This is a genomic window from Janthinobacterium sp. BHSEK, assembly GCF_056174685.1.
Map to the genome: position 1 here is coordinate 1 of NZ_JBWBYV010000056.1, position 55,157 is coordinate 55,157.

Annotated in this window: 55 protein-coding genes (1 of these 55 running past the window's edge); 36 read left to right on the forward strand and 19 right to left on the reverse strand. The window is 63.9% G+C overall.

Annotated elements, in window-relative coordinates; translation table 11 throughout:
- The 6 genes from AC0V2Y_RS18830 to AC0V2Y_RS18855 all read left to right on the forward strand — a co-directional run.
- On the forward strand, positions 1-686 hold a 686-nt coding region (locus AC0V2Y_RS18830; protein WP_475418358.1), incomplete at its 5' end, for an SDR family NAD(P)-dependent oxidoreductase.
- Between the two features lie 51 nt (positions 687-737).
- The gene (locus tag AC0V2Y_RS18835; protein WP_070220486.1) at positions 738-1,019 is read left to right on the forward strand and encodes a hypothetical protein; all 282 of its coding nucleotides are present in this window, start codon (positions 738-740) and stop codon (positions 1,017-1,019) included.
- A gap of 51 nt (positions 1,020-1,070) precedes the next feature.
- The gene (locus tag AC0V2Y_RS18840) at positions 1,071-1,415 is read left to right on the forward strand and encodes a carboxymuconolactone decarboxylase family protein (RefSeq protein WP_070220483.1); all 345 of its coding nucleotides are present in this window, start codon (positions 1,071-1,073) and stop codon (positions 1,413-1,415) included.
- An 80-nt stretch (positions 1,416-1,495) separates the two neighbouring features.
- Positions 1,496-2,206, forward strand: a complete 711-nt coding sequence (locus tag AC0V2Y_RS18845; protein ID WP_475417542.1) for a cupin domain-containing protein — start codon at positions 1,496-1,498, stop codon at positions 2,204-2,206.
- Positions 2,167-3,279, forward strand: coding sequence for a flavin monoamine oxidase family protein (locus tag AC0V2Y_RS18850; RefSeq protein WP_475417541.1), 1,113 nt, complete (start codon positions 2,167-2,169; stop codon positions 3,277-3,279). The genes AC0V2Y_RS18845 and AC0V2Y_RS18850 overlap by 40 nt, the downstream gene beginning before the upstream one ends.
- Before the next feature lie 26 nt (positions 3,280-3,305).
- On the forward strand, positions 3,306-4,334 hold the full coding sequence (locus AC0V2Y_RS18855; RefSeq protein ID WP_475417540.1) for an alcohol dehydrogenase: 1,029 nt from the start codon (positions 3,306-3,308) through the stop codon (positions 4,332-4,334).
- 9 nt (positions 4,335-4,343) lie between these two features.
- On the opposite strand, the gene AC0V2Y_RS18860 is transcribed toward AC0V2Y_RS18855, so the two are convergent.
- Positions 4,344-4,604 (reverse strand): YkgJ family cysteine cluster protein, encoded by a 261-nt coding sequence (locus tag AC0V2Y_RS18860; protein ID WP_070220477.1) that lies wholly within the window; start codon positions 4,602-4,604, stop codon positions 4,344-4,346.
- 137 nt (positions 4,605-4,741) lie between these two features.
- Positions 4,742-5,611, reverse strand: coding sequence for a head GIN domain-containing protein (locus tag AC0V2Y_RS18865; RefSeq protein WP_475417539.1), 870 nt, complete (start codon positions 5,609-5,611; stop codon positions 4,742-4,744).
- A 318-nt stretch (positions 5,612-5,929) separates the two neighbouring features.
- On the opposite strand from AC0V2Y_RS18865, the gene AC0V2Y_RS18870 reads away from it, so the two are divergent.
- From AC0V2Y_RS18870 to AC0V2Y_RS18885, 4 genes are all read left to right on the forward strand, one after another.
- Entirely contained in the window at positions 5,930-6,580 is a 651-nt protein-coding gene (locus AC0V2Y_RS18870) for a TetR/AcrR family transcriptional regulator (RefSeq protein WP_475417538.1), read from the forward strand.
- 170 nt (positions 6,581-6,750) lie between these two features.
- Positions 6,751-7,401, forward strand: a complete 651-nt coding sequence (locus AC0V2Y_RS18875; protein ID WP_475417537.1) for a protein-L-isoaspartate O-methyltransferase family protein — start codon at positions 6,751-6,753, stop codon at positions 7,399-7,401.
- Between the two features lie 13 nt (positions 7,402-7,414).
- Positions 7,415-7,738 carry a rhodanese-like domain-containing protein gene (locus AC0V2Y_RS18880; RefSeq protein WP_219132534.1) on the forward strand — a complete coding sequence of 108 codons (324 nt, stop codon included), beginning with the start codon at positions 7,415-7,417 and terminating at the stop codon, positions 7,736-7,738.
- Positions 7,739-7,884: 146 nt separating this feature from the next.
- Positions 7,885-9,225, forward strand: coding sequence for a TolC family outer membrane protein (locus AC0V2Y_RS18885; RefSeq protein ID WP_475417536.1), 1,341 nt, complete (start codon positions 7,885-7,887; stop codon positions 9,223-9,225).
- 69 nt (positions 9,226-9,294) lie between these two features.
- On the opposite strand, the gene AC0V2Y_RS18890 is transcribed toward AC0V2Y_RS18885, so the two are convergent.
- On the reverse strand, positions 9,295-9,762 hold the full coding sequence (locus tag AC0V2Y_RS18890) for a DMT family transporter (protein ID WP_475417535.1): 468 nt from the start codon (positions 9,760-9,762) through the stop codon (positions 9,295-9,297).
- A gap of 84 nt (positions 9,763-9,846) precedes the next feature.
- Here AC0V2Y_RS18890 and AC0V2Y_RS18895 point away from each other — a divergent pair, with 84 nt between their 5' ends.
- On the forward strand, positions 9,847-10,761 hold the full coding sequence (locus tag AC0V2Y_RS18895) for a LysR substrate-binding domain-containing protein (protein ID WP_475417534.1): 915 nt from the start codon (positions 9,847-9,849) through the stop codon (positions 10,759-10,761).
- A 4-nt stretch (positions 10,762-10,765) separates the two neighbouring features.
- Here the strand turns inward: AC0V2Y_RS18895 and gloA are convergent, their stop codons facing one another.
- The 4 genes from gloA to AC0V2Y_RS18915 all read right to left on the reverse strand — a co-directional run bounded on the left by gloA (position 10,766) and on the right by AC0V2Y_RS18915 (position 13,402).
- Positions 10,766-11,173, reverse strand: coding sequence for a lactoylglutathione lyase (gloA, locus tag AC0V2Y_RS18900; protein ID WP_070290874.1), 408 nt, complete (start codon positions 11,171-11,173; stop codon positions 10,766-10,768).
- A 125-nt stretch (positions 11,174-11,298) separates the two neighbouring features.
- Positions 11,299-11,721 carry an OsmC family protein gene (locus tag AC0V2Y_RS18905; RefSeq protein WP_035828320.1) on the reverse strand — a complete coding sequence of 141 codons (423 nt, stop codon included), beginning with the start codon at positions 11,719-11,721 and terminating at the stop codon, positions 11,299-11,301.
- 101 nt (positions 11,722-11,822) lie between these two features.
- A complete protein-coding gene (locus AC0V2Y_RS18910; RefSeq protein ID WP_475417533.1) occupies positions 11,823-13,097 on the reverse strand; it encodes a PQQ-dependent sugar dehydrogenase in 1,275 nt (424 codons plus the stop codon).
- A 38-nt stretch (positions 13,098-13,135) separates the two neighbouring features.
- The gene (locus AC0V2Y_RS18915) at positions 13,136-13,402 is read right to left on the reverse strand and encodes a hypothetical protein (protein ID WP_475417532.1); all 267 of its coding nucleotides are present in this window, start codon (positions 13,400-13,402) and stop codon (positions 13,136-13,138) included.
- 262 nt (positions 13,403-13,664) lie between these two features.
- Here AC0V2Y_RS18915 and AC0V2Y_RS18920 point away from each other — a divergent pair, with 262 nt between their 5' ends.
- From AC0V2Y_RS18920 to can, 7 genes are all read left to right on the forward strand, one after another.
- Positions 13,665-14,636 (forward strand): NAD kinase, encoded by a 972-nt coding sequence (locus AC0V2Y_RS18920; RefSeq protein WP_230539113.1) that lies wholly within the window; start codon positions 13,665-13,667, stop codon positions 14,634-14,636.
- Between the two features lie 47 nt (positions 14,637-14,683).
- Positions 14,684-16,351 (forward strand): DNA repair protein RecN, encoded by a 1,668-nt coding sequence (gene recN / locus AC0V2Y_RS18925; RefSeq protein WP_475417531.1) that lies wholly within the window; start codon positions 14,684-14,686, stop codon positions 16,349-16,351.
- Positions 16,352-16,457: 106 nt separating this feature from the next.
- The gene (hemH, locus tag AC0V2Y_RS18930) at positions 16,458-17,567 is read left to right on the forward strand and encodes a ferrochelatase (protein WP_475417530.1); all 1,110 of its coding nucleotides are present in this window, start codon (positions 16,458-16,460) and stop codon (positions 17,565-17,567) included.
- 344 nt (positions 17,568-17,911) lie between these two features.
- Positions 17,912-18,448 carry a nucleotide exchange factor GrpE gene (gene grpE / locus AC0V2Y_RS18935; protein ID WP_152250733.1) on the forward strand — a complete coding sequence of 179 codons (537 nt, stop codon included), beginning with the start codon at positions 17,912-17,914 and terminating at the stop codon, positions 18,446-18,448.
- A gap of 91 nt (positions 18,449-18,539) precedes the next feature.
- Entirely contained in the window at positions 18,540-20,483 is a 1,944-nt protein-coding gene (gene dnaK / locus AC0V2Y_RS18940) for a molecular chaperone DnaK (RefSeq protein ID WP_070290878.1), read from the forward strand.
- Between the two features lie 163 nt (positions 20,484-20,646).
- On the forward strand, positions 20,647-21,780 hold the full coding sequence (dnaJ, locus tag AC0V2Y_RS18945; protein ID WP_071075292.1) for a molecular chaperone DnaJ: 1,134 nt from the start codon (positions 20,647-20,649) through the stop codon (positions 21,778-21,780).
- Between the two features lie 136 nt (positions 21,781-21,916).
- Entirely contained in the window at positions 21,917-22,588 is a 672-nt protein-coding gene (gene can, locus AC0V2Y_RS18950; RefSeq protein WP_475417529.1) for a carbonate dehydratase, read from the forward strand.
- A 24-nt stretch (positions 22,589-22,612) separates the two neighbouring features.
- On the opposite strand, the gene AC0V2Y_RS18955 is transcribed toward can, so the two are convergent.
- Positions 22,613-23,098 (reverse strand): tetratricopeptide repeat protein, encoded by a 486-nt coding sequence (locus AC0V2Y_RS18955; protein ID WP_475417528.1) that lies wholly within the window; start codon positions 23,096-23,098, stop codon positions 22,613-22,615.
- Positions 23,099-23,309: 211 nt separating this feature from the next.
- Here AC0V2Y_RS18955 and AC0V2Y_RS18960 point away from each other — a divergent pair, with 211 nt between their 5' ends.
- The 4 genes from AC0V2Y_RS18960 to AC0V2Y_RS18975 are packed head-to-tail and all read left to right on the forward strand — an operon-like array spanning position 23,310 to position 26,954.
- Positions 23,310-24,194: a TauD/TfdA dioxygenase family protein gene (locus AC0V2Y_RS18960; RefSeq protein WP_475417527.1), complete on the forward strand. Its 885-nt coding sequence runs from the start codon at positions 23,310-23,312 to the stop codon at positions 24,192-24,194.
- Positions 24,195-24,224: 30 nt separating this feature from the next.
- Positions 24,225-25,238 (forward strand): ABC transporter substrate-binding protein, encoded by a 1,014-nt coding sequence (locus tag AC0V2Y_RS18965; RefSeq protein WP_475417526.1) that lies wholly within the window; start codon positions 24,225-24,227, stop codon positions 25,236-25,238.
- A 1-nt stretch (position 25,239) separates the two neighbouring features.
- Positions 25,240-26,085, forward strand: a complete 846-nt coding sequence (locus AC0V2Y_RS18970; protein WP_475417525.1) for an ABC transporter ATP-binding protein — start codon at positions 25,240-25,242, stop codon at positions 26,083-26,085.
- On the forward strand, positions 26,082-26,954 hold the full coding sequence (locus AC0V2Y_RS18975) for an ABC transporter permease (protein WP_475417524.1): 873 nt from the start codon (positions 26,082-26,084) through the stop codon (positions 26,952-26,954). The genes AC0V2Y_RS18970 and AC0V2Y_RS18975 overlap by 4 nt, the downstream gene beginning before the upstream one ends.
- Positions 26,955-26,968: 14 nt before the next feature.
- Here AC0V2Y_RS18975 and AC0V2Y_RS18980 read toward each other — a convergent pair whose 3' ends face one another.
- The gene (locus AC0V2Y_RS18980) at positions 26,969-27,862 is read right to left on the reverse strand and encodes an HTH-type transcriptional regulator ArgP (RefSeq protein ID WP_475417523.1); all 894 of its coding nucleotides are present in this window, start codon (positions 27,860-27,862) and stop codon (positions 26,969-26,971) included.
- A gap of 130 nt (positions 27,863-27,992) precedes the next feature.
- Here AC0V2Y_RS18980 and AC0V2Y_RS18985 point away from each other — a divergent pair, with 130 nt between their 5' ends.
- From AC0V2Y_RS18985 to AC0V2Y_RS19005, 5 genes are all read left to right on the forward strand, one after another.
- Positions 27,993-30,431 carry a penicillin-binding protein 1A gene (locus AC0V2Y_RS18985; RefSeq protein ID WP_475417522.1) on the forward strand — a complete coding sequence of 813 codons (2,439 nt, stop codon included), beginning with the start codon at positions 27,993-27,995 and terminating at the stop codon, positions 30,429-30,431.
- 4 nt (positions 30,432-30,435) lie between these two features.
- On the forward strand, positions 30,436-31,059 hold the full coding sequence (locus AC0V2Y_RS18990) for a trimeric intracellular cation channel family protein (protein ID WP_071075300.1): 624 nt from the start codon (positions 30,436-30,438) through the stop codon (positions 31,057-31,059).
- Positions 31,060-31,155: 96 nt separating this feature from the next.
- Positions 31,156-33,051 carry a beta-propeller domain-containing protein gene (locus AC0V2Y_RS18995; RefSeq protein WP_475417521.1) on the forward strand — a complete coding sequence of 632 codons (1,896 nt, stop codon included), beginning with the start codon at positions 31,156-31,158 and terminating at the stop codon, positions 33,049-33,051.
- Positions 33,052-33,100: 49 nt separating this feature from the next.
- Positions 33,101-33,667: a sigma-70 family RNA polymerase sigma factor gene (locus AC0V2Y_RS19000; RefSeq protein ID WP_475417520.1), complete on the forward strand. Its 567-nt coding sequence runs from the start codon at positions 33,101-33,103 to the stop codon at positions 33,665-33,667.
- Entirely contained in the window at positions 33,664-34,461 is a 798-nt protein-coding gene (locus AC0V2Y_RS19005; protein WP_475417519.1) for a hypothetical protein, read from the forward strand. The genes AC0V2Y_RS19000 and AC0V2Y_RS19005 overlap by 4 nt, the downstream gene beginning before the upstream one ends.
- A 4-nt stretch (positions 34,462-34,465) precedes the next feature.
- Here AC0V2Y_RS19005 and AC0V2Y_RS19010 read toward each other — a convergent pair whose 3' ends face one another.
- Positions 34,466-35,611 carry an MFS transporter gene (locus AC0V2Y_RS19010; protein ID WP_475417518.1) on the reverse strand — a complete coding sequence of 382 codons (1,146 nt, stop codon included), beginning with the start codon at positions 35,609-35,611 and terminating at the stop codon, positions 34,466-34,468.
- Between the two features lie 282 nt (positions 35,612-35,893).
- On the opposite strand from AC0V2Y_RS19010, the gene AC0V2Y_RS19015 reads away from it, so the two are divergent.
- The 7 genes from AC0V2Y_RS19015 (at position 35,894) to AC0V2Y_RS19045 (ending at position 44,143) form a co-directional block, all read left to right on the forward strand.
- Positions 35,894-36,658: a gamma-glutamyl-gamma-aminobutyrate hydrolase family protein gene (locus AC0V2Y_RS19015; RefSeq protein WP_475417517.1), complete on the forward strand. Its 765-nt coding sequence runs from the start codon at positions 35,894-35,896 to the stop codon at positions 36,656-36,658.
- A gap of 54 nt (positions 36,659-36,712) precedes the next feature.
- A complete protein-coding gene (locus AC0V2Y_RS19020; RefSeq protein ID WP_076565894.1) occupies positions 36,713-38,083 on the forward strand; it encodes a glutamine synthetase family protein in 1,371 nt (456 codons plus the stop codon).
- Positions 38,084-38,093: 10 nt separating this feature from the next.
- Positions 38,094-39,554 carry an aspartate aminotransferase family protein gene (locus AC0V2Y_RS19025; protein WP_475417516.1) on the forward strand — a complete coding sequence of 487 codons (1,461 nt, stop codon included), beginning with the start codon at positions 38,094-38,096 and terminating at the stop codon, positions 39,552-39,554.
- A gap of 137 nt (positions 39,555-39,691) precedes the next feature.
- Positions 39,692-40,840 (forward strand): ABC transporter ATP-binding protein, encoded by a 1,149-nt coding sequence (locus AC0V2Y_RS19030; RefSeq protein ID WP_475417515.1) that lies wholly within the window; start codon positions 39,692-39,694, stop codon positions 40,838-40,840.
- Positions 40,841-40,847: 7 nt separating this feature from the next.
- Positions 40,848-41,777, forward strand: coding sequence for an ABC transporter permease subunit (locus AC0V2Y_RS19035; protein ID WP_475417514.1), 930 nt, complete (start codon positions 40,848-40,850; stop codon positions 41,775-41,777).
- The gene (locus tag AC0V2Y_RS19040) at positions 41,774-42,625 is read left to right on the forward strand and encodes an ABC transporter permease (protein ID WP_436499988.1); all 852 of its coding nucleotides are present in this window, start codon (positions 41,774-41,776) and stop codon (positions 42,623-42,625) included. Before AC0V2Y_RS19035 ends, AC0V2Y_RS19040 begins: the two co-directional genes overlap by 4 nt.
- Positions 42,626-42,655: 30 nt before the next feature.
- Positions 42,656-44,143 carry an aldehyde dehydrogenase gene (locus AC0V2Y_RS19045; RefSeq protein WP_475417513.1) on the forward strand — a complete coding sequence of 496 codons (1,488 nt, stop codon included), beginning with the start codon at positions 42,656-42,658 and terminating at the stop codon, positions 44,141-44,143.
- Positions 44,144-44,276: 133 nt separating this feature from the next.
- On the opposite strand, the gene panB is transcribed toward AC0V2Y_RS19045, so the two are convergent.
- The 6 genes from panB to AC0V2Y_RS19075 all read right to left on the reverse strand — a co-directional run bounded on the left by panB (position 44,277) and on the right by AC0V2Y_RS19075 (position 49,598).
- Positions 44,277-45,152, reverse strand: coding sequence for a 3-methyl-2-oxobutanoate hydroxymethyltransferase (gene panB / locus AC0V2Y_RS19050; protein ID WP_475417512.1), 876 nt, complete (start codon positions 45,150-45,152; stop codon positions 44,277-44,279).
- Positions 45,153-45,260: 108 nt separating this feature from the next.
- Positions 45,261-45,737 carry a 2-amino-4-hydroxy-6-hydroxymethyldihydropteridine diphosphokinase gene (gene folK / locus AC0V2Y_RS19055; protein ID WP_475417511.1) on the reverse strand — a complete coding sequence of 159 codons (477 nt, stop codon included), beginning with the start codon at positions 45,735-45,737 and terminating at the stop codon, positions 45,261-45,263.
- Positions 45,737-47,107, reverse strand: a complete 1,371-nt coding sequence (gene pcnB, locus AC0V2Y_RS19060) for a polynucleotide adenylyltransferase PcnB (protein WP_475417510.1) — start codon at positions 47,105-47,107, stop codon at positions 45,737-45,739. Before pcnB ends, folK begins: the two co-directional genes overlap by 1 nt.
- Positions 47,100-47,771 carry a histidinol-phosphatase gene (locus AC0V2Y_RS19065; protein ID WP_475417544.1) on the reverse strand — a complete coding sequence of 224 codons (672 nt, stop codon included), beginning with the start codon at positions 47,769-47,771 and terminating at the stop codon, positions 47,100-47,102. Before AC0V2Y_RS19065 ends, pcnB begins: the two co-directional genes overlap by 8 nt.
- Positions 47,771-48,439 (reverse strand): DnaA regulatory inactivator Hda, encoded by a 669-nt coding sequence (hda, locus tag AC0V2Y_RS19070; protein ID WP_058048421.1) that lies wholly within the window; start codon positions 48,437-48,439, stop codon positions 47,771-47,773. The genes AC0V2Y_RS19065 and hda overlap by 1 nt, the downstream gene beginning before the upstream one ends.
- 76 nt (positions 48,440-48,515) lie before the next feature.
- The gene (locus AC0V2Y_RS19075) at positions 48,516-49,598 is read right to left on the reverse strand and encodes an AI-2E family transporter (RefSeq protein WP_475417509.1); all 1,083 of its coding nucleotides are present in this window, start codon (positions 49,596-49,598) and stop codon (positions 48,516-48,518) included.
- A 188-nt stretch (positions 49,599-49,786) separates the two neighbouring features.
- On the opposite strand from AC0V2Y_RS19075, the gene purM reads away from it, so the two are divergent.
- Positions 49,787-50,830: a phosphoribosylformylglycinamidine cyclo-ligase gene (gene purM, locus AC0V2Y_RS19080; RefSeq protein WP_034788683.1), complete on the forward strand. Its 1,044-nt coding sequence runs from the start codon at positions 49,787-49,789 to the stop codon at positions 50,828-50,830.
- A 65-nt stretch (positions 50,831-50,895) separates the two neighbouring features.
- Here the strand turns inward: purM and AC0V2Y_RS19085 are convergent, their stop codons facing one another.
- Both AC0V2Y_RS19085 and AC0V2Y_RS19090 read right to left on the reverse strand, forming a co-directional pair.
- Positions 50,896-52,173, reverse strand: coding sequence for an MFS transporter (locus tag AC0V2Y_RS19085; RefSeq protein WP_475417543.1), 1,278 nt, complete (start codon positions 52,171-52,173; stop codon positions 50,896-50,898).
- A 179-nt stretch (positions 52,174-52,352) separates the two neighbouring features.
- Positions 52,353-53,969, reverse strand: coding sequence for a GMC family oxidoreductase (locus AC0V2Y_RS19090; RefSeq protein WP_475417508.1), 1,617 nt, complete (start codon positions 53,967-53,969; stop codon positions 52,353-52,355).
- Between the two features lie 163 nt (positions 53,970-54,132).
- Between AC0V2Y_RS19090 and AC0V2Y_RS19095 the strand changes: the two genes are divergently transcribed.
- Positions 54,133-54,981, forward strand: coding sequence for an IclR family transcriptional regulator (locus tag AC0V2Y_RS19095; protein WP_475417507.1), 849 nt, complete (start codon positions 54,133-54,135; stop codon positions 54,979-54,981).
- On the opposite strand, the gene AC0V2Y_RS19100 is transcribed toward AC0V2Y_RS19095, so the two are convergent.
- Positions 54,978-55,157: the end of a 6-phosphofructokinase gene (locus tag AC0V2Y_RS19100; RefSeq protein ID WP_475417506.1), read on the reverse strand. The gene runs 1,035 nt beyond the window's last position; the window shows 180 of its 1,215 coding nt (coding positions 1,036-1,215); its start codon lies beyond the right edge, outside the window; it ends in the stop codon at positions 54,978-54,980. The genes AC0V2Y_RS19095 and AC0V2Y_RS19100 overlap by 4 nt on opposite strands.

A 55,157-nucleotide genomic window follows, 5' to 3' on the forward strand; every position in this document is an offset into this window, starting at 1 on the left:
AAGGCGGCAGCGCCGTGATCGTCGGCCACCGCGCAGAGAAAACCGAAGAGGCGCGCAAGGCATTGTCGGCGCTCGGCACGGTGTGGGCGGTGACCGCCGACCTGTCGAGCGACGCGGGCCTGGCCGCGCTGCTCAAAACGCTGGACGAACAGCATGCGGACATCGATCTGCTGGTCAACGCGGCCGGCGTGTTCTTCCCCAAACCGTTCCTCGAACACGGCGCCGCCGACTACGACCAGTATATGAATCTCAACAAGGCCTTGTTCTTCATCACGCAAAAGGTGACCGCGCACCTGGTCGCCGGCGGACGCCCTGGGTCTATCGTCAACATCGGCTCGATGTGGGGCAAGCAGGCGATCGCCGCCACGCCATCGTCGGCGTATTCGATGGCCAAGGCCGGCCTGCACTCGCTGACCCAGCATCTGGCGATGGAGCTGGCATCGAAGCAGATTCGCGTCAACGCCGTCTCGCCAGCCGTCGTGCAGACGCCGATCTACGAAGGTTTTATTCCGAAGGCGGAGGTCCATGAGGCGCTGCAGGGCTTCAACGGTTTCCACCCGATCGGCCGCGTGGGCACGCCGCAGGACGTGGCGGAAGTGGTGGCGTTTCTGCTGTCCGACAAGGCTGCCTGGGTGACCGGCGCGGTGTGGGACGTCGATGGCGGCGTGATGGCCGGCCGCAACTAAATACCTGGGGCAAGCCCGCCTTTTCTTCACCTGATTATCAAGGAGCATCGCATGGCTTATCTGCAAATCACCCTCAAGATCGCCAACGCCAACCGCGCCGCGGCGGCTGGCGTCTATCAGCAGTACAAGGCGCCGTTCCTGGCCGGCATCGCGGGCGCGCAGTCGAAGCAATTGCTGATCCGCGAGGAAGACGTGCAAGTGCTGCATGGCTTCGACAGCGTGGGCAACGCCAATGCCTATCTGCAAAGCGCGCTGTTCAACAGCGACGTGGTGGTGGCGCTCACGCCGCTGCTGGACGCGGCGCCCGACGTGCGCATTTATACCGTGGCGTAAGCGGGCACCCGCCCGCTGCTACCTACTATTCCCTTTTTTGGAGCAAAAATCATGATGCAAGACTGGAACACCTACCGCGACTCCCTGCTGGAAAAAGTCGGCGATTACGCCGCGCAGAGCCCCGACGTGATGCGCGGCGTGATGGCCATCGACGGCGCCGCCGCCAAGACCGGCCACCTGGCGCCGAAGATCCACGAACTGATCGCGCTGGCGGTGGCCATCACCACGCGTTGCGACGGCTGCATCTCGGTGCACACGAAGAAAGCGGTGGAAGCCGGTGCGACCCTGGAAGAAATTTCCGAAGCGCTCGGCGTGGCGATCGCGCTCAATACGGGCGCCGCGCTGACGTATTCGGCGCGCGTGATGGAAGCCTACCAACAGCTGCCGAAGCAGTAAGCGCGGGCCGCCGCCACCGCCGGCCAGGGCGCCATGCCGTGGCTGGCGCTGGCCGTTTTTTTCAACTCTGGAAGTTTGTCATGCTGATCAATGCCGATTTTTCGCGCCCCGTCATCCTGGCGCCGCACCAGTACCGCTGGGTCGCGTCGCCGCAGGGCGGCGTCGAGCGCATCATGCTCGATCGCATCGGCGCCGAGCAAGCGCGCGCAACGAGCATCGTGCGCTATGCGCCCGAATCCTTCTTCCCGCCGCATCGGCATCCGGGCGGCGAGGAAATCCTGGTCCTCGACGGCACGTTTTCCGAAGACGGCGTGGATTATCCCGCCGGCTGGTATTTGCGCAATCCGCCCGGCTCCAGCCATCGGCCGTCGAGCGGCGCGGGGGCGGTGATCTTCGTCAAGTTGCAGCAGATGCAGCCGCGCGAACAGCGCCACGTCCGCATCGACACCCGTGACCCCGCCAACTGGCGCGAGCAGCGGGGGCGGGCCGTCTGTCCGCTGTTCGACGATGCTGCCGAGCAGGTCAGCCTGCAGCGGCTGATGCCGCATGAAGCCTTGCTGGCCGAGGCAGGCGGCGGCCAGGAACTGCTGGTGCTCGAGGGCGAGGTGCACGCACGCCAGCATGCCTGCGCGCCGCGCAGCTGGATGCGCCTGCCTGCCGGCACCTTGCCCGCCATCGTTGCCGGTGCGCAGGGAGCCACCGTTTACCTGAAAGTCCGGCATGTGGCGGACACGACTTTGAAAGGATCAGCATGCAACACGCACGCATCATCATTATCGGCGCCGGCCTGAGCGGCCTGTACGCGGCCCACTTGCTGGAGCGGCTGGGCGTGGCCAATGTCGTCGTGCTCGAAGCGCGCGATTTCATCGGCGGGCGTATCGCCGGCATGCAGGCAGCTGGCGGCAGCGACCGCTTCGACCTGGGCCCGGCCTGGTTCTGGCCCGAGCAGCAGTGCGCGCTGCACCAGCTGGTCGACGGGCTGGGGCTGCAGCGCTTCGCCCAGTACGACCAGGGCGATATGCTGTACCAGCGCGCCGCGGGGGAGGCGCCGGTGCGCATGCGCACGTACGCGAGCGCGCCGCCATCGATGCGCCTGATTGGCGGCATGAATGCGCTGACCGATGCCTTGCGCGGCACCTTGCGCAGCACGCACATCGTCACCGGACAACAGGTGCTGCGCCTGCGCCATGCGGCCGAGCACGTCGAAGTGGCGAGCGCGGATGCGGCGGGCGCCGTCACCGCGTGGCGCGCCGGCCACGTGCTGCTGGCATTGCCGCCGCGCCTGGCTGCCGCCGGTATCGCGTACGAGCCGGCCCTGCCTGCGGCGCTGGCGCGCGGGTGGACCGCCACCGCCACCTGGATGGCGCCCCATGCGAAGTACGTCGCCGTCTACGAGCGGCCGTTCTGGCGCGAACAGGGCTTGTCCGGTTCGGCGCGCAGCCAGAGCGGGCCGCTGGGCGAGATCCATGATGCCTCGATGCCGGGCGGCAGCGCTGCCCTGTTTGGTTTCCTGGCCGTGCCGGCACGCACGCGCCAGCGCCTGGACGATGGGGTCTTGCTGGCGCATTGCCGGGCCCAGCTGGTACGGCTGTTCGGCCCGCAAGCGGCCGTGCCGCGCACCGATGCCATCAAGGACTGGTCGCAGGATGCGCTGACCGCCACCGCCGCCGACCTCGACGCCGGCGGCGAGCACGGTCACGCCCCGGCAGCGGCGCCTGCGGCCGGTCCCTGGCAGGGCCGCCTGACGGCCATCGCCAGCGAATGGTCGCCGCGCTTTCCCGGCTATCTGGCCGGCGCGGTCGAGGCGGCCGCTCTGGGCGTGCAAGCCTGGCAAGCGGCGCAGCAGCGCCCGGCGATTCCGTGACTTAACTCAACGAAGGAGAAATGAAGATGAAAACAACTTACCGCGCCATGCAAGTGAGCCGCCCCGGCGTGCTGGAACTGGTCGAGCGCGCCACGCCGCTGCCCGGCGTGGGCGAAGTCTTGATTGCCGTCGAAGCCTGCGGCATCTGCGGCGCCGACAGCGCCGATATCGACGGCGCCGACCCGGCGCTGCAGCCGCCGCGCGTGCCCGGTCACGAGGTGGTCGGGCGCATCGTCGCGCTGGGCGAACACACGCCGGGCATCTGGCAAATCGGCCAGCGCGTCGGCGTCGGCCGTCTGGGCGGCCACTGCAACGCCTGCCCGCCCTGCCGCCAAGGCCGTTTCCAGTTATGTCAGGACCAGCCGTTCGTGGGCGCCAGCCGCGACGGCGGCTATGCCGAGATGATGCTGGCGCGCGTCACCGGCCTGGTATCGATTCCCGGGCAGCTCGATGCGGAAGAGGCGGCGCCCATCCTGTGCGCGGGCCTTGCCACCTTCAATGCGCTCAAGAAGAGCGGGGCGCAGGCGGGCGATACGGTCGCCATCCTGGGCATCGGCGGCCTGGGGCATATGGCCTTGCAGTATGCGCGCCGCATGGGCTTCAAGGTGGTGGCGATCGGGCGCGGCGGCGATATTGCGCAGGATGCGCTGGAGCTGGGCGCGCACGTGTATGTCGACAGCCTGGCCGAGGATGCGGCCGCCGTGCTGCAAGCGCATGGCGGGGCGCAGGCGGTCATCACCACCGTTTCTAGCGCGGCCGCTGTGACGGCGCTGATGGATGGCCTGGCGCCAGCCGGACGGCTGGTCGTGCTGGGCGCGGGCAAAGATCCGCTGCTCGTGTCTTCCGGTAAATTGGTGGTGGGCGAACGCGGCGTGCTCGGCTCGATCACCGGCACGCCGTATGACAATGAAAAGACGCTTGCTTTCAGCGTGCTGGCCGGCGTGCGTCCGCATATCGTAACCATGCCGCTGGAACGTGCGGCCGAAGCCTATCAGCGCATGCAGTCCGGGGACGTCAAGTTCCGCATGGTGCTGACCATGTTGCCGAAGGCCTAGGCATTCTCTTCAAGTCTGCGGCGCCGTTGCCTGCTCCAGGTCGTCGAGCCAGCGTATCGCCTGTTCGCGGCTTGCGCCGCACATCTCTGCCGACGGCTGCAATCCTGCGCAGAACGCCGGCCGTTCCGGCTGTCCGAAAATGCGGCAGCGGCTATCGTCTCCCAGCTGCACGCAGCGGACACCAGCGGGTTTCCCGTTTGGCATGCCCGGTATCGGACTGGTGATGGAGGGAGCGATGCAGCACGCTCCGCAGTGGTCGCGGCAGTTCATGGTTATTCTTTAGTGGACGACCAGCTTGCCATCCGGCTGCCAGGGAGCAGGCGCAGGACGGCATGGCGATGGCTGGAAGGGGATCAGGGGCCGACAGTATAGCAAGTCGGCGCGGCCTGCCGCTTCCCGCCGCTTGCCTAGCGCACGATGCTGACGCGCTTGCCCGTCAGGGTGCGGCGGGCCGGGTCGCCATGCACGGTGATGCGGCCGGAACCGCTGGCGCGGGCGTTGACTTCATTCTGGACGGTGACGTCGATGTCGCCGGAACCGTTGCTCGCCAGATAGGCAACGTCGCTGCGCAGGGCGGCCAGGTTGATGTCGCCCGAGCCATTCACGTTGGCGTCGAGGCGCTGCACGGCGCCGCTGGCGCTGATGCTGCCCGAGCCGTTGACGGCCACGTTGATGCGTTCGCCGCGCACGCTGCCCAGCTGGATGCTGCCCGAACCGTTTTGCACCGCGTCCGTGTTGCCGCTGGCGAGGGCGGCCGCGTTGATGCTGCCCGAGCCATTGTTGGCCACGTCGAGGCGCCCCACCGTGCCCGACAATTCGCTCTTCATCGCACCGCGCTGCTCCAGGCTGAAATCCTCGCCATTGAAACCGCTGGCCACCAGGCGGCCCGAACCGGAAATGGTGATCTTCCTCAATTGCGGTGTTGTGTAGATGACGTGGATGCCATTGCTGCTGCGAATGTTGCTGTCACTCCAGATGCGCAGGGTATTGCCGCTCACTTCGCTATGGATGCGCGGCTGCAGGTTGCTGTCCGCTTCGATCACCAGCGACGTTGCCGGCCCCACGCGCACGTCGATTTTCATATCAATGCGCTTCATGCTGTCGATGTCGAGCGTGTTGATGTTGCCGACCTGGCGCACGTCGCGGCTCATTTGCTCGTTGCCCTGGATGGCATTGCCGCCCGAGTCCGCATGGCGCACTTCGCCATCGTTGGGATTGATGACGATGGCGCAACCGCCGAGGGCAAGGGCACAGCACAGGGCCAGCAAGGTACGCATGGTGTTTCCTTTATGATTGTTTTAGGTCAGGACAAGAAATAAGCCGGCTGCCGCGCCGCGGCTGCCGTGCTGTCGATGCCAAGATAGCAAAGCGCCTGTCTTTGCTGAACGCCAATGCGATGAACTGCGCAAAACGGGGGCTGAAACGCATTCTGGTTCACCCAGCGCCATGGGTCCGGGGCCAGAGGAGGTGCCGCCAACGTTGACACGGAGCGTACAATACCCGTGTTCGGCGTGCCGGGCGATGCTCCGCGCTTGACCTTGCCGATAGACAGGGCTACTATTAATGACTCAAAAGTAAGTTATTTGGAAAGATACATGCAAGCCCCGATTGATACCAAGCCCCGCTGGGAGCGGCGCAAGGATGCCCGCCCGCAGGAACTGCTCGCCGCCGCCCTCGACCTGTTTGTCGAACGGGGCTTCGCATCGACGCGCCTGGAGGATGTGGCCAAGCGGGCCGGCGTGTCGAAAGGCACCCTGTACCTGTACTTTGAGAATAAGCAAGAGCTGTTCAAGGCCGTGGTGCGCGACAATATCGTGCAGTCGATCGGCGAGGCGGAAGACAGCATGGCCGCTTCGGACAGCACCAGCGCTGAATTGTTGCGCAAGGTGATGATGCAGTGGTGGGAAGAATTCGGCGCCACCAAACTGGCCGGATTGACCAAGCTGATGCTGGCCGAAGCGAACAATTTCCCGGAACTGGCGCAGTTTTACAACGAAGAAGTCGTCACGCGCGGCAATGGGCTGATCGTCAGCCTGCTGGAACGGGGCATGCAGCGCGGCGAATTCCGTCAGATCGATCCCGTTCTGGTCAGCACCATCCTCAGCGCGCCCGTCACCATGCTCATGATGTGGACGCACTCCTTCGTGCCGTGCGAGGTCAAGAATATCGACCCGCTCGCCTATATGGACGCCTTTATCGACATGAGCGTGCGCAGCCTGCAGGCGGAGGCGCCCGGGAAAAGCTGATGCACCGGGCCTGGCTACTACCGTTCAGTTACCCCTTTTCCAAGGTTCGCCCCCCCAAATCTGCAGATCGTCGCAAATTTCCTCCATTCCCCGCCTTTATGGTTAACATGTGCTTTCAGCCAGTTCAACGATAAAATGGCGGATTATTACTTCACTTACCGAGTCCAAAGATGAATATCGAACAAGCCCGCTTCAATATGATCGAACAGCAGATCCGTCCATGGGACGTACTGGATATCGACGTGCTGGAGTTGTTGAACGTGGTCAAGCGTGAAGATTTCGTGCCCGCCGCCTATAAAAACCTGGCCTTCGTCGACACCGAAATTCCACTGGGCGGCGGCGAATGCATGTTCACGCCAAAGCTGGAAGCGCGCATTTTGCAGGACGTAGCCGTCAAGAAGCATGAAAATGTGCTGGAAATCGGCACCGGCAGCGGCTACATGGCCGCTTTGCTGGCGCACAAGGCGCGTCACGTGACGAGCGTGGAAATCGTTCCCCAATTGAAAACCCTGGCCGAGCAGAACCTGGCTGCCAACGGCGTGACCAACGTGACCGTGGAACTGGGCGACGGCGCCCAAGGCTGGAGCAAGGGCGCGCCATACGACGTGATCGTCGTGTCCGGCGCCCTGGCCGTGCTGCCGGAAGCGTTGTTGCAACAAGTCAAAGTCGGCGGCCGCATCCTGGCCATCATCGGCGAAGCGCCGATCATGTCGGCGCATTTGATCACGCGCAGCTCGGACAAGGCCTACGACACGCGCAAGCTGTTTGAAACCAATGTCCCGCCGCTGCAAGCCGTGGCGCCGTCGCATTTCCAGTTCTGAGGCGACCGATTCGATGGAGCATTTGAGTGCACCGCAGCTGGCCGCCTGGCTGGCTGACCCTTCCCGCCCCCGTCCTGTTTTGCTGGACGTGCGCGAGCAGTGGGAGTTCGACCTGTGCCACCTCGACGGTGCCACCTTGATGCAGATGAACTCGATTCCTGCGCGCATCGATGACCTCGATGAAGACGCCGAGATCGTCTGCATCTGCCATCACGGCATGCGCAGCATGCAAGTGGCGGCCTTCCTGGAACGCAATGGTTTTGGCAAGATCAGTAATTTGACGGGCGGCGTGCATGCCTGGGCGCTGCAAGTCGACAGCGCCATGCCGAAATACTAAGTTAATTCGCAGTAGATGCACTTCCAGGCATGTTTTGCTGCATGCCTGCGGAGGCCTGTACCCCGCTCCCGCCGGCGCGGCCGCCAGGCAGGCTGTAACCGATTTTTGATTCCATCAACTTTTGACGACTCCAACGGAGAAATGCAATGCGGAAACCCCTTATCGCCGTGCTGATGACCAGCGCCTTTGTCTCGATGACATGCTCGCTGCAAGCACAGGCGGCCGATCTCATCCAGGTGTACCAGCAGGCGCTGGCCAATGACGCGCAGTACGCCAGCGCGCGCGCGGCCCTGTCGGCCGGGATGGAGCGGGTGCCGCAGGGGCTGGCAGGCTTGCTGCCGCAAATCTCCGCGTCGGGCAGCAATACGCGTGGCAACCAGGAGCAGATTCTGCAGAACGCGGGCGGCAACAAGATCACCTCGCCGTCCGTGAACGTGCGCACGAACAGCTACAACCTGACCCTGGCGCAGCCGCTGTTCCGCTGGGACCGCTGGGAAACCTACCAGCAAAGCAAGCTGGCGCAGGCGATTGCTGAAGCGCAATTTGCGCAAGTCCAGCAAGACTTGATCACGCGCGTGGCGCAGGCGTATTTCGACGTGCTCAGCGCACAGGACAACCTGGGCGCCACGCAGGCGCAAAAAGTCGCCACGACGGAGCAGCTGGCATCGGCCAAGCGCAACTTCGAAGTCGGCACGCAAACGATTACCGACACGCACGAAGCGCAAGCGGCCTACGACCTGGTGGTGGCGCAGGAATTTGCCGCCATCAATGACCTGGCCAACAAGCGCAGCGCCCTGCAAACCATCATCGGCGAAGCGCCGACCTCGCTGGCGCCGATGCGCGCGGGCGTGGTCATCAGCGCGCCGGAACCGGCTGCCATCGAACCGTGGGTGAGCTCGGCGGAAGAGCAGAACTACAGCGTCGTCACGGCCCAGTTCAACGTGGAATCGGCCAAGCGCGACATCGGCCGCAACCGTGCCGGCCACTACCCGACGCTGGACCTGATCGCCAACGCGGGCCATACCTACACCTCGGGTGGCGGCAATGGCAGCGGCAATAACAACAACGCCATCGGCGTGCAGTGGAGCATCCCCATCTTCAGCGGCTTTGCCGTGACGAGCAAGGTGCGCGAATCGATCGCGCTGGAAAACAAGGCCCGCAACGACCTGGAAACGGCACGCCGCGCGGCATCGCAAGGCGCGCGCCAGGCCTTCCTGGGCGTCAATAGCGGCCTGGCGCAAGTCAAGGCGCTGGAAGCGGCGGAAGTGTCGAGCAAGTCGGCGCTGGAGTCGAACCAGCTCGGCTATCAAGTGGGCGTGCGCATCAATATCGACGTCTTGAACGCGCAGAAACAATTGTTCTCGACGCAAAAAGACCTGTCGAAAGCCCGCTACGACACCATCATGAACGGCTTGCGCCTGAAGGCTGCCGCCGGCACCCTGAAGGAAACGGACTTGATGCCCGTCAATGCCTTGCTCGACAAGTAAGCGCGCTCTTGCTCTACATGAAAACCAGCACCGGCAGCGGCGCTGGTTTTTTTTCGTCTGGCGGTCTTGTCACGCGGCGCGGCTGTTGGCGAACTGTGTCAGCACGACACCAGCCACCACCAGGCCAGCGCCGGCCCAGTGCAGCGGAGAAATATGCTTCACGGTAAAACCCAGCAAGCCGTAGCGGTCGATGGCCAGCGCGGCCAGCATCTGCCCGCCGATGACGGCTGCCATGAAGGGGCCTGAACCCATGCGCGGCGCCAGCATCAGCGCGGCCGTAATATAAAACACGCCGGCCGCGCCGCCGAGCCAGGACCAGCCCGGTCCGCGCATGGCGAGGTGGAGATCGGGCGCGGGCACCCGCCAGGCCAGCATCACCAGTAAAGCAAGCACGGCGCTGACGGCCAGCGAGGCGAGCGTGGCCCACAGCGGGTGGCCCAGGTTGCGGCCCAGCGCCGCATTCGCGCCCGCCTGGAAGGGGACGACGGCGCCGGCCAGCATGGCCAGCGGGGCAAACAAGGTGATCCATCCGTTCATGTGCGACTCCCTGCGTGTTGAGTTGATGGCGTCATCGTATTATGCTGTCATGATTAAATCCAATTCGTAGTTTGTCATCAAAATATGCGCCAAACGAATAATCTGCGGGCCGTCGATTTGAACTTGCTGGTGATCCTGGACGCGCTGCTGAGCGAGCGCCATTTGTCGCGCGCGGCCGAACGCCTGCACATGAGCCAGCCTGCCGTCAGCCATGCGCTGGCGCGCCTGCGCCATCTGCTCGATGATCCGCTGCTGCTGCGCGGCAAGGGCGGTTTCCAGCCGACGGCGCGCGCCCTGGCGCTGGCGCGGCCCCTGGCTGAAGCCTTGCAGAGCGTGCGCTCGGTGCTGGGCGGCGCCGTCTTCGAAGCGGCCACGGCGCAGCGCGTGTTTCGCCTGGCCATGTCGGATTACGGCGCGGCGCTGATCTTGCCCGCTTTGCTGCGGCGTTTGCGCGTGGAAGCGCCCGGCATCGACGTGGCCGTCAGCTATGCCAGCCGCCAAGCCGTGGTGGCTGGCGTGCAGGATGGCGACATCGACCTGGCGCTGGGCGTGTTCCCGCAACTGCCCGAGCAGTTGCACAGGGAAACCTTATTCGAGGAAACGTTCGTGTGCGCGCTCGATCCGGCCAGCCTGGCGCCGGGCGAGTCCTTGAGCTTGCAGACCTATTTGGCGCGCCCCCACGTGCTGGTGGCGTCCGGCGAAGGCGGCATGGCGGCCGAAGTCGATGCGGCGCTGGCGCAGCTGGGCCAGGCGCGCCGCATCGCCGTACGCGTGCCGTACTGGACGGTCGCACCGGAGGTGGTGATGGGGACGGATTTGATCCTGACGGTGGCGCGGCGCGCCGTGCAGGGCAGCGCCGCGCAAGGGCTGACGCTGTGCTCCGCGCCGTTTGCCATCGCACCGTTTGCGTTTGAAGCGATACGGCACCGCCGCACGGACGGCGATGCGGGCATCGCCTGGCTGCGCGCGGCCATTGCAACGGCCGCAGAGCCAGACTGAGGAATTACAGGCCGCCGCCCTGGCCGTCGAACTTGCGTTCGATCAATTCGATCTTGTAGCCGTCCGGATCGGTGATGAAGGCGATGACCGTGTTGCCGCCTTTCACGGGACCCGGTTCGCGCGTGACGTTGCCGCCATTCGCGCGTGCCGCGTCGCAGGCGGCGACGATGTCGTCGGCCGAGATGGCGATGTGGCCGTACGCCGTGCCCAGCTCGTAGCTGGTGGTGCCATAGTTATACGTCAGCTCCAGTTCCGCATGGTCCGGGTTCGCGCCATAGCCGACGAAGGCCAGGGTGTATTGATATTCAGGATTGTCGCTGGTGCGCAGCAGCTTCATGCCCAGGACGTTCGTGTAAAAATCGATGGAGCGCTGCAGGTCGCCGACCCGCAACATGGTGTGCAAAATACGCATCGTAAATCCTTGATATGAATAGGGGAATGGCAGGATTTTATGCGTTTTACGGCTTTCTTGCCGAGACCGCCCCGGCTGCCCTGGTGGCAGGACAGCCGCGGACGGTGAGGTTAGTGCCTCTGGAATTACTCCAGATGAGCGTCCAGCGTGATTTCCGTGGCCAGCAGCTTCGATACGGGGCAGCCGAGCTTGGCGCGCAGGGCCGCATCCTGGAACGCTTCGTCGGTGGCGCCGGGAATGGTGGCCACCAGGGTCAGGTGTACGGCCGTGATGGCATAGCTGCCATCGATCTTTTCCAGGCTGACATCGGCCGTGGTTTTCAGGGCGGTGGCGCGCAAGCCCGCCTCGCCCAGTTGGCCGGACAGGGCCATGGTGAAGCAGGCCGCGTGGGCAGCGCCGATCAGTTCTTCCGGATTGCTGCCGGGACCGTCTTCGAAGCGCGTGTTGAAACCATAGGCCACATTGTCGAGCGCGCCGCTTTGGGTGGAAATAAACCCTTTGCCATCCTTAAGGCCGCCACTCCAGACGGCTGATCCTGTTTTTTTCATGATGTACTCCTTGCGTGGTTCGAGCATCCATCATGCGCGCCCCACCCTGGCGCTTCCGTTCGTTGCGCCACACAGGGGGCGCATGCGCGGCGTCGATGCATTCACGGCGCCGGCGTGACGCGCCAGATGACATTGCCCACGTCGTCCGCCACCAGCAGCGCGCCCGCCTTGTCGACGGCCACGCCGACGGGGCGCCCATGCGCATGGCCAGCCTTGTCGAGGAAGCCGGCGACGACGTCCTGCGGAGGACCGCTGGGCACGCCATTGGCGAAGGGCACATAGATGACTTTATAGCCGCTGAAGGGCTTGCGGTTCCACGAGCCGTGCTGGCCGATGAAGGCGCCGCCCCGGTAGCGTTCGGGCAGCAGGGCGGCGTCATAAAACGCCAGTCCCAGCGAGGCTGTGTGCGCGCCCAGCGCGTAGTCGGGTGTAAGCGCCGTGGCGACCAGTTCGGGACGGGGCGGCGTGACCCGCGCATCGACGTGCTGGCCGAAATAACTGTAGGGCCAGCCATAAAAGGCGCCGTCCTTGACGGACGTCATGTAGTCGGGCACCAGGTCGTTGCCCAGCTCGTCGCGCTCATTGACGGCCGTCCACAGCGCGCCCGTCCTGGGCTGCCAGGCCAGGCCCACGGGATTGCGCAAGCCCGTCGCATACACGCGGGCCTTGCCCGTGGCCCGCGTGAATTGCCAGATGGCGGCGCGGCCATCTTCGGCCGCTATGCCGTTTTCGCCCACGTTGCTGTTCGAGCCGACGGCAACATAGAGAAATTTGCCGTCGGGACTGGCGACGGGTAAATTCATCACCTTCACGCCCGGCGCCGTGATCGCCGTTTGCCCGGTGATGTAGGGAAAGCGCATCAAGGCGTCGGCATTGGCGATGTATAGCTCGTTGCCGACCAGGGCCATGCCGAATGGTGAATTCAGTCCCTGCAGGAACACGCTGCGCGTCTGCGCCACGCCATTCGCATCGACGCCGCGCAGCAGGGTGATGCGGTTGGCGCTGGGCGTGGCCGCACCGGCCTTTTTCATCTGCATCTGCATGATGGCGCCCTTGATGCCCTTGCCATCTTCCGGTTTCGGCGGGGCGTTCGTTTCCGCCACGAGTACGTCGCCATTCGGCAAGACGTACAGCCAGCGCGGATGGTCGAGGTCGCGCGCATATGCCTGGATGGCCAGGCCCGCCGCGACAGCGGGGCGCTGCCCGGCCGTCCAGCGCTGCACGGGCGCCACGTTCAGGGTGGGAATCAGCTGCTTGTCCGGCGCAGGCAGCACGGGCTGCGGGCCGAAGCCCACGGGCATGGCGGGCGCCTGGGCATGGGCGAGATTGGCGCCGCAGACAGCTGCCAGCAGGAAGGAACGGGCGTAACGGTGCATGGCGTACTCCGAAAACAATCGCAGCGTGAGAGTTGGAGTCAGCGCGCCTTCTTTGGTTCCAGTTGCGAGTCGGGACGGGCTTGCTGCGGCGCGGCGGGCTTGACCTTTTCCACGCCCGGTTGCGCGTGGCGGTCCGTGTCGACCAGGCCTTGTTCCAGGTCGCTGGCCGCCTGTTGCATGATCTTGCGCGGACGCACGTTTTGCGCATCGGGCGATTCGTCGCGCTCGTGCGGCAGGCGGTCGACGCCGTCATTTTTCACCTTTTCATCGGTATTGATCTTGCGTTCGCTATGCTGGTTAACCATATGGCCTCCTGACAGAAAAATTGACGTGAAATCAGTTTCCTGCCGCACCAGGGCGCATGCAAGCGGATTTGTCCATGCAGGGAGCGCTGGCGCACGCATGGACGATTCTTTTTCTGCGCTACACTGCGTGCAACACCAGGAACGCCCCTTGCGGGCACACGACAGCCGCACTATACTGTGCATATATACAGTATCATGCGATGCCGGCGTGCGACGCGACAGCCAGGGGCGGTTTGCCACCGAATTCACTACCGAGATTTTTATGCCCGTCGATAACTACGCCGACCAGCGAGCCGAACAGCCAGCCGCGACCTTGCCAGCCCCGGGCGAGCGCTTCAACCTGGGCGCCAAGACCATCGCCCTGGTCGTGCGCCAGAATACGGATGGCATTGCCGAGCCCGTGAAAAGCATCGTCGATTTCCTGCAAGTGCTGGGTCACACGGTGGTCTTCGAGGCGGAGACGGCCGCGCACCTGAACCTGGCGTTTCCCGGCGTGCGCGCCATGTCGGCGGCCGAGATCGGCGCCGCCGCCGATTGCGCCATCGTCATGGGCGGCGACGGCACCATGCTCGGCATTGCGCGCCAGCTGGCGCCATTCGACGTCCCTTTGATCGGTATCAATCAGGGGCGTCTGGGCTTCATGACGGATATCCCGCTCGAGCGTATGCTGCCCGTGCTGGCGCAAATTTTGGGCGGCCGCTTCAAGGCCGAACGCCGCACCTTGCTCGAAGGCAGCGTGCTGCGCGATGGCGTATCGATCCACGTGGGCATGGCCGTCAACGACGTCGTCGTCTCGCGCGGCGGCGGCGCAGGCATGGCCGAATTGCGCGTCGAGGTCGACGGTCACTTCATGTACAACCAGCGTTCGGATGGCTTGATCATTTCCACGCCCACGGGCTCGACCGCGTATTCGCTGTCGGCCGGCGGCCCGCTGCTGCATCCGACCCTGGGCGGCATCGTGCTCGTGCCGATCGCCCCGCATGCGCTGTCGAACCGCCCCATCGTCTTGCCCGATTCCAGTCAGATCGTCGTGGAAATCGTGCGCGGGCGCGATATCAGCGTCAATTTCGACATGCAGACCTTTGCCAGCCTGGTGCAGCAAGACCGCATCCTGATCCGCCGATCACCCCATACGATTACCTTCCTGCATCCGGAAGGGTGGAGCTACTACAACACCCTGCGTGAAAAACTGCACTGGAATGAGTACCCGTCGGGCGAGGGCAAGCTCAGCTAATAGTTTCTCCACCTCAACCTGCGGTGCGCCGCCTAACCACAGAAGCCATGCTCCATACACTGTCCATCCGCGATTTTGTCATTGTCGATACCATTGAACTGGAATTTTCCGCCGGCTTCAGCGTGCTGACGGGCGAGACGGGCGCCGGCAAGTCCATCCTCATCGATGCGCTGACCTTGGCGCTGGGCGGGCGCGGCGACGCCAGCGTGGTGCGCGAAGGCGCGGCCAAGGCCGACATCACGGCCGATTTCTCCGTCAGCGAGGTGGCGCAGGCCTGGCTGGTGGCCAATGAATTCGCCAACGACGATGGCGGCGCCCTGCTGCGCCGCGTGATCGACAATGCGGGCCGCTCGAAGGCGTATATCAACGGCATCCCCGCCACGGCCGCGCAGCTGCGCGAACTGGGCGACATGCTGGTCGACATCCACGGCCAGCATGCGCACCAGTCCTTGCTGAAAAGCGAGGCGCAGCGCGCCTTGCTCGACGGCCAGGCGACGGCGCGCGAAGCGGGCGCGGAGCAGGATGCGCGGCAAGTGGCGGCGTTGCACAAGCGCTGGCGCGCCCTCGTGCGTCAGCGAGAAGAATTCGAAACGAATGCCGCCAACGTGCTGTACGAGCGCGAACGCCTGGAATGGCAAGTGGGCGAACTGGAAAAGCTGGCCGCCAAGCCCGGCGAATGGACGGAGATCACGAACGAGCACAGCCGCCTGTCGCACGCGGCCAGCCTGCTCGAAGGGGCGCAGGAAGCCCTGGCGATCATTTCCGAACAGGAAGATCATCCGATCGTGTCGCAACTGTCGGCCCTGAACCAGAAGCTGGGCAAGCTGGTGTCCGTCGATGCGGAATTGCAGCCGATCGTCGACCTGATCGAATCGTCGCGCATCCAGCTGCAGGAATCCGTGTATGCGTTGAACAATTACCTGGACCGGGTGGAGCTGGACCCGGAGCGCCTGCACCAGCTCGATGCCCGCATGGAAGCCATGCACAGCACGGCCCGCAAATTCCGCGTCACGCCCGAAGAGTTGCCTGAGGAACATTCTAAACTGTCGGAAAAGCTGCAGCACCTGGCCGACGCTTCCGATATCGAAGGCTTGCTGCGCCAGGAAGCGAAGATCGAGGCCGAGTACCGTGCCGTCGCCGAGCGCCTGTCCGCCACGCGCCGCGCCGCCGCCCTGGAGCTGGGGCAAGCCGTCACGCGCGCCATGCAGGAACTGAGCATGACGGGCGGCAGCTTTGAAATCGCGCTGCACCCGTGCGATCCGGCCGCCCACGGCCTCGAGCAAGTCGAGTTCCTCGTCGCCGGCCATGCGGGCACGGCGCCACGTTCGCTGGCCAAGGTGGCCTCCGGCGGCGAACTGGCGCGTATCGCGCTGGCCATTTCCGTCATCACCTCGCACGCCACCACCACGCCGACCCTGATCTTCGACGAGGTCGACAGCGGCATCGGCGGCGCCGTCGCGGAAGTCGTGGGGCGCTTGCTGAAACGCCTGGGGCAGGGACGGCAAGTGCTGTGCGTGACGCACTTGCCGCAGGTGGCCAGCCAGGCGAATCAGCATTTCCAGGTGGCTAAAAGCACCCTGGACAACGGCAAGACGGCGTCGCGCATCGACATGCTCGACGCCAAGGCCCGCGTGGAAGAAGTGGCGCGCATGTTGGGCGGCCTGGAAATCACGGCCACCACGCGCAAGCATGCGCGCGAATTGCTCGCGATTTGACCTGGGACGTGACAGGCATGCTGCCATCGTCTGGCAGTACTCCCGATGTTGACGCAATGTAACTATAATGGTCGGTTAATCCATCCAACGCCTTCGAAGAGCCTTCATGTCATTTCAAACAGAACCGCCGTACACGCATGGCAGCATCGACCGCAGCGCCGTGGTGCTGGTCAACCTGGGCACGCCCGATGCGCCGACCTCGTCAGCCGTGCGGCGCTACTTGAAGCAATTCCTGTCAGACCCGCGCGTGGTGGAGATACCCCGCATCGTCTGGTGGTTCATCCTGAACCTGATTATTTTGCCGTTCCGCTCGGGCCAATCGGCCAAGAAATACGCGTCGATCTGGACGCGCGAGGGCTCGCCCCTGAAAGTGCATACGCAAAAGCAGGCGAAACTGCTGGCCGGCGCCCTGGCCGAACGTGGCCATGACGGTGTGACCGTGGCCATGGCCATGCGCTACGGTTCGCCTTCCTTGCCCGAGGTGCTGGCCCGGCTGAAAAGTGAAGGCTGCGAGCGCATCGCCATCCTGCCAGCCTATCCGCAATACTCGGGCACGACGACGGGGTCCATCTACGACGCCGTATTCGCCCATTACGCCACGGTGCGCAATGTGCCGGAATTGCGTTTTATCAAGCAATATCACGAGCACGACACGTACATCGACGCCTTGCGCGATTCCGTGCTGAACCACTGGGAAGCGCATGGCCGTCCGGAAAAGCTGGTGATGAGTTTTCATGGCGTGCCCAAGCGTACTTTGCTGCTCGGTGATCCTTACCACTGCCAATGCCTGAAAACGGCGCGTCTGCTGGCGGAAAAGTTGAAATTAACTAAAGAGCAATACGTGGTGACTTTCCAGTCGCGCTTCGGCAAGGCCGAATGGCTGCAGCCGTACACGGCACCGACCCTGGTGGCGCTGGCGCAGCAGGGCGTCAAGCGCGTCGACCTGCTGTGTCCGGGCTTTACCAGCGACTGCCTGGAAACGCTGGAAGAGATCGCCATGGAAGCCAAGCATGATTTCGAGACGGCCGGCGGCCAGCAGTTTCACTATATCGCTTGCCTGAACGAAACGCCGGCCTGGATCGCGGGCATGGCGGAAATTGCGGAACAACATATGATCGGCTGGCCGACGATGAAGACGGCGCCGCAGCGCGACGCGGACAAGAGGGCGGGCGAGCAGGCGCGCGCGGCGGCCTTGGCACTGGGCGCGACGAATTAAAGATAATTGATTTTTTTATAATCAAAAGCCGCGCTTGCGCGGCTTTGTCATGTGTGGTGCGACAAAAGTACTATCCAGATAGCAACGCCGCCAGTGGCGATGGCCGTGGCGGGACTGGTAGAATGCCCGCTTTGCCGGGGGAAGCCTGGAAAATCAAGGGGGCGCGCACGGATCGCTGGCCGAAATGGGAAGCGCTTTGTAATAAGCTGTAACATGGATCGATGCAATTCCGGTTTTGCCACGCATACCCCTTGAAACAATAGGATATAGCCCCATCTGCCCGTTAGTGTTGTAAAGATAGTTAGACTAACTCATTTAAGTCATTGATTGTAGGAGCTTTCTAGATGCAAGATCAGGAAAACCAAGCTGTACCTAATCCGCAAGCGGACGCCGCGGCGACTGCCCCATCGACTCCCGCAGAGCCTACTTTGGAAGAGCAGCTGGCGAGTACCGAAGCGCGTCTTGCAGAGATGCACGATGCCTTCATGCGCGCCAAGGCCGATGGCGAAAATATTCGCCGCCGTGCGCAGGAAGATGTTGCTAAAGCGCATAAATTTGCAGTGGAAAGCTTTGCCGAAGCCATGGTGCCGGTGAAAGACAGTCTGGAAACGGCGCTGACGGTGGAAGCACCGACCATCGACTCGCTGAAAGAAGGCGTCGAGATGACCCTGAAGCAATTGAACGCCGCGTTCGAGCGCAACCGCCTGGTGGAAGTCTTGCCGGTGCAGGGCGAAAAGCTCGATCCGATGAAACACCAGGCCGTTGCCGTGGTGCCAGCGGAGCAGGAAGCCAATACCATTGTATCCGTCCTGCAAAAGGGCTATATGATTGCGGACCGCCTGCTGCGTCCAGCCATTGTCACGACCGCGCAAGCAAAATAATCAGAGGGCGGCATCAAGCAAGCCTTGAAACCATGCCGCTTTGCCACATATAAGAACCATCTGAAATCTAGCAAATAAAAGGAAAAAAATCATGGGTAGAATTATCGGTATCGATCTGGGAACCACGAATTCCTGCGTTTCCATCATGGAAAACGGTCAACCAAAGGTAATCGAAAACGCTGAAGGCGCACGCACGACGCCGTCGATTATTGCTTATCAAGAAGATGGCGAAATTCTCGTCGGCGCGCCAGCGAAACGCCAGGCCGTGACCAATCCGAAAAACACGCTGTACGCAGTCAAGCGTCTGATCGGTCGCAAGTTCGACGAAAAAGAAGTCCAAAAAGACATCGCGCTGATGCCGTACCAAATCATGAAAGCCGACAACGGCGATGCATGGATCGGCGTACGCGACAAAAAACTGGCACCGCCGCAAATTTCGGCTGAAGTCCTGCGCAAGATGAAAAAAACGGCAGAAGACTACCTCGGTGAAGAAGTCACCGAAGCCGTCATCACCGTGCCTGCGTACTTCAACGACTCGCAGCGTCAAGCCACCAAGGATGCCGGCCGTATCGCTGGCCTGGACGTCAAGCGCATCATCAACGAGCCAACCGCGGCAGCGCTGGCATTCGGCCTGGACAAGACCGAAAAAGGCGACCGTAAAATCGCCGTGTATGACCTGGGTGGCGGTACGTTCGACGTGTCGATCATCGAAATCGCGGATGTTGATGGCGAGAAACAATTCGAAGTGCTGTCGACCAACGGCGACACCTTCCTGGGCGGCGAAGACTTCGACCAGCGCGTCATCGATTACATCATCGACGAGTTCAAGAAGATCAACGGCATCGACCTGAAAAAAGATCCGATCGCCCTGCAGCGCATCAAGGCTTCGGCCGAGCGCGCGAAGATCGAATTGTCGTCGTCGCAACAAACCGAGATCAACGAGCCGTACATCGCCATGGCGAACGGCGCACCGGTCCACTTGAACCTGAAGATGACCCGCGCCAAGCTGGAATCGCTGGTGGAAGAGCTGATCACGGCCACGATGGAACCATGCCGCACCGCCATCAAAGATGCTGGCGTGAAAGTGTCGGACATCGATGACATCATCCTGGTCGGCGGCATGACCCGTATGCCGAAGGTGCAGGAAAAAGTGAAGGAATTCTTCGGCAAGGATCCACGCAAGGACGTGAACCCGGACGAAGCCGTCGCCGTGGGCGCAGCGATCCAGGGTTCGGTCCTGTCGGGCGAACGCAAGGACTTGCTGTTGCTGGACGTCACCCCTCTGTCCCTGGGTATCGAAACCCTGGGCGGCGTGATGACCAAGATGATCCACAAAAACACGACGATTCCGACCAAGTTCAGCCAAGTGTTCTCGACGGCCGACGACAACCAGCCTGCGGTGACCATCAAGGTCTTCCAGGGTGAGCGCGAAATCGCCGCCGGCAACAAGGGTCTGGGCGAGTTCAATCTGGAAGGCATCCCGCCAGCATCGCGCGGCACGCCGCAGATCGAAGTGACCTTCGACATCGACGCCAACGGCATTTTGCATGTCGGCGCGAAAGACAAGGCCACCGGCAAGGAAAACAAGATCACGATCAAGGCCAATTCCGGCTTGACCGAGGCTGAAATCCAGAAGATGGTGAAAGACGCCGAGCTGAACGCGGAAGAAGACAAGAAGGTCAAAGAATTGGCCGAGTCGCGCAACCAAGCCGATGCTCTGGTACACTCGACCCGGAAATCCTTGACCGAATACGGCGACAAGCTGGACGCGGGCGAGAAAGAGAAGATCGAAGCGGCGATCACCGACCTGGAAGCAAGCATCAAGGCGGGCGACAAGGCTGAGATCGACGCCAAGGTGGAAGCACTGTCGAGCGCATCGCAGAAACTGGGCGAAAAAATGTATGCCGACATGCAAGCGCAGCAAGCTGCCGGCGGCGCGGAAGGTGCACAGCAAGCTGCTGGCGCATCGGATGCAGGCGCCAAGCAGGACGACGTTGTCGACGCTGACTTCAAGGAAGTCAAAGACAGCAAGTAATTGTCTTGCGCTCCCATGAACTGGGGGCAGCCGGGCTGAACGCTACATCGCGGGATTAGCCGCGAAGACCGGCCGAGCCGAGTCGCTGCGCCTAGCGCAGCACTCGACTCGGCTTTTTCGTGTAATTTTTACATCAGTAGATAGACTGCAAGGTGCCGACAACATGGCAAAGCGTGATTTTTACGAGACACTCGGTGTCGCAAAAAATGCTTCGGAAGAAGAGATCAAAAAGTCTTACCGTAAACTGGCGATGAAATACCATCCGGACCGCAATCCGGATAGCAAGGAATCGGAAGAAAAGTTTAAGGAAGTCAAAGAAGCCTACGAGATGCTGACCAATCCGGAAAAGCGCGAAGCGTATGACCGTTATGGTCACGCCGGCGTGGACCCGAACATGGGCGGCGGTGGCGGCTTCGGCGGCGGTGCGGGCGGCTTTGCCGACAGCTTCGGCGATATCTTCGGCGACATCTTTGGCGGCGGCGGTGGACGCAGCCGCAATGCGGGGCCACAGGTGTACCGTGGCGCCGACTTGCGCTACAACCTGGAAATTACACTGGAGCAAGCTGCTCACGGCTTCGACACGACCATTCGCGTGCCGAGCTGGGACAAGTGCGACACTTGCCATGGCAGCGGCGCCAAGCCGGGTACGTCGCCGACCACTTGCGGTACCTGCGGCGGTCACGGCCAGGTGCGCATGCAGCAGGGCTTCTTCAGCATCCAGCAAACCTGCCCGAAATGCCATGGCAGCGGCAAGGTCATCACCGACCCCTGCACGCCATGCGGCGGCGCCGGTCGCATCAAGCGCAACAAGACGCTGGAAGTCAAGATTCCAGTCGGTATCGACAACGGCATGCGTATCCGTTCGTCCGGCAACGGCGAACCGGGCACGAATGGCGGCCCGTCGGGGGATCTGTATGTGGAAATCCACATCAAGCCGCACGCCGTGTTCCAGCGCGAAGGCGACGACCTGCATTGCGAAATGCCGATCTCGTTCACCAAGGCGGCTTTGGGCGGCGAAATCGAAGTGCCTACCCTGAACGGCAAGGTGTCGTTCACGATCCCGGAAGGCACCCAGTCGGGCAAGACCTTCCGCCTGAAAGGCAAGGGCATTAAGGGCGTGCGTTCCGGTTACGCGGGCGACCTGTTCTGCCACGTGGCCATCGAAACGCCCGTCAAACTGACGGAAAAACAGAAAGACCTGCTGCGCGACTTTGAAAAGTCGACGACCGAGGGCGGTGCCAAGCACAGTCCGCAAAGCAAGACCTGGAAAGACAAGGTCAAGGATTTTTTTGAGTAAGCACACGTAATACCATGCGCCGGGATGCTGAAACATCCCGGCGTTTTTTTCATCACGACTGAAAAATGTGCGCGCATCGCCGGCCTATGGGCGCGATCTGCGGCCAATTCAGTCGTACGCACACAATGGGAGCGATATGACCGAACAGAAAAATGGCCCGGCCCTGGCGGAACTGCTGCAGCGTAACCGCCGCTGGGCCGACTCGATGGTGGCGAAGGACCCGAACTTCTTCAAGAACCTGGAAGCGCAAACCTCGCCCGAATACCTGTGGATCGGCTGTTCCGACAGCCGCGTGCCCGCCAACGAATTGCTGGGCATGGCGCCTGGCGATGTGTTTGTGCACCGTAATATTGCCAACGTGGTCGTGCATTCCGACCTCAATTGCCTGTCCGTCCTGCAATTTGCCGTGGACGTGCTGAAAGTCAAACATATCATCATCGTCGGCCATTACGGCTGCAAGGGCGTGCATGCTGCCATGACGGGCACGCGCATCGGCCTGGTCGACAACTGGCTGCGCCACGTGCAGGACGTGGGCCAGAAGCACGAGCGCTACCTGGGCGACGTGCTGACGAGCCGCCAGCGCGGCGACCGCCTGTGCGAACTGAACGTGGTCGAGCAGGTGTTGAACGTGTGCCAGACCACCGTCGTGCAAGATGCGTGGGAACGGGGCCAGGAACTCAGCGTCCACGGCTGGGTCTACGGCTTGAAGGATGGCTTGCTGAACGACCTCGAAGTGACGGTCGCTGCCGGCCACGAGCTGGCGCCACGCATGGCGACCCGCCTGGCCCGCTACGAAGCAACGGCGTAAAGCGGCGCTGGCGCCGCGCCGCGTCTATGGCGCGGCGCCTTCCAGGCGCTCAAGGTAATCGGCCGCCTCCCGTACGCCTTCCTGCGCCGCCTGGCGCAGCCAGGTTTTGGCCTGGGGAAGGTCCTGCGGCGTGCCCCGGCCTTCGGCCAGCGCCACGCCATAGTGATAGCGCGCCAGCCGCGCATAGGCGGCGTCATCGTTGGTATGGGCCCCGCGCCGCATCAGCGCCGTCGCCTGCGCCAGGTCCCTGGGGACGCCGATGCCCGTTTCATACAGCTGGGCCAGCCAAATCATCGAATACACATCGTTCCAGCGCCGGATGCAGTCTTCAAAGATGGCGACGGCCGCCGCATGGTCGCCCGTCTTGTCGGCCGCATAACCGTACAAACACTTGATGCGCTTGTCGCTGTGCACATAGGCTTTGTAGCTGAGATCGCCTTCATCCTGGCTATCCTGGGCGTGGATGGGAACAGCGAACAGAACGGCGAGCATCAGGGCGTAGGTGCGCATGGTTTTCCTGGTCGATGGTTGAAGATTGGCAGACAAGCAAGTTGCGTGCTAGCTCCCTTTCCGGGCAAAGCCGGTGCCGCTGTGCCATTGCGTGACAGCGTCTGTTGCAGCATGGCGCAACGCGGCGCGCATATCCATAGCAGAAATGCTTCGTTTGCAGGATCGATGCGCAGGCATACAGTGGACTTCCCCAGACTCTAGTCGAGTTCCCATGTCGGCCGTCCTGAAACCCGCGTTTTCTTCCAGCCAGTTCCGTATCGAAACGTTCGACGCGCCGCTCGGCGCGCAAGTGCTGGGGCTGGACCTGGCGCAGCCGTTGTCGCTGGGCGACTTCCAGCGCCTGCACCACGCCCACCTCGACCATCACGTGCTGGTGTTCCGCGACCAGCGCATCACGCCGCAGCAGCAAGTCGATTTCAGCCGCCGCTTCGGCCCCCTGCAAATCCACGTGCTGCGCCAGTTCCAGCTGCCCACGCAGCCGGAGGTGCTGATCATCTCGAACATCGTCGAAGATGGCCAGCCCATCGGTCTGGGTGACGCGGGCCATTTCTGGCATTCCGACCTGTCGTACAAGGAAGTGCCCAGCCTCGGCTCCATGCTGCACGCGCAAGAGTTGCCGGACGAGGGCGGCGATACCGTATTTGCCAACATGCACTTGGCGTGGGAAAGCTTGCCGGCCGCGCTGCGCCACGCCGTGCGCGGCGCTCGCGCCGAGCACAGCTACCTGAACCAGTATGAGGAGTTGCGCCGGCGCAACCCGTGGCGCCCCGCGCTGACGCAGGCGCAGATCGATGAAGTCAAACCCGTGACCCACCCCGTCGTGCGCGTGCATCCGGAAACGGGACGGCGTGCCCTGTTCGTCAGCGAACATTTCACCACGCGCATCGTCGGCTTGCCCGCCGATGAAAGCCGCGCCCTGCTCGACGAACTGTTCGCCCACAGCGTGCGCCCCGAGCATTTATATGTGCACCGCTGGCAGCCGCACGACCTGGTGTTCTGGGACAACCGCTCGCTGATGCATCTGGCGACGGGGTGTCCGCCCGAGCAGCGCCGCAAACTCTACCGCACGACCATCGAAGGCGATGCGCCGTACTGATTTTTGACCGTAGTTGACCAAGGAGTGTCCATGTTGCCGATCTTGACCTTTTCCCGCCGCCTGCTCGCCACCATTGTCGTGCTGTGCATGGCCATGCACATGGCCCGGGCCGAAGGCCAGATCCGCATCGCGGGCCAGCATGGCATCACCTTCTTGCTGCTCAATATTGCGCAGGAACAAAAGCTGATTGAAAAGCATGGCAAGCAGCAGGGCGTCGACGTGAAAGTCGAGTGGATCACCCTGTCCGGCGGCCCCGCCATCAATGACGCTTTGTTGTCGGGCAATATCGATATCGCGGGGGCCGGGTTGGGGCCGCTGCTGACGATCTGGGACCGCACCAAAGGACGGCAGAACGTGCGCGGCGTGGCCTCGCTCGGTAATTTTCCCTACTATTTGATCAGCAACAATCCGAAGGTGAAAACCCTGGCCGACTTGACGGACAAGGACCGCATCGCCTTGCCCGCCGTCTCCGTGTCCGTCCAGGCGAGGATATTGCAGATGGCCGTGGCGAAGCAGTGGGGCGACAAGGAATTTGCCCGTCTCGATAAAATCACGCAAACCCTGCCGCATCCGGATGCGGCGGCGGCCATTATCGCCGGCGGCACGGAGCTGACGGGCCACTTCGGCAATTCGCCGTTCCAGGAACAGGAGCTGGCGCAGAATCCGAACGCCCACATCATCCTGAACTCGTACGACGTGCAGGGCGGGCCCAGCTCGTCGACCCTGCTGTATGCGACGGAAAAGTACCGCAAGGACAATCCGAAGACGTACCGCGCCTTCATCGCCGCCCTGGCCGAAGCGGCGCAGTACGCGAGCAGCAATCCGCAGGGCGCGGCCGACATCTATATCAAGGTGAACAAGAGCAAGGTGGACCGCAATCTGCTGCTGAAAATCTTTGCCAACCCGCAAGTGCAATTCAAGATCGCGCCGCAAAATACCTATGGACTGGCGCAATTTTTGCACCGTGTGAGTGCCATCCGCAACCTGCCTGACAGCTGGCGCGATTACTTCTTTGACGACCCTGCCATCACGCAAGGAGGCTGACATGAACGCGCCCGCTTTTCACCTGGTACGTCCTCCGCTTGCGCTGGAACCCTTGCTCAGTGTCAAACATGTCAGCCTGGAATACCGCACGGAACAGCGTACTGTGCGCGCCACGCATGACGTCAGTTTCGACGTGTTCCGCGGCGACCGTTTCGTGCTGCTGGGGCCGTCGGGCTGCGGCAAGTCGTCCTTGCTGAAAGCCGTGGCCGGCTTCATCGCGCCGCGCGCGGGCAGCATCGCCATGCAGGGCGTTCCTATCAGCAAGCCGGGGCCGGACCGTGTCGTCGTGTTCCAGGAATTCGACCAGTTGCCGCCGTGGAAGACCGTGCTGGAAAACGTCATGTTCCCCTTGCTGGCCAGCAAGCGGCTGGACAAGCTGGCGGCCCGCGAGCGCGCCCATCACTGGATCGCCAAGGTGGGCCTGGCGGGCTTTGAAGATGCCCATCCGCATACCTTGTCGGGCGGCATGAAGCAGCGGGTGGCCATCGCCCGCGCCCTGGCCATGCAGCCGGAAGTGCTGTTGATGGACGAGCCGTTTGCCGCCCTCGATGCCTTGACGCGGCGCAAGATGCAGGAAGAGCTGAGCCGCCTGTGGGAGGAGCTGCGCTTTACCCTCGTCTTCGTCACGCATTCGATCGAGGAAGCGCTGGTCGTGGGCAACCGCATCCTGCTGCTGTCGCCCCATCCGGGCCGGGTGCGCGCCGAACTCAACAGTCATCAGTTCGGCTTGCACAGCGCGGGCAGTGCGGAATTCCAGGCGGCCAGCAGCCGCATCCACGGCTTGCTGTTCGATGAGGAAGTGGTTCCCGTTCAGCAAGCAGGGCCTGTCCAACGGGAGGCCGTATGAACGTGCTGCTGGAGCCGCCCATCCGCCAGGAATTCGTCTATGCGGCATCGCCGCCCGCCGGCGTCACCGTCGAGCGGCCATTGTCGCGCTGGCAGCGCTGGAGCCAGCACGCGCTGTGGCGCAAGGCATTCATTTTGCTCAGCCTGGCCCTGCTGTGGGAAGGGGCGGCGCGCTGGACGCAGAACGATTTATTGCTGCCCAGCTTTATTCAGACGGCGCAGGCGTTTATCGGCGGCATCGCCAACGGAGAATTGCTCACGCGCACGGCCGCGTCCCTCGTCGTCTTGCTGCAAGGCTATGCGGTGGGCGTGCTGGCCGCCTTCGTGCTGACCTTGCTTGCAGTATCGAGCCGTATCGGGCGCGACGTGCTGGAAACCCTGACGGCCATGTTGAATCCCTTGCCGGCGATCGCCCTGCTGCCGCTGGCCCTGCTGTGGTTTGGCCTGGGGCGCGCCAGTTTGATCTTCGTCATCGTCCATTCCGTGATGTGGCCGCTGGCCCTGAACACGTATGCGGGCTTTCAGGGCGTGCCCGAAACCCTGCGCATGGCGGGGCGCAACTACGGGCTGAGCGGCTTGCGGCTGGTGCTGCACATCCTCGTGCCGGGCGCCTTGCCGTCCATCGTCTCGGGTCTGAAGATAGGCTGGGCGTTCGCCTGGCGCACCCTGATCGCGGCCGAGCTGGTGTTCGGCACGACGTCGGGGCAGGGCGGCCTGGGCTGGTACATCTTCCAGAACCGCAACGAGCTGTACACGGACAAGGTGTTTGCCGGCCTGGCAGCCGTCATCGTCATCGGTTTAATCGTGGAAAACATCGGCTTTCGCACCCTGGAGCGCGTCACCTTGAAACGCTGGGGCATGCAGCGGTAGTGATCTCACCATAATTATTTCAAGATCTTGCGTGCCGCCGCGATGATGTGCCGCGACAGCTGCTCCATGCGCGGCGACTGCACCTTCCACGTGTGCCAGTACAGGGCCACGTCGGCCGGCGTCTTGGGCGTGAGCATTTCCACCAGCTCGCCATCCGTGTTCGCCTTCAGCAGCAATTCCGGCACCATGCCGTAGCCGAGGCCGTAGCGGATGGCGTTGAAGTGCGAGGTGGCGCCCGGCACGTAATGGCAGGGGTAGGCGCCTTCGGGCAAGCCCAGCGCCTCTTGCAGGAACGACGATTGCAGGGTGTCCTTGCGCGTGTAGGCGACCACGGGCGCCGTGCGCGCCGCCTTGCGCGTCAGCCCGTGCGCAAACCACTGCTGGCGGAACGCTTGTGTGGCCACCAGCCAGTAGCGCATCACGCCCAGCGGCTCGGCCGTGCAGCCGCGCATGGCTTTGGCTTCCGTGCTGATGCAGCCGATGGCCATGCCCGTCTCCAGCAAGGTGTAGGTGTGGTCCTGGTCTTCCACGGTCAGGTCCAGCAGCACGCGCTCGCGTATCAGTACCTCGGACAGGGCGGGAAAGAACCAGGTGCCCATCGAGTCCGCGTTCAGCGCCAGCACCAGGGTCAGCGGGGCATCCTGCTGCACCGCCAGTTCCGCCTGCAAGTCCGCTTCCAGCAGCTTGGCTCGCTTCAGATACTGCATCAGGCGCTGGCCCATGCGCGTGGCGCGCGCGGGACGGCTGCGCACGATCAGCGCATTGCCCAGCTGGCTTTCCAGCGCCCGCACGCGCTGCGAAATGGCCGGCGACGTCAGATGCAGCCGCAACGCGGCCTGCTCGAAACTGCCCGTTTCGACGACGGCGCGGAACGCTTCCGTGTGTTTGGGATTGAGATCCATGACCACTGCCTAACATAAGAAAAATTTATCAATACTAAATAATACTTACTTTTTATAAGGATGGGTGTGTTGCAGTGCACAATGCCTCTTTGATGGAGCGCCGCGCGCGGCCTCCTGGCAGCAAGGGAATACCACCATGGAAGCACAAGCGAACGACCACCCCCCCCGCAAGCCGCAGTCTAAGCTGGCGCGCAAGCTGAAATTCGGCCTGGGATTGACCCTGGGCCTGGGCTTGTCCGCAGCCCTCGCGGGCGGCTGGTGGCTGCGCCAGGCATGGCGGGACTTGCCGGCCGTCGAGCACCTGGCCCAGTACAAGCCCGCGCTGCCGCTGCGCATTTTCTCCAGCGAAGGCGAGCTGCTGGCCGAGTACGGCGAAGAGCGCCGCGAGTTCCTGCCGTTGAAGGAGATCCCGCTGCGCATGCGCCAGGCCCTGCTGGCCATCGAGGATGCCCGCTTCTACGAGCATGGTGCCGTGGATTTTTACGGCTTGACGCGCGCCACCCTGGCCAACGTCGTCACGGGCCACCATGCGCAGGGCGCCAGCACCATCACCATGCAGGTGGCGCGCGACTTTTTCCTGTCGCGCGAAAAGACCGTGCAGCGCAAGCTGACGGAGATGCTGCTCGCCTACAAGCTGGAACAGCACTACGGCAAGGACAAGCTGCTGGAGCTGTACATGAACCAGATCTACCTGGGCGAACGCTCCTACGGTTTTTCCGCCGCCTCGAACATCTATTTCGACAAGCCGCTGGCCGAGGTCAGCATCGCCGAAGCGGCCATGCTGGCCGGCCTGCCGAAGGCGCCGTCGGCCTACAACCCCGTCGCCAATCCGCAGCGCGCCACCGTGCGCCAGCATTACATCCTGCAGCGCATGCGCGAACTCGGTTACATCACGCCGGCCGAATACGACGCCGCCGTGGCGGAAAAACTGGCCCTGAACAAGGACCGCAACAGCTCCGTGCACGCGGCCGCGTATGCGGTCGAGGAAGCGCGTCAGCTGATCCTGCAAAGCTACCCGGAAGGCGCCTACAGCATGGGCCTGGACGTGACGACCACCATCCGCATGGCGCCGCAGCGCGCGGCCGACAAGTCGCTGCGCGATGGCTTGCTGAACGCGCAGGCGCGGCGCGGCTATCGCGGCCCGGAAGCGCGCCTGACCGCCTCCGCAGACAGCGTGGCGCGCCAGCTGGCCGCCTACCCCGACAGCGGCGAACTGCGCGCCGCGCTGGTGCGCAAGGTCGAGACGAGCGGCAAGCGTCAGCTGACGGCGCAGCTGCGCAATGGCGACGAGATCGTGCTGACGGCATCGGATGCGCGCCTGGGCGGCAAGCTGCAGTGGGATGGCAAGCGCGCCATCGTCGAGGGCAGCGTCATCCGCGTGGTGCACGACGCGGCGAAAAACCGCTGGCTGGTGAGCCAGCTGCCCGAGATGGAAGGCGCGCTCATTTCCGTCGAGGCGCACAGCGGCGAAATCGTCGCCATGGCGGGCGGCTTCGATTTTTACCGCAACCACTACAACCACGCCATGCAGGCCTACCGCCAGCCCGGTTCCAGTTTCAAGCCTTTCGTGTATTCGGCGGCGCTGGAAAAGGGCTATTTTCCCGGCACGGCCGTGGACGATACGCAGCGCTTGCTGCTGCCGCGGGAGACGGGCGCGCAGCCGTGGCGCCCGCGCAATTACGGCAACAACTATGAAGGCTTCATCAGCGTGCGGCGCGGCCTGGTGCGCTCGAAAAACCTGGTGGCCGTCAGCCTGATGCAGGCGGCCGGCCCCGGCTACGTGCAGCACTACGCCACGCGCTTCGGCTTCGAGGGCGCGCGCAATCCCGTCTCCCTGCCGCTGGCGCTGGGCGCGGGCGCCGTCACGCCGCTGCAGCTGGCGCAATCGTATGCCGTGTTTGCCAACGGCGGCGTGCAGATGCCGCCCAAGCTGATCAAGGAAGTGCGCAGCCGCAGCGGCGCGGTGCTGTTTTCCGACGCGGCGCCGCGCGCCAAGGGCACGCCGGCACCGGGCACGCAGGTGATCTCCACGCGCAACGCCTACGTCATGGACAGCATGCTGCGCGACGTCGTCAAGAGCGGCACGGGACGCGGCGCGCTGGCGCTGGGACGCGGCGACGCGGCCGGCAAGACGGGCACCTCGAACAATGCGTACGACGCCTGGTTCGCCGGCTATTCCTCGGGGCTCGTGTCCGTCGTCTGGCTCGGCTACGACCAGCCCAAGAGCCTGGGCAACGCCACCGGAGGGACGCTGGCGCTGCCCGTCTGGCGCGATTACATGCAGGTGGCCGTGCAGGGCCGCCGCGAACAGGTGCTGGCCGAACCGCCTGGCCTGGCCCTGCTCGATGGCGACTACGTGTATGCCGAATACCTGGCTGGCGACTGCCTGAAGGATAACTTCGCCTTTATCCACAGCAGCGTCGGCTGCGGCAGCGGCGCTGCCGATACGCGCATGGCGCACGGTGAAGCTGGCACTGGCGGCGATGGCGGCTCCGGCACGGGCACGAATGAAGCACGCACCCTGAGCGAAGCGCGCGAACGCGAACAAATTCTCAAATCATTTTCGGAAGAGTAAGACCATGCTGTTATATACGATTTACCTGGTGGCGATTGTCGCCGAAGCGATGTCCGGCGCCATCATGGGCATGCGGCGCGGCATGGACTTGTTCGGCATCTGCATGATCGGCACCGTCACGGCGCTGGGCGGCGGCACCGTGCGCGACGTGCTGCTGGGGCACTATCCGCTGGGCTGGATCGCGCATCCCGAGTACCTGCTGTTTACCATCGGCGCGGCCGTCGTCACCGCCTTTGTCGCGCGCTACCTGCACCATCTGCGCGCCATTTTCCTGCTGGTCGATGGCCTGGGCCTGGTGGCGTTTTGCGTGATCGGCTGCGACATCGCCATGTCGGCCAAGATGCACCCGGCCATCGTCGTGCTGGCGGGGATGATCACGGGCGTCTTCGGCGGCCTGCTGCGCGATATCCTGTGCAACCAGATTCCCCTGGTGCTGCAGCGCGAAGTGTATGCCACCGTGGCCCTGTTCACGGGCGCCCTGTATGTCGGCCTGCTGCACTTCAAGGTCGACAGCTCGGTGGCGCAGCTGGCGTCCATCGGCGCGGGCTTTTTGTTCCGTTTCCTGGCGTTGCATTTCGAGTGGCGCCTGCCGAATTTCAACGGCGACCGCATACGGGGTTTTGAGTAAGGTGGCAGCCGCGTGAATATTTTTGCGCGTCTTTAACCCTTTTTTCTGGGCTGCTGCGTTTCATGTTGGACACCCCAGCCAACCGGAGAAGAAGCGATGTCCAGCGCCCTCAAGATCACCTTGATACTGTCCCTGCTGCTGTCGGCAGGCAGCCACGCCGCCGGCACGGCGCCGCGCAAGACCCTGGCGCCATTCGCCAGCGAGCAAGCCTTGAGCGCCTACCTGCAGCAACTGCAGGCGCGCCAGGCGGCGCTGCAAAGGGAGCAGCAGAAACTGCAGCGCGCCACGGCGCAGTACGCGGCGACGGCGCCCGCACCGCCGCCAGCGCCAGCGCCCATGGTGGCGAAAGCGGCGCCGGCGGCGCCGGCAGAGGCGGCCGAATCGGTCACCAATGTGCAGACGGTTGGCGTGGACGAAGGCGGCATCGTCAAGCTGCACGGCAAGCACCTGGTGATGCTCCGGCGCGGCAAGCTGTTTACCGTGCAGGTGGGCGGCAATGCCCTGCAGCCGGTCGCCTCGCTCGATGCGTTCGCGCCGGGCAGCGACCCGTCCGGCAGCTGGTATGACGAAATGCTGATCGATGGCGACACGGTGGTGGTGATCGGCTACAGCTACAGCCGTGGCGGCACGGAGATCGGCCTGTTCGACATCGGTGCGGATGGCAAGCTGGCCTACCGCGCCACGTATCATTTGCGCTCCAACGATTATTATTCCTCGCGCAATTACGCCAGCCGCCTGATCGGCGGCAAGCTGGTGTTCTATTCGCCCCTGTCGCTGAACCTGCGCCGGGGCGACCCGTTCGGCGGCTTTCCCGCGCTGCGCCGCTGGCGTCCCGACGCCGTGCCGTCCGACTTCAAGCGCATCGCGCCGGCCACGCGCATCTACCGCACCGATGACGAACCCGAACCAGGCGCAGGCCTGACCCTGCATACGGTCACCGTGTGCAACCTGGCGCAGCGCGACATGCGCTGCGAAGCGACCGCCGTGATGGGGCCGCAGGGGCGCGTGTTCTATGTATCGGGCGAATCCGTTTTCGTGTGGACCACGCGCCGGGGCAGCGACTCGGGCGTGTTCCGCATTCCCCTTGACGGCTCGGCGCCCAGCGCCCTGAAGGTGGCGGGGGCGCCCGTCGACCAGTTCTCGTTCCTGGAAAGCGTGGATGGCCACCTGAACGTCCTGCTGCGCGCCGAGGGCCAGGGCGACGCCATGTGGGATGGCGCAAAAGGGCGTGGCGACATGGCCTTGCTGCGCGTGCCATTGGCCACGTTTTCCGATGGCCGCGACAGCGCGCCGGCCAGCAGCTACAAGGCGCTGCCCGGTGGCGGCGGCTATGGCCTGCAGAACCGCTACGTGGGGCCGTATCTGTTGTATGGCAATCCGGGCAACGCGGGACGCCGCAAGGCCGATCAGGCCTGGCCGCGCCAGCCCCTGTATGCCGTGCGCTGGGCCGATGCGGGCGGCGTGCAAGCCTTGTCCCTGCCGCATGGCGTGGAGCGCATCGAGGCGCTGGGCAATGACGCCGTGGTGATCGGCGCGCAGGGCAGGGATCTGCACTTCAGCACCATCGGCCTGGGGGCGCAGGCGGCGGTCGCCACGCGCTACATCCGCGCCGACGCGGCGCAGGGCGAGTCGCGCAGCCACGGCTTTTTCTACAAGCCGCAAACGGCCAGCGAGGGCTTGATCGGCCTGCCCATCCTGGGCGCGGACGAGCGGCCTGGCCTCAACAAGTCGGCCGCCTCCGTCCTGTATCTGCGCAACAGCGGCTTGCGGTTGACGGAACTGGGTGCGCTGGCCGCGCGGCCTGGCCAGGCGCCGGACGACGGCTGCCGCGCGTCCTGCGTGGACTGGTACGGCAACGCGCGCCCGCTGTTCCTGCAGGGCCGGGTATTCGCCCTGCTCGGCTATGAACTGGTGGAAGGGGCGCTCAGGGATGGACAGATCCGCGAAGTACGCCGCGTCAGCTATGCGCCCATCGCGTCCACTGTACGCTGAAGGCGCAGGGAAATTGTCGCCGCCGCGTAGTTCGGCTACACTGGTCCGCATGCCCGATACCTTACTGACCGCGACGGATGAAGAACTGATGCTGCGCTACAGCGCCGGCGACCTGCCGTCGTTTCGCGAGCTGTACCGGCGCCACAGCCAGGGACTGTACCGCTTCGTGGCCTGGCGTTCGCCGCGCCGCGCGTGGGTGGACGAGATCGTCCAGGATGCGTGGGCCAGCCTGCATGCGGCACGCGCCGGCTACCAGCCGCAGGCGGCGTTTCGCACCTATCTGTACCAGATCGCGCGCAACCGCCTGATCGACCTCCTGCGCCAGCGGGAAGGACAGGAGCACGGCGACGCGGGCGAACTGGCGGACGAGGGCTCCTCGCCGCCGCAGTCGCTGGAGCAGAAACAGCAGCACGCGCGGCTGCATGCGGCCATCGCCGCGCTGCCGGCGGAGCAAAGGGAAGCGCTGGTGCTGCAGCAGTTCAGCGGCATGAGCATCCTCGAAATCGCCGCGGTGACGGGGGCGGAAGCGGAAACCGTCAAGAGCCGGCTGCGCTACGCCATGCAGAAATTGCGCGCGGGCTTGGACAGCGCCGCTGGCGCGGGAGGACAGGCATGAATACGCACAATCACGACGAACCGAATGACGAGGAATTGAACGCGCTGCTGGCCAGCCTGCCGCAGCCCGCGCCTTCCAGCGCGCTCGATGCGGCCATCCTGGCCGACGCTGAAAAAGCATTGGTAAAACCCGTCGCCGCGAACGACGGCGCCGATGGCGTGCTGCGCACCTTGCCCGCCAAGAAATCGCCCGATTACCTGCAGCGCTGGCGCGTTCCGCTGGGGCTGGCCGCCGCCGTGCTGCTGACGGTAAACCTCATCGGCGTGGACTGGTTCGGCTCGAAGCCGGCGCAATTTCCCGTAGTCGGGGAACCGCTCACGCGGGAGGTGATGCGGGAAGCCGCACCGGCCCCTGCCCCTGCGACTGAGTCCGCGCCACCGCCGCCGGCGCCGCGCGCCATGGCCAAGGCGGCACCGAGGCCGCTAGCGCAGGCCGAGCCAGTACCCGCGCACGTGTCAGTACCCCTGCCTCCGCCAGCACCGCCGCCCCCTCCGGCCCCGGCAATGCGTGAGGCGATGGAGCAGCAAGCCGCCATGCAGGCTGAAGCCGGCCTGCAGCGCCAGGCGCCGGCGCAGCGCGCGCTGGCCATGCCCGCGCCCGTGGCGGCCCGCTCCGCGCCGCTGCCGCCGCCCGCAAAGCTCGACGCCTCCGTGTGGCTGGTGAAGATCGACGCCCTGCTCAAGGCGGGCGAGGGTGCCCTGGCGCACGAGGAGTGGACGGCGTTCCGGCAGGCGTATCCCGACTATCCGGTGGCCGAGGAGCTGCGGCAGCGGCTGGAAAAAATACCGAAGTAGCGCTTTACACGATCCCCTTCCTGCGCTCCCACACGGCGCTGCCGACGAAAATGGCGGCGCACACCCACATCACGGCCGGCAGGGCGTTTACGCCGGCTGATTGCATCAGGACGCCCGTCAGCAGGGGACCGCCGCCGCTGGTGATACCCCAGGTGGCGTTGACGATGGCGCTGGCGCTGGTCAGCGACAGCCCCGTGAAACGCTCGCCGCATGCCACCAGCGCCAGCATGTAGATGCCGCCCGCCGCCGCGCCCAGCAACAGCAGCAGGGTCCACCACAGCCATGGCGTGCCGACGGCAAACGGCAGCAGCGGCAGCAGCAGGCAGACGGCCACGCCGCAGCCCGCGTGCACCCTGGCGCGGCCGAAGCGGTCGGCCATCCAGCCCAGCGCGAATTGCAGGCCCGTGTCGCCCACCAGCACCACGGTGGCCGACAGCAGGGCCAGGTCCGTGCCGATGCCGTGCTCCATCGCATACAGCGGCAGCAAGCTCAATGCCAGCGTGTCGAACAGGGCGAAGAAGGCGGCGCCCAGCACGATCATCGGCATGCGCGGCAGGATCAGGGTCCACTGCACGCCGTGTTCTTGCGGCTCCTTTTCCGGGCCGCTGTTCGAGATCAGCATCAGGCCCGGCACGGCCAGCAAGAACAGCAGGCCGCAGGCGGCGAAACTCCACGCAATCTTGTCGTTGAAGAGGGCCACGAGGGCGGGACCGATCAGCTGGAAGAAAGTAAAACTGGTGGTGTACATGGCCACCACGCGGCCGCGCGAATTATCGGGCGCCAGGCGGTTGACCCACGCTTCGCCGATGGTAAACAGCACGCCCATGGCGCCGCCGAAGAGGAAGCGCAGCACGCTCCACGCCAGCAGGTGGTCGCTGAACTGCATGGCGATCGTCGCCAGCGAGGCTACCCAGACGGCGCCCAGCATGGTGGCGCGCGCGCCGAAACGCCCCACCCAGCCCGAGACGAACGGCGAGGCGGCCAGGATGCCGAGGGCGCTGACGGCCGTGATCATGCCGATGATGTCCGTGCCCACGCCGCGCTGGTGCAGGGTCAGGGCGGTGAGCGGCATGGTGGCGCCCAGGCCCAGTCCCACCACGCCGATGCTGACCACGAGGGCGAAGAAGTCGCGCCACGGCATGTGCTTCATGGCTGCCCCCGCACGGTGAAAAAGGTGTTCGGGAAGGCTGGAAAACGGTGTGGATGCATGGGAAAGTAGGCAACTGTGCCTGCGGCGCTGGTGTTTGGCGCCGGACGGGCATATGATGATTTAAATAAAGGCAATATTGCAAAGCCGTAGTGTAGGCGATATGCGCCGCCGCTGGCCACGTCCATCGGTGTGGCCGCCTCTACCGGCTCTGCTGTACAGTGAAGCGAGCGGCAGCGCTGTCATGGCGCTGTCATTGGATCGTCATGCCAGCGAGGTAGCACCATGCGCCGTCCCATCGTTCTCGTTCCCGCCTGCCAGCGCCAACTGGGCAGCCACGCCTGGCACATGGCGCAGGATAAGTATCTGCACGCCGTGCTGCGCGGCGCCGGCTGCATGCCGCTGCTGCTGCCCGCGCTGGGCGCCGATGCCGACCTGGAAGCGGCGCTGCTGGTCGCCGACGGCGTCATGCTGACCGGTTCCGCTTCGAACGTCGATGCGCGCCTGTATGGCGAAGAGATACTGCATCCCGACCTGCCGCAGGACCCCGCGCGCGACGCCACCACCTTGCCCCTGATCCGCGCCGCGCTGGCGCGCCAGCTGCCGCTGCTGGCCATCTGCCGCGGCTTCCAGGAAGTCAACGTGGCCCTGGGCGGCAGCCTGCACCAGGCCGTGCACGCGGTGTCGGGCATGCAGGACCACCGCGAGAACGTGCTCGATCCCCTGGCGCGCCAGTACGCGCCCGCGCACCGCATCAAGCTGATGCCCGATGGCGTGCTGTCGCGGCTGCTGGGCGGCGAGAGCGAAATGATGGTCAATTCCCTGCATGGCCAGGGCATCGCCCGGCTGGCCGATGGCTTGCTGGTGGAAGCGCTGGCCGACGACGGCCTGGTGGAGGCGTACACGGTGGCCAGCGCCGCCGGTTTTGCCCTGGCCGTGCAATGGCACCCGGAATGGCAGGTGGAAGACAATCCGCAGTCGATGCGGCTGTTCGACGCCTTTGGCCAGGCTTGCCGCGATTTCCAGGAGCAGCACAGAAAGACAGAATGACAGGCGCACCGCCCGCAGTACGCGGTGTTTGATCAAGACCAGCGAGAGGGAAACATGGCAATACGCGAAAATTTCACCTATACGGATATGGATTTGTGGCTCAATGAAAAGCGCGTCACGGAAATCGAATGCCTGGTACCCGACTTGACGGGCGTGGCGCGGGGGAAGATCCTGCCGCGCGGGAAATTCACCCAGGAGCGCGGCATGCGCATCCCGGAGGCGGTACTGGGCATGACGGTGACGGGCAATTATCCTGTCGACGATGGCGGCTATGACCGCGCCATTTCCAGCACCGACCGCGACATGATTTTAAAGGCCGATCCCACCACCATCACCATGGTGCCCTGGGCTACGGACCCCACCGCGCAAGTCATCCACGACTGCTATTTTGCCGATGGCGCGCTGGTCGATTTTGCTCCCCGCTCCGTGCTAAGGCGCGTGCTGAAACTGTATGCGGACAAGGGCTGGAAACCCGTGGTGGCGCCGGAGCTGGAGTTCTATCTGACGGCGAAGAACACGGACCCCGACTTGCCCTTGAAACCGCCCATCGGACGCAGTGGCCGGGCCGAGACGAGCCGCCAGGTGTACAGCATCGACGCCGTCAACGAATTCGACCCGCTGTTCGAGGATATCTACGATTACTGCGAACTGATGAACCTTGACGTCGATACCCTGATCCACGAAATCGGCGCGGGGCAGATGGAAATCAACTTCCTGCACGGCGATCCGCTGGGCCTGGCCGACAAGGTCTTCTTCTTCAAGCGCACCCTGCGCGAAGCCGCGTTAAAACACGATATGTACGCCACCTTCATGGCCAAGCCCATGGCGGGCGAACCGGGTTCCGCCATGCACGTGCACCAGAGCGTGACGGATGCGAAGACGGGCCTGAACATCTTCAGCAACGAGGACGGTTCGGCCGCGCCCATCTTCAAGCATTACATCGCGGGCTTGCAGCGCTACATGCCGTCGGCCATGGCCATCGTCGCGCCCTACGTGAACTCCTACCGCCGCATCGTGCGCCACACGGCCGCGCCGATCAACATCCAGTGGGGCCTGGACAACCGCACGGTGGGCTTCCGCGTGCCCGAGTCGGGCGTGCAGGACCGCCGCGTGGAAAACCGCATCATCGGCGCCGACGCGAATCCCTACCTGGCCCTGGCCGTCACCCTGGCCTGCGGCTACCTGGGCATGACGGAGCAGCTGGAAGCGACGCCGATGATGGTCGGCAGCGCCTACGACATGAAGTTCGAGCTGCCGCAAGGCTTGCCCGAAGCCCTGCAGTTGCTGCGCGCGGAAGACAAGCTGCGCACGGTGCTGGGCGAACGCTTCATCGACGTGTATGCGGCCATCAAGGATCTGGAGCACCAGGAATTCATGACCGTCATCAGTCCGTGGGAGCGCGAACATCTCTTGCTGCACGTATAAAGGAGCACCTATGAGCACATCCAATAATCCGCTGGCGCCGAGCGCCGCTTTTGTAGCCTCCGTGGCGCAGAAAAACGCGGCGCCGCAAGTCTACGATACGGCCGCCATCCAGAAAATGGACTCGGCCCACTACCTGCATCCGTTCACCGATTTCCAGGACCTGGCAAGCAAGGGCGCCAGGGTGATGGTGCGCGGCGACGGCGTCTACCTGTGGGATAGCCAGGGCAAGAAGATCGTCGACGGCATGTCGGGCCTGTGGTGCGTCAACGTGGGCTATGGCCGCACGTCGATCTCGCAAGCTGTGTACCGGCAAATGGAGACGCTGCCCTTCTATAACAGCTTCTTTGGCACGACGAACGTGCCGGCCGCGCAGCTGGCGGCCAAGCTGGCGCAGATATCGCCGCCGCAGTTCCAGCATGTGTTCTTCACCAGTTCCGGCTCGGAAGGCAACGACACGAATGTGCGCATGGTGCGCCGCTACTGGGATATCCTCGGCTACAAGGAGCGCCACACCATCATCAGCCGCCACAACGCGTATCACGGCAGCACGGTGGCGGGGGCGTCGCTGGGCGGCATGGACGGCATGCATGCGCAGGGCGGCTTGCCGATACCGGGCATCGCGCATATCGGCCAGCCCAATTACCTGGAGTCGGGCCACGGCTTGACTCCGGAAGCCTTCGGCCTGAAGGCGGCTGGCTGGCTGGAAGACAAGATCCTCGAAATCGGCGCCGACAAGGTTGCCGCCTTCATCGGCGAACCGGTGCAGGGCGCCGGCGGCGTCATCATCCCGCCCTCCACCTACTGGCCCGAAATCCAGCGCATCTGCGACAAGTACGGCATCTTGCTCATCGCCGATGAAGTCATCTGCGGCTTCGGCCGCCTGGGGCGCTGGTTCGGCTCCGAGCTGTTCGGCATCAAGCCCGACCTGATTACCTTTGCCAAGGGCGTCACCTCGGGCTACGTGCCCCTGGGCGGCGTGCTGGTGGGCGACAGGGTGGCCAAGGTATTGATCGAGCGGGGCGGCGAATTCACGCATGGTTTCACGTATTCCGGTCACCCCGTCGCCTGCGCGGCCGCGCTGGAAAACATCCGCATCATCGAGGAAGAGCAGCTGGTGGCCAAGGTGGCCGACGACACGGGACCGTACCTGAAGCAGTGCTTCGCCAGCCTGGGCGAGCATCCGCTGGTCGGTTACGCGGACAGCTGCGGCCTGGTCGCGGGCCTGAACCTGGTGCGCCGCAAGGGCGCCACCGTGCACGACAACGAGCTGTTCGACGAGGGCCAGGGCGTGGGCATGATCTGCCGCGGCCATATGTTCGACAACGGCGTCATCATGCGCGCCGTGGGCGAACGCATGATCGTCGCCCCGCCCCTGGTCATGACGCGCGCGCAGATCGATGAGATGGTGGCGCTGATACGGCTGTGCCTGGACAAGACGTTTGACGAGGTGAAGGCGAAGGGCTGGGTGTAGGTTTTTGCTCCATTTTGCCGCCATCTGCGTATTTTTTGGACCGCAATGGCGGCAGTTCCGCTAAACTTCCATCCTGGCCGCTCCTGTAGTGGCCAGTTTTTCATTTTGACACCCTCTTACCCAGAAGCTACCCACACATGACGATAGCAACCCCTGCCGCGTCGGCCAGCGACGCCCAAGCGCCTTTCTTGCTGATTGATCAGCTGGTCAAGGAATTCGATGGCGTGCGCGCCGTCGATGGTATTTCCGTGACGATCAACAAGGGCGAGATCTTTGCCCTGCTGGGCAGTTCAGGTTGCGGCAAGTCGACCCTGCTGCGCATGCTGGCCGGCTTCGAGACGCCGACCTCGGGGCGCATCGCCCTGGCGGGCAGCAGCATCGTCGACGTGCCGCCGCACCAGCGGCCCATCAACATGATGTTCCAGTCGTACGCGCTGTTCCCCCATTTGTCCGTATGGGACAACATCGCCTTCGGCCTGCGCCGCGACGGCTTGCCGAAAGCGGAAGTGGCGGCGCGGGTCGAGCAGATGCTGGCGCTGGTGCAGCTGGGGCAGTATGCGAAGCGCAAGCCGCACCAGCTGTCGGGCGGGCAGCAGCAGCGCGTGGCGCTGGCGCGCAGCCTGGCCAAGCGGCCGCAATTGCTGCTGCTCGACGAGCCGCTGGGCGCGCTGGATAAAAAACTGCGCGAACGCACGCAGATGGAACTGGTCAACATCATCGAGCAGGTAGGCGTGACGTGCGTAATGGTCACGCACGACCAGGACGAGGCGATGAGCATGGCCACGCGCATCGCCGTCATGAGCGAAGGGCGCATCCTGCAGGTGGGCGCGCCGGGCGAAATCTACGAGACGCCCAATTGCCGCTTCGTCGCCGACTTCATCGGCAGCGTCAACCTGTTCGACGGCCGCATTACGGAAGACGAACCCGATCACGTGGTCATCGACACGCCCGATGGCCGCCACTATGTCGCGCATGGCATCACGGGCAACCTGGGCATGGACGTGTCGGTGGCCGTGCGCCCCGAAAAGATCGGCATCCAGATCGCGCCGCCCGCCTTGGACGAGCGCGCGTCACCAAAGGAACACGGCTACAACTGCGCCCAGGGCGTGATCGTCGCCATGGCGTATTTTGGCAATGAAACCAGCTACCACGTGCGCCTCGACAGCGGTACGGTGGTGAAAGTCTCGCGCACCAACGCGGCCCGCCACGACGCCGCGCGCCTCGAGCGCGAACAGCGCGTGTGGGTGTGGTGGGATGGCGCCGACATCGTCGTGCTGACCAGCTGAGGCCATCATGACGTCCATTCTGCAATCGCTGCGCAAGCTCGTCGCCCTGCGTTGGGTCACTGGGCGCACCGCCGTCATCGCCGTGCCCGCGCTGTTCCTGACGGCCGCCTTTCTGGTGCCCTTCCTGATCGTGCTGCGCATCAGCCTGTCCGACATGGATACGGCGGGCAGCCCGTTCGGCGGCTTGCTGTCGTACGTCGACGGCATCGTCGTGCTGAAGGTGAAAATCGCCAACTACCTGTTCATCGCCGCCGACGAACTGTATCTGCTCACCTACCTCAGTTCCATCAAATACGCGGCCATCACCACGGCCATTTGCCTGTTCATCGGCTACCCGTTCGCCTACTTCATGGCGCGCGCCAGGCCATCGATCCGCCCCGTGCTGATGATGCTGGTGATGCTGCCGTTCTGGACTTCGTTCCTGCTGCGCGTGTATGCGTGGAAGGGCATCCTGGCCAACCACGGCTTGCTCAACGATCTCTTGATCGCGCTGGGCGTGGTGAGCGAACCGCTGCACATGATGAACACCTCGTTTTCGCTGGTGGTCGGCATGGTGTATGCCTATCTGCCGTTCATGATCCTGCCCCTGTACGCCAATCTGGTCAAAATGGACGTGCGCTTCCTGGAAGCGGCTGCCGACCTGGGCGCCACGCCCTTGCAGGCGTTCTGGCGCATCACCGTGCCCCTGTCGAAGTCGGGCATCATCGCCGGCGCCATGCTGGTGTTCATTCCGTCCGTCGGCGAATACGTGATTCCCGAGCTGCTGGGCGGTCCGGAAACCCTGATGATCGGCAGAGTGCTGTGGGATGAATATTTCACCAATAACGACTGGGCCATGGCTTCATCCGTGACGGTGCTGGTGATCCTGCTGATCCTCGTGCCGATGGCCATTTTTAACAAATACAAGACCGACCAGGACGCGGAGGAGCGCACATGAACGGACGTACCTTCCTGCAGCGCTGGTTCGGGCGCGGCTGGCTCTCGCTGGGCTATCTGTTCCTGTACCTGCCCATCATCGTGCTGATCGTCTTCTCGTTCAACAGCTCGCGCCAGGACATGGTGTGGAGCGGCTTTTCGCTGCGCTGGTACAGCGAGTTGATGAGCGATGCGGAAATCATCTCGGGCTTCGGTTTATCCCTGAAGATCGCCTTCATGTCGGCGACGTCTTCCGTCATCCTCGGTACCTTCGCCGCTTTTGCCTTGACCAGCTACCAGCGCTTCCGCGGCCGCACGGTGTTTTCCGCCATGGTCAGCGCGCCCTTGGTGATGCCGGAAGTGATCATCGGCCTGTCGCTGCTGCTGATGCTGGTGTCCATGCAAAAGGTCTTCGGTTTTCCCGAGCGGGGCGTGCTGACCATCTGGCTCGGTCACACCCTGCTGGGCATGGCGTATGCGGCCGTGGTGGTGCAATCGCGCCTGCAGGAAATGAGCAAGTCGCTGGCGGAAGCGGCCATGGACCTCGGTTGCCGCGCGCACCAGGTGTTCTTCCTCGTAACCCTGCCGAACATCACGCAGGCATTGGCCTCGGCCTGGCTGCTGACGTTTACCCTGTCGCTGGACGACGTGGTGCTGTCCGCTTTCCTGTCCGGTCCCGGTTCGACGACGATGCCGCTGGTGATCTTCTCGCGCGCGCGTCTGGGGCTCGACCCGCGCGTCAATGCGATCGCCGCGCTGACGATCCTCGTCGTGACGCTCGCCGTGATCGCGTATGCCGTGATGCTGGCGCGCGCCGACCGCAGACGCCGCAAGCAGATGTCCGCGGCGTATTCGGCGGACCAGGAGTAAGCTGCTTGTAAACTGACACAGGAGACGACCATGACGGAAAACACCAGCTGGCACGCACGGGCCGCAGAGATCAAGATCGATGGCCGCGCTGTCATCAACGGCGAACGGGTCGCGGCCAGGTCCGGCCAGACTTTCGACAATCTGTCGCCCATCGACGGACGTCTGCTGGGGCAGGTGGCCCGCTGCGACGGCGCCGACGTGGAGGCGGCCGTGCAGGCCGCGCGCGCCGCCTTTGACGACCGCCGCTGGGCCGGTAAATCGCCGGCGCAGCGCAAGCGGATATTGATCAAGTTCGCCGACCTGGTGCAGAAATACGGTCCCGAACTGGCCCTGCTGGAAACCCTGGACATGGGTAAACCGATCAAGTACAGCCAGAGCGTGGACGTGGGCGCCACGGCCAACTGCCTGCGCTGGTACGGCGAGGCGATCGACAAGGTCTACGATGAAATCGCGCCGACACCCGCCAACAGCCTGGCCCTGATCACGCGCGAACCGGTGGGCGTCGTCGCCGCCATCGTGCCGTGGAACTACCCGATGATCATGGCCGCCTGGAAGATCGCGCCCGCCCTCGCGGCCGGCAACAGCGTGATATTGAAGCCGTCTGAAAAATCGCCATTGACGGCGCTGCGCCTGGCCGACATCGCGCTCGAAGCGGGCGTGCCGGCGGGCGTGTTCAACGTGCTGCCCGGCTACGGCAACGAGGCCGGCGCCGCGCTGGCGCTGCACATGGACGTCGATTGCATTGGCTTTACGGGGTCCACGCGCACGGGGAAACTGATCGTGCAGATGGCGGGCCAGTCGAATCTGAAACGGGCGTGGACGGAACTGGGCGGCAAGTCCGCCAACATCGTGTGCGCCGATTGCCCGGACCTGGACAAGGCCGTGGCGGCCGCCGTTGGCTCCATTTTCTTCAACCAGGGCGAAAGCTGCAATGCGCCATCGCGCCTGTTCGTGGAAGAATCGATCAGGGAAGAATTTGTCGCCAAGGCGCTGGCCATGCTGCCGCGCTTCCAGCCAGGCGACCCGCTCGACGAAGCCACCGTCATGGGCGCCATCGTCGACGCCACGCAGATGCAGACGGTGATGGGCTATATCGCGGCCGGCAAGAGCGAAGGCGCGCAGCTGCTCGGCGGCGGCGAGGCCGTGCGCCTTGATACGGGCGGCTACTACGTGCAGCCCACCATCTTCGGCGTGGACGCCGGCATGACGATCGCGCGCGAAGAGATTTTCGGGCCGGTGCTGTCCGTGTTGGGCTTTACGGATATCGCTGAAGCCATCCAACAGGCAAATGCCACGCCCTACGGCTTGCAGGCGGCCGTGTGGACCTCGGACATCACCAAGGCCATCCAGACGGCGCGCGCCCTGCGCGCCGGCACCGTGCACGTCAACCAGTACGACGGCGACGACATCACCGTGCCGTTCGGCGGCTACAAGCAGTCGGGCAACGGGCGTGACAAGTCGCTGCACGCGCTGGACAAGTACACGGAGCTGAAGACGACGTGGATACAGGTGGGATAGGGATTTGCGCCTGCGGTGTTGTCGGATTACGGCCTGCGGCCTAATCCGACCTACCCGACCTATAGCGTGGATGGTTTCGTAGGTCGGCTTAGCGCGCAGTGCGTAAGCCGACTTAGACGTAAAACAAACTACATCAGAAGCAGTGTTCCAGCGCCGGGAAGCTGCCATCCTTGACGGCTTTGACGTAGCCGGTGACGGCGTCGTCGATGCTGGTCGCGCCTTCCATGAAGTTGCGCACGAAGCGCGCCTTGCGGCCTGGGAAGACGCCCAGCATGTCGTGCATGACGAGGACCTGGCCCGAGCAGTCGGGACCGGCGCCGATGCCGATGGTGGGAATCGTCAGCATGTCGGTCACTTCCTTGCCCAGCTGCGACGGCATGGCTTCCATCAGCACGATGGCGGCGCCCGCGTTTTGCAGCACCAGCGCGTCGTTCTTCAGTTCGGCGGCGCTTTCCGTGCTCTTGCCCTGCACCTTATAACCGCCCAGCTGGTGCACGAATTGCGGCGTCAGGCCGATGTGGGCGCAGATGGGGATGCCGCGCTCGGTGAGGAAACGGACGGTCTCGGCCAGCCAGGCGCCGCCTTCGATCTTGATCATGTGCGCGCCCGCCTGCATCAGGATGACGGCGTTGGCGTAAGCCGTTTCAGGCGTGCCGTACGCGCCGAACGGCAGGTCGGACAGGATCATGGCCGACTTGCTGCCGCGCGCGACGGACGCCGTGTGGTAGGCCAGTTCGGCCACGGTGACGGGCAGGGTGGAGTTCAGGCCGTTGCAGACCATGCCGAGCGAATCGCCGATCAGCAGGATCTCCACGCCGCAACGGTCCATCAGGGACGCGAAGCTGGCGTCATAGCAGGTCAGCATGGAGATCTTTTCACCGGCGGCGCGCAACGTGGCCAGCGTATGGATGGTCACGGCCTTGTTGGCGACAGGCTTGGATGGCGCCGGCGCCGGTGTGGCGGCCTTGTCTTTTGCGGCCAGATCTGTTCCTTGCAAATAAGCGGACATAGGTATTCTCTAGAGTGAAAGGGGGGTGATGCTATTGCGACGCCGCTAGTGTAGTACTTTATAGGGCGGCGTGCAGGGGCGGCATTGTAGAGCAATGCCGCGTGGCGCTCAGAGCTGGCTGATGGCCTGGTCCGCCACGCCCGCCAGATAGCCTTGCGCGGGGCCGCGTCCGGGCACGGCGATGTCGGGCGCGAGTTCCAGCAGCGGCACCAGCACGAAGGCGCGCTCCGTCAGGCGCGGATGGGGCACCGTCAGGGCGGCGCTGGCGATCTGCTCATCGCCGTACAGCAGCAAGTCCAGGTCCAGGGTGCGCGGGGCGTTGCGGTAAGGCCGTTCGCGCCCGTGCGCCGCCTCGATGGCGTGCAGGGCCAGCAGCAGTTCCTCTGCCGGCAGGGTGGTCGCGATGCGCGCCACGGCGTTGATGTAGTCGTCGCCGCTGGAATCGATGGGCGCCGTGCGGTAGCTGGCCGAGGCGTCCAGCAAGCTGGCGCCGGGCAGGCGCGCCAGGCGCGCGATCGCCTCCTGCACATTCGCGCGCGCGTCGCCCAGGTTGGCCCCGAAGCCGATGTAAGCAATCACTGACATTATTCGCCGTTGGTGCTGCCGGTGGTGGTGCCGCCACCCGTTTTGCTGCGCGTGCTGCGGCGTGGCGGGCGCTTCTTCTTGACGGCGCCCGGTGCTGCATTCGCGCTGACGAGCAGCGCTTCGCGCGTTTCCTCGTCGCCTTCATAGAAGGCCGTCCACCATTCGCCGATGTCCATGTCGATCTCGCCCGAGGCGCAGCGCAGCAGCAGGAAGTCGTAGCCGGCGCGGAAGCGCAGGTGTTCGAGCAATTTGTACGGCGCCTTGCCGACGCGGCGCTCGAAGCGGGGCTGCATCGACCAGATGTCGCGCATGTCGGAGCCGATCTTGCGCTGCAGGGCCAGTTTTTCCGTTTGCGAGTCGAGCACGTCGTCGGCTGCCAGGTGCAGCGCGGGGATGGTCGATTCGCCGGCGGCGCGGTAGGCCGTCCATTTTTCCAGCACCTGGTGCCACAGCAGCGAGGCAAACAAAAAGCCCGGCGAGACGGTCTTGCCGGCGGCGATGCGCTGGTCCGTGGCGTCCAGCGCCAGGGTGACGAATTTCGCGCCCAGCGGCTGCTCCAGCACCACGTCGAGCAGCGGCAGCAGGCCGTGATGCAAGCCTTCCTTGCGCAGCTGCTGCAGGCAGGCCAGCGCATGGCCGCTCATCAGGAGCTTGAGCATCTCGTCGAACACACGCGGCGCCGGCACGTTGTTGATCAGTGGCGCCATGACGGGAATCGGCGCAGCCGTGTGCGGCTCGATGGTGAATTTCAGCTTGGCGGCAAAGCGCACCACGCGCAGCATGCGCACGGGGTCTTCGCGGTAGCGTTCTTCCGGCTTGCCGATCATGCGCAGGGTCTTGGCGCGGATGTCTTCCACACCGCCGTGGTAATCGAGCACTTCCTGCGTGGCCGGGTTGTAGTACATGGCGTTGATGGTGAAGTCGCGGCGCAGCGCGTCTTCGTGCTGCAAACCGAAGGTGTTGTCGCGCAGGACGCGGCCATGTTCATCCTTGGGCGCGGAATCGGCGCCGGCGCCGCGGAAGGTCGTGACTTCCAGCAGATCCTGGCCGAACATCACGTGCACGATCTGGAAGCGCTTGCCGATGATGAAGGCGCGGCGGAACAATCGCTTCACCTGTTCCGGCGTGGCGTTGGTGGCGATGTCGAAGTCCTTGGGTTTCACGCCCAGCAGCAGGTCGCGCACGGCGCCGCCGACGACGAAGGCCTCGAAGCCCGCTTCCTGCAGGCTGCTGGTGACGCGGATGGCATTCGACGACACCAGTTTCGGGTCGATTCCGTGTTGCGCGGGACCGAGCACGATGGGTGCCGTGGTGTCGCGCGCTGCCTCTTTTTTAACGCCGAGGATCTTGCGGATGAATTTTTTAATCATTGAATAAGTGGAGTGATGGCCAGCCGTGGAGGGATGCGTGTGCGCTCAAAGCGGTGTTGGGGTTGGTCGCGACCGGGTGGGTCACGACCGACAGCAGGGGAATGTCGTTGTGCGAATCGCTGTAAAAATAGCTGCGCTCGAACTGCCCCAGTTCCTTACCCATCTTTTCCAGCCAGGCATGGGTGTGGGTCAGCTTGCCCGCGCCCAGGGTCGGCGTGCCTACCAGCTTGCCCGTGACATTGCCTTCATCGTCATATTCGGGCATGGCGGCCAGCAGGTGCTCGACGCCCAGTGCATCGGCGATGGGTTTGGTGATGAAATGGTTGGTAGCCGTGACGATGGCCAGCAGGTCGCCCGCGTCCTGGTGTTGCTTGATCAGCGCCACGACTTCCGGGCGGATGGCCGGCAAGACCACTTCGGCCATGAACTGCTTGTGCAGCGCTTCGAGGCGTTCGCGCGGGAATTGCGCCAGGGTGCCGAGCGAGAATTCCAGGTACTCCACCGGATCGAGCGTGCCGGCCTGGTATTGCGCGAAAAATTCGTCGTTGCGGCGGGTGAATTCGGCGGCGTCCACGGCACCGATGCGTACCAGGAATTCGCCCCACTCGTGATCCGAGTCGATGGGCAGCAGGGTGTGGTCGAGGTCAAACAGGGCCAGATTCATCATTCTTTCGCTTCCGCCTGCAGCAACTCGCGCAATAATGGCAAGGTGATCGGGCGTTGGGTTTCAAGGGAGTAGAGGTCGAGAGAGTCCAGCATCGTCGACAGCGAACGCATGTCGCGCCGGAAATGGGACAGCAGATAGGGTAACACGCCGGGCGACAAGGTCAAGCCGCGGGTGGTGGCCGCCTGGGTCAGGGCGGCGATTTTTTCATCGTCCGTCAAGCCGTGGATCTGGTAGATCAGGCCCCAGCCCATGCGCGTGCGCAAGTCTTCGCGCACGGGCAGCACGGCGGGCGGCACGGCGCCGCTGCAGACCATGAAGGCTTTGTTGGCGCGGATTTCATTGAACAGGGCAAAGGCGTCGATCTGCGCCAGCGGCGACAGTTTTTCGCAGTCGTCGAGCAGGTACAGGTCCACGTCAGGCGAATACACGAATTCGGACTCGATCGAGAACGGCGAAATGTAGCGCGCGCGCTCGGTGCTGGCCAGGGCCTTGAGCAGATGGCTCTTGCCGGCGGCCAGTTCGCCCCACAGGTAGGCAAAATGTTCGCGCGACGTGCGCGCGGCGAACTGGCGCATCAGCTGCGCCACTTCGGCATTCTGTCCCACCTCGAAGGTATCGAGGCTGTGCGCCTGGTCTGTGCCTAAATCGAGCACCAGTTGTTTCATGGCGTACGCCTTGTCCTGTTTTTCATTACTGCATGTGCATCGTGGTATTGCTAGGTTGATATGATATCCGCTTTTACTAGGTATTATAGAAGCTGCTGGAGAGGTAGTGGCGTCTTAGATGCTTAAAAGCGACCATCAGGACGGCAGAAGCGGGTAAAGCGAGCAAAACGCCGACGAAACCGAACAATTGTCCGAAGGCCAATAAGGCGAAGATCACGGCCAGCGGGTTCAGGCCGATGCGCTCGCCCACCAGACGCGGCGTGAGGAAAAAGCCCTCGATGACCTGGCCGCAGCCATAGATGACGGCCACGGCGATGACGCCGCTCCAGTCGGCAAACTGCAGCAGGGCGGCGATCAGGGCCAGCATCAGGCCCAGGCCGAAGCCCAGGTAGGGGATGAACACCAGCAAGCCCGTGATGATGCCCACGGGCAATGCCACTTCAAAACCGGCGATGGCCAGCGCCACCGAGTAATAGGTGGCCAGCACCAGCATCACGAGCAACTGGCCGCGCAGGTATTGCGCCAGCAGGGTATCGACTTCCTGCGCCATGCCCACCGTGCGGCCGACCCAGCGGCGCGGCACGGCGCCGGCGATGCGCGCCAGCATGGGATGCCAGTCCAGCAACAGATAGAACAGCACCACGGGAATGAGCACCACGGTGGCCAGCCAGCCCAGCACGGCCGTGCCGCCGATACGCGCCGAGGCGAGTACCGTGCTCCAGATTTCATCGCCGCTGGTGGCCATCTGCTGGCTCAGCATGCGTTTGATGCCCGTGCCGTCGAGGCGCACGCGGATGCCCAGGTCGCGCAGTTTCGGCGCCAGGAACTCGTTCGCCTTGCTCAGGAATTGGGGAATCTGCGCCTGCAGCAAGGGGATTTCCTTTTGCAGCACAGGCACGACGATCAGCACCAGCGCCGTAATGGCGAGGAAAAACAACACTACGACGACCAGCACGGCCAGCGGACGGGGCAAATAAAAGCGCCGGTAATGCAGGCGCTGCAAGCGGTCGACGCCGGGATTGAGCACGTAGGCGAGGATGGCGGCGGCCAGGAAGGGCGTCAGGATGGGGCCCAGGCTGACGAGCAGCAGCAAGAATGCCAGCCAGACCGCGATCCAAAATGCTGTTTGCTTCTGTTCGGCGGTGACGGCGAATGGCATGGAGTTTGTGTTGTTGCGTTAAAAAAAGGCAGTTAATTACGAAATGGCGGGGCAGTTTGATAAAATAGCGTCTTGATCGACCGAATTCACCCGCTGGCGCCCTGCCGCACGATGTTGAAGAACATGCTTGCGCGCGCGTGCCGGCGGGTATCCGCCTTCTATTTTACCGCCTCCGCTGCCACCACACCATGAACCAGACTTCTAATGTTTCCCTTTCCTACCGTGACGCTGGCGTCGATATCGACGCAGGCGACGCTTTAGTCGAAGCAATCAAGCCGTTTGCCAAGCGCACCCTGCGCGAAGGCGTGATGGGCGGCCTGGGCGGTTTTGGCGCCATGTTTGAAATCAGCAAGAAGTACAAGGAACCGGTGCTGGTCTCCGGTACCGACGGCGTCGGCACGAAATTGCGCCTGGCGTTCGAACTGAACCGCCATGACACGGTCGGCATCGACCTCGTCGCCATGAGCGTCAACGATATCCTGGTGCAAGGCGCCGAACCGCTGTTCTTCCTCGACTATTTTGCCTGCGGCAAGCTGGACGTGGCCATCGCCACCGACGTCATCAAGGGCATCGCCCAAGGTTGCGAACAGGCGGGTTGCGCGCTGATCGGCGGCGAAACGGCGGAAATGCCGAGCATGTACCCGGCCGGCGAATACGACCTGGCAGGTTTTGCCGTCGGCGCCGTGGAAAAATCGAAAATCATCGACGGCACCAAGATCGCTCCGGGCGACGTGGTGCTGGGCCTGGCCTCGTCGGGCGTGCACTCGAACGGTTACTCGCTTGTGCGCAAGATCATCGAAGTGGCAAAACCGGACCTGGAAGGCGACTTCCATGGCCGTAAGCTGGCCGACGTGCTGATGCAGCCGACGCGCATCTACGTCAAGCCGCTGCTGGCGCTGATGGATGCCATGGAAGTCAAAGGCATGGTGCACATCACCGGCGGCGGCCTGGTGGAAAACATCCCGCGCGTGCTGCAGCCCGGCCTGGTGGCCGAACTGGACTCGAAGGCATGGACCATGCCGCCGCTGTTCACGTGGCTGCAACAGCACGGCGGCGTGGCTGACGCCGAGATGCACCGCGTCTTCAACTGCGGCATCGGCATGACCGTCATCGTCTCGCAGGAAAACGCCGACGCGGCCATCGCGCAATTGCAAGCGGCCGGCGAAACCGTCTCGCGCATCGGCACCATCCGCGCCCGCGTGGGCGACGAGCATCAAACCATTGTTATCTAAGCTGTAGCTTGAACAAACAAGGCAGGCGCTCGCAAGAGGCCTGCCTTTTTTTGCGCCGCGATATCTTACCGCGCGTGCGCCGGTTTCATGCGGCCGTCCGGCTGCGAGCCTCCTTTCCCGATCATGGCCACGCTGACGGCCGAGACGAGGGAGGCGAACAGGATGTAGCCGACGATGTGCCATGGCTCGCCATTGCCCGTCTTGAGCAGGTAGGTGGCGATGATGGGCGTCAGGCCGCTGGCGAAGATGCCGGAGAACTGGTACACGAAGGAGATGCCCGTGTAGCGCACCTTGGCGTCGAACAGGTCGCAGAACAGGGCCGCTTCCGGGCCGTACACGGCCGAATACAGCACGCCCAGCGGGATGATCACGGAACACCACAGCAGCAGCGGATTGTCGGCGTGGTGCAGCATGATCCAGAAGGCGGGGATGGCCGACACGCCCGTGATCAAGGAGCCCCAGAAAAACACCTTGCTGCGGCCGATGCGGTCCGACAGCCGGCCGAAGAAGGGGATGCAAAAGCACATCACGACGGCCGACGCCATCACGCCCATCAGCGCTTCCGTGCGGTCTATCTTGATGGTGTTGGTCAGATAGGTGATGGAAAACACGCCGAAGATATTGAAGAACACGCCGTCGATATAGCGCGCGCCCATGCCTTTTAATACATTGCCCGGATAGCGCTTCAGCAGGTCGAAGAATGGAATCTGCGTCTCCGCGTTCTTTTCCTTGACGGCCTGGAACTCCGGCGTTTCCATCACGTTCAGGCGTATCCACATGCCGATGAAGACGAGGGCGGCCGACAGGATGAAGGCCACGCGCCAGCCCCACGAGAGGAATTGCGCATCCGTCAGGCTGTATGACAGGATCGCCACCACGCCCGACGCGAGGCACAGGCCGATGGCCAGGCCGATCTGCGGCAGGCTGGCGTAGAAGCCGCGGTCCTTTGGCGGCGCATATTCATACGCCATCAGCACGGCGCCGCCCCATTCGCCGCCAAGGCCGATGCCTTGCAGCACGCGCAGGAACAGCAGCAATCCCGGCGCCCAGTAGCCGATGTGGTCATAGGTCGGCAGCACGCCGATCAGGAAAGTGGAGATGCCCATGATCATCAGGGTCATCACCAGCATGCTCTTGCGGCCGATCTTGTCGCCGAAGTGGCCGAAGATCACGCCGCCGATGGGGCGCGACAGAAAGCCCACGGCGAAGGTGCCGTAGGCCAGCATGGTCGAGACGAGCGGATCGCCGCCCGGGAAATACAGTTTGCTGAACACGATGCCGGCCACGACGCCGTATAAAAAGAAGTCGTACCACTCGATGGTGGCACCGATCACGCTGGCCATCACGACTTTCCGCAGCTCTTGGGCTTTTTTCGGATTGTTGGGATTGTTGTCCATATCTAGTCTCCAATCGATATCGATTATGTGTGTTTTTTTTGATGCCTGGCTTGTCGCCGGGTCATTGGAGGCGGGGCCGCCTGCCCGCCGCTGACATCCTCCTTGCCGGAAATGGAATGGGTGGGTCAGGCCGCCTGCGGCAGCCGCACGGCGTCCGCCAGGATCATGTCGGCCGCTTTTTCGGCGATCATGATGGTGGGCGCGTTCGTATTGCCCGAGACGATTTCCGGCATGATCGACGCATCGACCACGCGCAGGTTCTGCATGCCGTGCACGCGCAGGCGCTCGTCGACGACTGCCATGGCGTCGTGGCCCATCTTGCAGGTGCCGCTCGGGTGGTAGATCGACTGGCTGAAACGCCGTGCCGCTTCCAGCAGCTGCGCATCCGTCTCGAACTGCGGACCGGGCACGAACTCTGAAATGATGTGCGGCGCCAGCGACGGCGCGGCGGCGATCCTGCGCGCCACGCGCAGGGCGGCAATGGCCGTCCGCTGGTCGCGCGGGTCGGACAGGTAATTGGGATAAATACCCGGGTAGGCGAGGGGATCGGCGGACTTGATCGATACGTGGCCGCGGCTGTGCGGGCGCAGCTGGCACACGGACGACGTGAAGGCGGAAAACGGATGCGCGCCTTCGCCCGGCTTGTCGGCGCTCAGCGGCTGCATGTGGAACTGGATGTCGGGCCGCTCCACCTCGGGCGAGGATCGGGTAAACACCGTCACCTGGCTGGCCGCCAGGGTGAGAGGGCCGGAGCGGGAAAACACGTATTGCATGCCCACCCACAGCTTGCCCCACAGGCTGTTGACTTCATCGTTCAGGGTTTTTAATCGCGTCTTGAAGACGAGGCGGATCTGCAGATGGTCTTGCAGGTTCTGTCCCACGCCGGGCAAGTCGTGCACGAGCGGCACGCCCACTTTATCGAGCAAGGCGCGCGGACCCACGCCCGAGCATTGCAGGATTTGCGGCGAGCCGATGGCGCCCGCGCATAAAATCACTTCTCCGCTGGCGCGCGCCTGGCGCAGCTGGCCATCCTGCCGGAACTCGATGCCGACGGCGCGCTTTCCTTCGAACAGCACGCGCGTGATCTGCGCGCGCACTTCCACGCGCAGGTTGGCGCGCTTGCGGGCGGGGCGCAAAAAGGCCTTGGCCGTGCTCCAGCGCAAGCCCTTGCTGGCCGTTTGCTGGAAGTAGCCGACGCCTTCCTGCGTGGCGCCGTTGTAATCGGCATTGAAGGGGATGCCGCTTTCCGTGGCGCCGGCAATGAAGTGTTCCGCGATGGGGCGGCGCAGCCGCAGGTCCGACACCTTCAACGGGCCGCCCACGCCGTGGTAGTCGCTGGCGCCGCGTTCCTGGTCTTCCGATTTCTTGAAATAGGGCAGCACCTCGGCATAGCTCCAGCCTGCGTTGCCCAGTTCGGCCCAGCGGTCGTAATCCTCTTTCTGTCCGCGCACGTACAGCAAGCCGTTGAGCGAGCTGGAGCCGCCCAGCACCTTGCCGCGCGGCCATTGCAACTGGCGTCCGGCGATGCCGGCATCCGCTTCCGTGCAGTAGCACCAGTCCAGCTTCGGGTCGTGCATGGTCTTGAAATAGCCGACCGGCACGTGTATCCAGGGATTGTTGTCCTTGCCGCCCGCTTCCAGCAGCAATACCCGGTGGTTGCTGTCGTGCGACAGGCGGTTGGCCAGCACGCAGCCGGCGGAACCGGCGCCGACGACGATGTAATCGTAGTGTGTTTGCAACATGGTGCTTGTCTCCTGCGTTGCGGTATCGAACCACCTCGGCGGGCGTTTTTTGCGATACACTGGTCTTTATTGATTATTTTTGGAACGTCTGGTTCCATTTATAAAAGACGTGCTGCACCGGGACAAGCGGAAACCGCCGCATACGCGAGAGGTGAAACAGAACATGCATGATGCGTTTCAAAAACGGCCGGCCGAGGCCGAAGAAGACAGCCCGGCGGGGTGCGCGGTAACTGCCAGCCCGGCGGCCAGCCATGGCGACGAGGCGCGCGGCTTGCGCGTGCTGCGCCTGATCGAGCACCTGGCCAGCGCCAGCCAGCCCTTGACCCTGTCGCAGCTGGCCGCGCGCATGCAAGTGCCCAAGGCCAGCATGATGCGCCTGCTCGATACGCTGGAGCAACACGGCTATGTGCTGCGCACGCCCGTGGGGCGCGGCTATGTGCCGGGCGCAGCGTCCACGAACCTGGCGCTGGCGACCTTGCGCAACAATGCCCTGATCCGCGTGAGCCGCAGCATCCTGGGCAGCCTGGTGGCGGCCACGGGCGAGACGTGCAATCTGGCCATTCCCGAGGGCAATGCAATCGTCTACGTGGACCGGGTGGAGACGCAGGAACCGTTGCGCCTGCACCTGGTGCTGGGCACGCGCGCGCCCATGCATTGCACGGCGAGTGGCAAATTATTCCTTGCGCATATGTCCTTGCTGGAGCGGCGCGCCTTGCTGGCCATGCTGACCCTGCAGGCGCGCACACCGAAAAGCATCACGGATTCCGTGCTGCTCGAGCGCGAGATCGTGCGCATCGCCCGCCTGGGCATCGGCATCGACGACGAGGAATTCGTGCACGGCATGGTGGCCGTGGCCGTGCCCATCTGCGCGGCCGACGGGCGTATCGTGGCCGCCGTGGCCTGCCACGCGCCTGTGGCGAGAAAGTCCGTGGAGCAGCTGATGCAGCACGTGCCGCAGTTAAAAGAAGCGGCCGTCAAGCTGCGGCCGCTGCTGCTGGCGGAGTCCAGCTAGGGTTTTAAGACCTTCGCCACCTTGGCGGCCCGCAGGCGGAACGCATCGGGCATGCCCGAGCCCAGCAGCGGGCGCAGATACAGCCGGAAAGCATCGGTCACGTCCGTGCCGCTGGCGCTGATGAACTCGTCTTCCATGGTGCGCGTCTTGCCCGCCACCTCGGTCAGCGGCAGCAA

Bases quoted from the DNA above. Each gene is read 5' to 3' on its own strand.
- AC0V2Y_RS19075 (WP_475417509.1), bottom strand. From the start codon at position 49,598: ATGCCATTCGCCGTCACCGCCGAACAGAAGCAAACAGCATTTTGGATC.
- gloA (WP_070290874.1), bottom strand. From the start codon at position 11,173: ATGCGTATTTTGCACACCATGTTGCGGGTCGGCGACCTGCAGCGCTCC.
- AC0V2Y_RS18840 (WP_070220483.1), top strand. From the start codon at position 1,071: ATGATGCAAGACTGGAACACCTACCGCGACTCCCTGCTGGAAAAAGTC.
- AC0V2Y_RS18975 (WP_475417524.1), top strand. From the start codon at position 26,082: ATGAACGTGCTGCTGGAGCCGCCCATCCGCCAGGAATTCGTCTATGCG.
- AC0V2Y_RS19015 (WP_475417517.1), top strand. From the start codon at position 35,894: ATGCGCCGTCCCATCGTTCTCGTTCCCGCCTGCCAGCGCCAACTGGGC.
- AC0V2Y_RS18850 (WP_475417541.1), top strand. From the start codon at position 2,167: ATGCAACACGCACGCATCATCATTATCGGCGCCGGCCTGAGCGGCCTG.
- AC0V2Y_RS19000 (WP_475417520.1), top strand. From the start codon at position 33,101: ATGCCCGATACCTTACTGACCGCGACGGATGAAGAACTGATGCTGCGC.
- AC0V2Y_RS18995 (WP_475417521.1), top strand. From the start codon at position 31,156: ATGTCCAGCGCCCTCAAGATCACCTTGATACTGTCCCTGCTGCTGTCG.
- AC0V2Y_RS18870 (WP_475417538.1), top strand. From the start codon at position 5,930: ATGCAAGCCCCGATTGATACCAAGCCCCGCTGGGAGCGGCGCAAGGAT.
- AC0V2Y_RS18985 (WP_475417522.1), top strand. From the start codon at position 27,993: ATGGAAGCACAAGCGAACGACCACCCCCCCCGCAAGCCGCAGTCTAAG.
- AC0V2Y_RS18970 (WP_475417525.1), top strand. From the start codon at position 25,240: ATGAACGCGCCCGCTTTTCACCTGGTACGTCCTCCGCTTGCGCTGGAA.
- AC0V2Y_RS18955 (WP_475417528.1), bottom strand. From the start codon at position 23,098: ATGCGCACCTACGCCCTGATGCTCGCCGTTCTGTTCGCTGTTCCCATC.
- AC0V2Y_RS18915 (WP_475417532.1), bottom strand. From the start codon at position 13,402: ATGGTTAACCAGCATAGCGAACGCAAGATCAATACCGATGAAAAGGTG.
- AC0V2Y_RS19025 (WP_475417516.1), top strand. From the start codon at position 38,094: ATGAGCACATCCAATAATCCGCTGGCGCCGAGCGCCGCTTTTGTAGCC.
- AC0V2Y_RS18860 (WP_070220477.1), bottom strand. From the start codon at position 4,604: ATGAACTGCCGCGACCACTGCGGAGCGTGCTGCATCGCTCCCTCCATC.
- AC0V2Y_RS19090 (WP_475417508.1), bottom strand. From the start codon at position 53,969: ATGTTGCAAACACACTACGATTACATCGTCGTCGGCGCCGGTTCCGCC.
- AC0V2Y_RS18910 (WP_475417533.1), bottom strand. From the start codon at position 13,097: ATGCACCGTTACGCCCGTTCCTTCCTGCTGGCAGCTGTCTGCGGCGCC.
- hemH (WP_475417530.1), top strand. From the start codon at position 16,458: ATGTCATTTCAAACAGAACCGCCGTACACGCATGGCAGCATCGACCGC.
- AC0V2Y_RS18875 (WP_475417537.1), top strand. From the start codon at position 6,751: ATGAATATCGAACAAGCCCGCTTCAATATGATCGAACAGCAGATCCGT.
- recN (WP_475417531.1), top strand. From the start codon at position 14,684: ATGCTCCATACACTGTCCATCCGCGATTTTGTCATTGTCGATACCATT.
- dnaJ (WP_071075292.1), top strand. From the start codon at position 20,647: ATGGCAAAGCGTGATTTTTACGAGACACTCGGTGTCGCAAAAAATGCT.
- AC0V2Y_RS18905 (WP_035828320.1), bottom strand. From the start codon at position 11,721: ATGAAAAAAACAGGATCAGCCGTCTGGAGTGGCGGCCTTAAGGATGGC.
- AC0V2Y_RS19010 (WP_475417518.1), bottom strand. From the start codon at position 35,611: ATGAAGCACATGCCGTGGCGCGACTTCTTCGCCCTCGTGGTCAGCATC.
- AC0V2Y_RS19020 (WP_076565894.1), top strand. From the start codon at position 36,713: ATGGCAATACGCGAAAATTTCACCTATACGGATATGGATTTGTGGCTC.
- grpE (WP_152250733.1), top strand. From the start codon at position 17,912: ATGCAAGATCAGGAAAACCAAGCTGTACCTAATCCGCAAGCGGACGCC.
- AC0V2Y_RS19040 (WP_436499988.1), top strand. From the start codon at position 41,774: ATGAACGGACGTACCTTCCTGCAGCGCTGGTTCGGGCGCGGCTGGCTC.
- AC0V2Y_RS18885 (WP_475417536.1), top strand. From the start codon at position 7,885: ATGCGGAAACCCCTTATCGCCGTGCTGATGACCAGCGCCTTTGTCTCG.
- AC0V2Y_RS18990 (WP_071075300.1), top strand. From the start codon at position 30,436: ATGCTGTTATATACGATTTACCTGGTGGCGATTGTCGCCGAAGCGATG.
- AC0V2Y_RS19030 (WP_475417515.1), top strand. From the start codon at position 39,692: ATGACGATAGCAACCCCTGCCGCGTCGGCCAGCGACGCCCAAGCGCCT.
- AC0V2Y_RS19045 (WP_475417513.1), top strand. From the start codon at position 42,656: ATGACGGAAAACACCAGCTGGCACGCACGGGCCGCAGAGATCAAGATC.
- AC0V2Y_RS19095 (WP_475417507.1), top strand. From the start codon at position 54,133: ATGCATGATGCGTTTCAAAAACGGCCGGCCGAGGCCGAAGAAGACAGC.
- AC0V2Y_RS18920 (WP_230539113.1), top strand. From the start codon at position 13,665: ATGCCCGTCGATAACTACGCCGACCAGCGAGCCGAACAGCCAGCCGCG.
- AC0V2Y_RS19005 (WP_475417519.1), top strand. From the start codon at position 33,664: ATGAATACGCACAATCACGACGAACCGAATGACGAGGAATTGAACGCG.
- AC0V2Y_RS18880 (WP_219132534.1), top strand. From the start codon at position 7,415: ATGGAGCATTTGAGTGCACCGCAGCTGGCCGCCTGGCTGGCTGACCCT.
- AC0V2Y_RS19065 (WP_475417544.1), bottom strand. From the start codon at position 47,771: ATGAATCTGGCCCTGTTTGACCTCGACCACACCCTGCTGCCCATCGAC.
- AC0V2Y_RS18845 (WP_475417542.1), top strand. From the start codon at position 1,496: ATGCTGATCAATGCCGATTTTTCGCGCCCCGTCATCCTGGCGCCGCAC.
- AC0V2Y_RS19085 (WP_475417543.1), bottom strand. From the start codon at position 52,173: ATGGCCAGCGTGATCGGTGCCACCATCGAGTGGTACGACTTCTTTTTA.
- AC0V2Y_RS18895 (WP_475417534.1), top strand. From the start codon at position 9,847: ATGCGCCAAACGAATAATCTGCGGGCCGTCGATTTGAACTTGCTGGTG.
- AC0V2Y_RS18890 (WP_475417535.1), bottom strand. From the start codon at position 9,762: ATGAACGGATGGATCACCTTGTTTGCCCCGCTGGCCATGCTGGCCGGC.
- AC0V2Y_RS18835 (WP_070220486.1), top strand. From the start codon at position 738: ATGGCTTATCTGCAAATCACCCTCAAGATCGCCAACGCCAACCGCGCC.
- AC0V2Y_RS18865 (WP_475417539.1), bottom strand. From the start codon at position 5,611: ATGCGTACCTTGCTGGCCCTGTGCTGTGCCCTTGCCCTCGGCGGTTGC.
- pcnB (WP_475417510.1), bottom strand. From the start codon at position 47,107: ATGATTAAAAAATTCATCCGCAAGATCCTCGGCGTTAAAAAAGAGGCA.
- folK (WP_475417511.1), bottom strand. From the start codon at position 45,737: ATGTCAGTGATTGCTTACATCGGCTTCGGGGCCAACCTGGGCGACGCG.
- AC0V2Y_RS18965 (WP_475417526.1), top strand. From the start codon at position 24,225: ATGTTGCCGATCTTGACCTTTTCCCGCCGCCTGCTCGCCACCATTGTC.
- dnaK (WP_070290878.1), top strand. From the start codon at position 18,540: ATGGGTAGAATTATCGGTATCGATCTGGGAACCACGAATTCCTGCGTT.
- purM (WP_034788683.1), top strand. From the start codon at position 49,787: ATGAACCAGACTTCTAATGTTTCCCTTTCCTACCGTGACGCTGGCGTC.
- AC0V2Y_RS19035 (WP_475417514.1), top strand. From the start codon at position 40,848: ATGACGTCCATTCTGCAATCGCTGCGCAAGCTCGTCGCCCTGCGTTGG.
- AC0V2Y_RS18855 (WP_475417540.1), top strand. From the start codon at position 3,306: ATGAAAACAACTTACCGCGCCATGCAAGTGAGCCGCCCCGGCGTGCTG.
- hda (WP_058048421.1), bottom strand. From the start codon at position 48,439: ATGAAACAACTGGTGCTCGATTTAGGCACAGACCAGGCGCACAGCCTC.
- AC0V2Y_RS18960 (WP_475417527.1), top strand. From the start codon at position 23,310: ATGTCGGCCGTCCTGAAACCCGCGTTTTCTTCCAGCCAGTTCCGTATC.
- can (WP_475417529.1), top strand. From the start codon at position 21,917: ATGACCGAACAGAAAAATGGCCCGGCCCTGGCGGAACTGCTGCAGCGT.
- panB (WP_475417512.1), bottom strand. From the start codon at position 45,152: ATGTCCGCTTATTTGCAAGGAACAGATCTGGCCGCAAAAGACAAGGCC.